The sequence below is a fragment of the Rhizobium sp. S163 genome, assembly GCF_030380805.1.
In the GTDB taxonomy this organism is placed as follows: Bacteria; Pseudomonadota; Alphaproteobacteria; order Rhizobiales; family Rhizobiaceae; genus Rhizobium.
The window spans coordinates 229597-280429 of sequence record NZ_JAUDSA010000007.1; the positions used below are offsets into that span (position 1 = coordinate 229597).

The window sequence follows — 50833 nt, forward strand, 5'->3', positions numbered from 1 at the left end:
CAATCGACCTCAGGCCGATCTCGACCTCCTGGTCGATAAAGGCGTAGCCGGCGGCCTTCACGTCCTGCAGGATGCGTTGGAGTTCTGCCACATCTGTCTGCGTTTTCGGCGTGCGCTGTGCAAGTTGTCCGGCCGACAACAGTTCCAACGCACGTTCCGACGGAAGTGCTGCCAAGAGAACACGTCCCATCGACGTGCAATAGGCGGGGAGCCGTGACCCTGGCATCAGAGCGATCGACATGACCCGACGCTGGGAGGCGCGCGCCACGTAGACGATCTCGGCATCATCGAGAATTGAGACCGAGGTGCTTTGCCCGATCTCTTCCGAGAGCCGGTCGAGCCATGGCTGGACGATACGTGGCAGCGGCATTGAGGCCAGGCATCCGGTTCCAAGCCGCAGGACGCGTGGCGTAACCGTGAAATACTTGCCGTCATAGGCGCAGTAGCCAAGTTCGGCCAAGGTCAGAAGGCATCGTCGTGTCGTGGCGCGGTCATACCCGGATATGTCGGCGGCCTCTGAGATGCTGAGACGCGGGTGCTCGGCGGTGAACGCCTCGATCACCTTCAGCCCCTTGGCGAGGCCACCCATGATGTCACGCTCCTTCACCTGCATGTGCCGTTACTCCAATGTGCGATATTCGAACAAATATTACATACCGCACAAACACGATTGCCGTCCACACCTCGCTCCCCTACAAATTGACGCGCTGCCGGTGACAGGCGGCGATGGAGGCTCAATGGACAAGACAGTGCGAAGCGTGGCCGAGGCGGTCGATGGGATTAGCGATGGAGCGGTCGTGATGATCGGCGGTTTCGGTGGCTCCGGTGCCCCGATCGAATTGATCCACGCCCTGATCGACAAGGGGCCACGGAACCTGACCGTCATCAACAACAATGCCGGCAATGGACGGATCGGTATCGCGGCGATGATTGATGCGGGCATGGTCCGCAAGATGATCTGCTCCTTCCCCCGCTCTTCCGATCCCCGCGCCTTCACAGACCGATATCTAGCCGGTGAGATCGAGCTGGAGCTTGTTCCGCAGGGTACACTTGCCGAGCGGATCCGCGCCGGCGGCGCCGGCATCCCGGCATTCTACACGCCAACAGGCTATGGCACTGAACTCGCGCAAGGCAAGGTGATCGCCGAGTTCGACGGTCGATCCTATGTGCAGGAGCGCTGGCTGAAGGCTGATTTCGCGATCGTTAAGGCGCATGTCGGCGACACGCACGGCAACCTCACCTATCGCAAGGCCGGACGTAACTTCAATCCGCTGATGTGCATGGCGGCCGCGCAGACAATTGTTCAGGTTTCGAACCTTGTGGCCCCCGGCGGCATCGACCCCGAGCAAGTCGTAACGCCCGGCATCTTCGTCGATCGCGTCGTCGAGATTGCCGATCCCAGACAGGAAGAAGAGTTGATCCGCGAGGGAGCAACACGCCCATGAGCAACGACAACAAGCTTTCGAACGCGCAGATCGCATGGCGGGCAGCACAGGACATTGCTGACGGCGCCTATGTCAATCTGGGCATCGGCTTTCCCGAGATGGTGGCGCGCTACCAGCCGCCCGGTCGGCAGGCGATTTTTCATACCGAGAACGGTATTCTCGATTTCGGGGAGGCGCCGCCGGCGGGAGAAGAGGACTGGGATCTGATCAACGCGGGCAAGCGTGCCGTAACCCTGAAGCCTGGCGCCGCTTTCTTTCACCACGCTGACAGTTTCGCGATGGTGCGTGGCGGTCATCTTGATGTCGCGATCCTCGGTGCCTACCAGGTTGCTGAGACGGGTGACCTCGCCAACTGGCGGGTGGGTTCGAAGGGAGTACCCGCCGTGGGCGGCGCGATGGACCTTGTGCATGGCGCCCGACAGGTTTTCGTCATCACCGAACACGTGACCAGGAATGGCGAGCCGAAACTCGTCGAAAAATGCACCTTTCCGCTGACCGGCGTCGGCTGCATCACCCGCGTCTATACCAGTCACGCGGTGATCGACATCACGAACGGCCGTTTCGTGCTCCGGGAAAAGCTGCCGGATCTGGCGCTCGAGGATCTGCAAGCCATGACTGGCGCACGACTTCATATAGACGGGCCGGTCGTGGATTTGATCGTACCGCAGCTTTCGGGAGGTGACGCATGACCGAAGCCTATATCTGCGACTATATCCGCACACCGATCGGCCGCTTCGGCGGCGTGCTCGCCTCCGTCAGAGCCGACGATCTCGGCGCGGTTCCTCTGCGAGAGCTGATTGCACGCAACGCCTCGGTGGATTGGGATGCGGTGGACGATGTCATCTTCGGCTGCGCCAACCAGGCCGGCGAAGACAATCGCAACGTTGCCCGCATGTCCCTCCTTCTTGCCGGCCTGCCGGCAAGCGTACCGGGCACTACGATTAACCGGCTTTGCGGATCGGGGATGGACGCGATCATTGCGGCTGCGCGGTCAATCAAGGCTGGCGAGGCTGAACTGATGATCGCTGGCGGGGTCGAAAGCATGTCGCGCGCGCCCTTTGTCATGCCCAAAGCGGATACGGCCTTTTCGCGCCATGCCGAAATTCACGACACGACCATCGGCTGGCGCTTCGTCAACCCTCTCATGAAAGAGCTTTATGGCGTCGATTCCATGCCCGAAACCGGCGAGAACGTCGCTGAAGACTATCATGTCAGCCGGCAGGATCAGGATGCCTTCGCACTGAGGTCCCAGGACAAGGCGGCGGCGGCGCAGCAAAACGGCAGACTTGCGAGGGAAATCGTCGCGGTTTCGATCCCGCAGCGCAAGGGCGAGCCTGTCGTCTTCGATCGGGACGAGCATCCTCGCACCACCACGCTCGAGGCGCTGGCCAAGCTCGGGACACCATTCAAGCGCGAGGGCGGAACCGTCACCGCGGGCAATGCATCGGGCGTCAACGACGGCGCCGCAGCGCTGATCATCGCTTCGGAAACGGCCATCAAGAAATACGGCCTGACACCGATCGCCCGCATTCTCGGTGGGGCATCAGCCGGTGTGCCCCCTCGCGTCATGGGCATCGGCCCGGTGCCGGCTTCGCAAAAGCTGATGGCTCGGCTGTCGATGACCCAGCAACAATTCGACGTCATCGAACTCAACGAGGCTTTTGCCAGCCAGGGCCTGGCGGTGTTGCGCCAACTCGGCATCGCCGACGACGACCCGCGCGTCAACCGCAACGGCGGCGCCATCGCACTCGGCCACCCGCTTGGCATGTCGGGCGCGCGCATCACAGGCACGGCGGCCTTGGAGATGGCAGCAGGCGGGGGGCGCTTCGGCCTTGCAACCATGTGCGTCGGCGTCGGCCAGGGAATTGCGATCGCGTTGGAGCGCGTATGACGCGCGATCGCGTTATGGGAAGAGGACGCTGGGAGGACACATGCGTACCAAAGTCGCCATTATCGGCTCGGGGCCGGCAGGGTTGTTGCTCGGCCAGCTACTGACCGAAGCCGGCATCGACAACATCATACTCGATCGTGTGGCAAAAGATTACATTTTGCGCCGTGTGCGAGCGGGTGTGCTGGAAGAAGGCACCGTCGGCCTTATGGACAGGGCGAAATCCGGCGCCCGCATGCATGCCGAAGGGCTGCTCCATGATGGCTTTTCTCTCGCCTTCGATGGCCGCGACCATCGCATCGATCTCGTTGACTTGAGCGGTGGAAAGCGCGTGATGGTTTATGGCCAGACGGAGCTGACCCGCGACCTGATGGCACACCGCCAGCCAAGCGGCGCGCCGTCCATCTACGAGGCGGCCAATGTCACGCCGTACGATTTCGACGGCGATACTCCGTTTGTCACCTATGAGAAGGATGGGCTTACTCATCGCATCGACTGCGATTTCATTGCCGGATGCGACGGTTTCCACGGCGTGAGCCGCAAGGCGGTGCAGGAGCGGTCGATCCGCACCTTCGAAAAGATCTATCCCTTCGGCTGGCTCGGCATTCTGGCCGATGTCGCACCTGTCAGTCACGAGCTTGTCTACGCTAACCATCCGCGCGGCTTTGCGCTCTGTTCGATGCGCTCGCAGACGCGCAGCCGCTATTACATCCAGGCTCCGCTCGATGTAAAAATCGAGGACTGGAGCGACGAGCGTTTCTGGGACGAGCTTCGCCGCCGCCTGCCCGTGCATCATGCCGAAGCGCTGCAGACCGCCCCGTCCTTCGAAAAGTCGATTGCCCCGCTTCGCTCCTTCGTTGCCGAGCCCATGCGTTTTGGCAGGCTGTTTCTCGCTGGCGACGCGGCCCATATCGTCCCGCCGACAGGCGCCAAGGGTCTGAACCTTGCGGCCAGCGACGTGCACTACCTGTTCTCAGGCCTTTCGGAATATTACGTGGAGCGTTCGCGCGCCGGGATCGACGCCTATTCGCAACGTGCGCTGTCGCGTGTCTGGAAGGCAGTCCGGTTTTCTTGGTGGATGACGACCATGTTGCATCGGTTCCCCGATACCGACGACTTCGGCCAGAAGATCCAGGAAGCGGAACTCGACTATCTCACGCATTCCAATGCCGCAGCGACGGTGCTGGCCGAAAACTACGTAGGATTGCCGCTTTAAGCGCCCAGCTTTGAGCTGGGTACGCCGGAAGCCACCTCCATGGCCGCCTCGCGAATGGTCTGCATCAGGATCGAAAGCGGCAGCGACGGGACGGCGTCGTTGCGCATGGTCAGCCCCACGGGACCCTTGGTTTCGCTTGTGTCGATCGGCAGCACCGCCAACGCGCCATCCTCGATGTCGCTGGCAACGACACCGGCGGAGATGATCCAGATGGCATCGCTTGCCCGAACGAAGGCGCGGCCAAAGCTGTCAGAAACCGTTTCGATCTGGTTCGGAAGGCTAGGTACACCGTTGGCGATCAGCAACCCCTCGACGAATGGGCGGATGATCGAGGCACGGGTCGGCATAAGGACCGTGTAGTCACTGAGTGCATTGAAGTGCGACTGCCTGGCCTTCAGCAGCGGATGGCCGGCTCGCACAGCGAAGACCACCTGCTCCGAGTAGAGATGCTCGAAAGAAAATCCGGTCATCTTTTCCGGCCCGGCGAGACGCCCCACCACAAGGTCGAGATCGCCGACGCGAAGCTGCTCAAGAAGCACGGCATTCTCGCCGGTGACGATCTTCAGGCGGCTCCAGGTGTTCTCCTTCAAAAACAGTTGCATCGCCCGCGGCATGATCCTCGTCGATACCGTCGGCAAGGCCCCGATGCGGATCGGTGGCGCGTCGCCGATCCGCTCTTGCGTGACCGAATCAAGCCCCTGCCGCAGTGCCGTCAGCGCCGCGCCGGCGTGTTTCAGAAAAACCTCGCCGTATCGCGTGATCTTGATGCCGCGGCCGTCGCGCTCAAAGACTTCGACGCCCAGCACGCCTTCAAGCTCTCGGATCGTCTTGGTCACGGCGGGTTGGCTGACATGCAGCAGCTCTGCCGCTTTCATCACGCTTTTCTGGCGCGCGACCTCGACAAAGGTTTGCAGATGGCGGAACTTTATACGGCTGTCGATCATCTCATACATAACTCTGAAGTTATAGGATCGCCACGAAATATCATTTTACCTAACCAGATTAAACATTCAATTTCCTGTCAGGAGGAGTTTCCAGTGCAGTTTGCCCGCGTCAACGACATCGCGATCCACTACCAGGTTATCGGCGGACCGGCCGACAAGCCGGTTCTTGTCTTTGCGAATTCGCTTGGCACCGATTTCCGCATCTGGCGCGACGTGATTGTCCGGCTGGCAGGCGATTTCGCCATTCTGCTCTACGACAAGCGCGGCCACGGCCTCTCAGATGTCGGCCAGACGCCCTACACGATCGAGGACCACGCATCGGACCTGATCGGCCTCATAGAAACGCTTGAGATCAAGAAAGCCATCATCTGCGGCCTCTCGGTCGGCGGGTTGATTGCCCAGTCGCTTTACCAGCAGCGGCCTGATCTCGTCAGCGCTCTCATCCTCTGCGACACCGCCCACAAGATCGGCACCGCCGACAGCTGGAACGCGCGCATCTCGGCCATCGAACAAAATGGCATCGACAGCATGTGCGATGCCATCATGGAGCGCTGGTTCACACCGGCTTTCCGCCGCCCCGAAAACACGGCCTACAACGGCTACTGCAACATGCTCGTCCGCCAGCCGGTGGCCGGCTACGTCGCGACGTGCGCCGCCGTGCGTGACGCTGATTTTACCGAAGTGGCGAAGACCATTTCAGTACCGACGATCTGCATCGTTGGCGATCAGGACGGCTCGACGCCGCCCGACCTTGTCAAATCGCTGGCGCAATTGATTCCCAACGCCCGCTACGAGATCATCCGCGATGCCGGCCATATTCCCTGCGTCGAACAGCCCGAGGCGCTGACGGCGGTGATCCGCGCATTCATCGATTTCGCATTAGATGGAAAAACTCATGAGTGACACTCCGCTTGCCTCCGAGCGCTACAGGCAAGGCATGGCGACCCGCCGCGCCGTTTTGGGCGATAACCATGTCGATCGTGCAGAAGCCGCCTCGACGGCGTTCGACAAACCGTTTCAGGACCTCATTACCGAAGCCGCCTGGGGCCACGTCTGGTCGCGCCCGGGGTTGACCAAGCGCGAGCGCTCGATCGTCACGATCGCGCTGCTCGCGGCACTTGGGCAGGACGACGAAGTGGCCATGCACGTGCGCGCTACCGCCAATACCGGGGCCAGCCGAGACGATATCTGCGAGGCGCTGCTGCACGTCGCGATCTATGCAGGCGTCCCAGCCGCCAATCATGCGATCAAGATCGCCAAGCAGGCCTTCGAACAGATGGACGCCGAAAAGGCGGCTTGAGAGGAAGAAGTCATGTCCGAAATACCGAACCGCAAGCCCGAGACGGGCGCCTTCTTCGCCCGAGATCTCAGCTGGCATCCGCCAGCTTATGCGCCCGGCTACAAGACATCCGTCCTACGCTCGCCGAAGCGCGCGCTTCTCTCGCTCGATGGCACGATCTCGGAGATCACGGGGCCTGTCTTCGGCCACGCGATGATCGGCGAACTCGACAACGACCTGCTTCACAACTTCGCGAAGCCTGGCGAGAGCGCCATCGGCGAACGCATCATCGTCCATGGTCAGGTGCTCGATGAACGTGGACGGCCTCAGGCCGGTGTGCTGGTCGAGTTCTGGCAAGCGAATGCCGGCGGGCGATACCGTCACAAGAAGGAAAGCTACCTGGCGGCGATCGATCCGAATTTCGGCGGCTGCGGGCGCGCGATTACCGATGAGGACGGCCGCTATTTCTTCCGCACGGTGAGGCCCGGCGCCTATCCATGGCCGAACGGCGTCAACGACTGGCGCCCGGCGCATATCCACTTTTCGATATTCGGCCACGGTTTCTCGCAGCGCCTGATCACCCAAATGTACTTCGAGGGCGACCCGATGATCTGGAAGTGTCCGATCGTCGGCACCATCCCCGACAAGGCCGCCATCGAACAGCTGATCGCACCGATGGATTGGGGCAACACCATCCCCATGGACAGCCGAGCCTACAGGTTCGACATCGTGCTGCGCGGGCGGCGATCGACGATGTTCGAAAACAAGCTGGAGGGTAATTGATGGCCCAGGAATTGCGCTATCTCAAGGAAACGCCGTCGCAGACGGCTGGCCCATACGTCCATATCGGCTTGACCCCGAACTTCTGCGACATCGGGGGCGTGTACGAACGCGATCTCGGCGTCGCGATGGTCAACGACAAGACAACAGGCGAGCGGATCACCGTCACCGGCCGTATTTTCGATGGGGCAAGCGCGCTGGTGCGCGATGCCGTCATCGAGATCTGGCAGGCTGACAGCGCCGGGATCTACAATAGCCCGTCGGAAATGCGCGGCACCGCCGATCCGAATTTTACCGGCTGGGGCCGATGCCCCACTCGTGCCGAGGATGGCGTCTTTAGCTTCGATACCGTTAAGCCGGGGAAAGTCCCCTTCAAGGACGGGCGCAGGCAAGCGCCGCATATCAACTTCTGGATTGTCGCGCGCGGCATCAATATCGGCCTGCAGACACGCATGTACTTCCCTGAGGAAACCGAGGCGAACGGCGCCGACCCGCTGCTTCAGCGCATCGAACACAGGGATCGCGTCGCAACGCTTATTGCCGCACGCGATGGTTCTACCTATACGTTCGACATCCGGCTGCAGGGAGAAAACGAGACCGTCTTTCTCGACATCTGACGACGGTGGGGAACGGGTCATTCCGCATCCGCTGATGACCACGAACGATGAGACGACACATGGGCGCGACTGCCTTCGATCACCCATTTCTTTCCGGCCTTGTCGGCGACGAGGAGACATCGGCCTGGTTCACGGCCGAAGCCGATATTCGCGCGATGTTGCAATTCGAGGCGGCACTTGCGCGCGCCGAGGCAATCCATGGCGTCATCCCTGAGCCTGCAGCGCAGACGATTTCCGCCGCCTGCGCCGCCTTGAGCACTGACGTTCCCGCTCTTCGCGCCGCTACTGCCCGCGACGGCGTCGTCGTTCCCGAACTCGTTCGCCAGCTGCGTGCCGCCATCGGCGACGCGTCCCCTCACGTCCATGTCGGCGCCACGAGCCAAGATGTCATCGATAGCAGCCTGATGTTGAGGCTGAAGCCCGTCGCATTCGTTTTCGCAGCCCGTCTTGCGGCACTTGAGCTGCGTTTCACGGAGCTCCACCAAGCCTTCGGCGACAGGCCGCTGATGGGCCGGACCCGCATGCAGGCGGCAATTCCCATCACTGTCGCCGACCGGCTGCGCGCATGGCACGCGCCTCTGGGCGGCTACCGCGAGACACTGACTGCGCTGCGCTTTCCCCTGCAGTTCGGAGGGGCGGCCGGGACGCTCGATAAACTCGGCGAAAAGGCAGCAACGGTGCGGAGCTCGCTGGCACAAGAGCTTGGTCTCGTCGATATCCAGCAATGGCAGAGCCAACGGGCCGTCATCGCGGAATTTGCCGGTCTGCTCACGCAGATTTCGGGCAACCTCGGCAAGTTCGGCCAGGACGTCGCGCTGATGGCGCAGGCCGGAGACGAGATCGGCCTGACGGGTGGTGGCGCGTCATCCGCCATGGCGCACAAGCAGAACCCGGTCGCGGCCGAGACGCTGGTAGCACTGGCGCGCTTCAACGCGACACAGATATCCGCGATCCACCATTCGATGGTGCATGAACAGGAGCGCTCCGGTGCGGCCTGGACGCTCGAATGGCTGGTCCTGCCACAGATGGCAATTTCCACGGGTGCCGCGCTGCGGCTGGCGCACGAACTGGCGGGCAATGTAAGCCGCCTGGGATCCGCTGATCCATAACCCACAGGACATGACTTGAGGCCTTTATTTCATTTTACATTACCGTTTTGCATGACAAACTGGCCTGAAAACTAAGGCGTTGGAGTCGCCTAAAAGGGAGAGAGAAGAATGAGGAAGCTGCTTCTGGCCGCCGCCGCGGCCCTGCTCATGGGTTCGGGCGCTTATGCCGACACGATCAAGGTCGGCGTAGTGGGGCCGTTCTCCGGTCCGTTCGCCTTGCAGGGCAAGAATTTCAAGGCCGGGATCGACGCCTACATGGCGACCAACGGAAACAAGGTCGGCGATAACACGGTCGAGATCATCTATCGCGACCTCCCGGCCGCCGACCCCGCGCAGTCGAAGTCGCTCGCCCAGGAGATGGTGGTCAAGGAAAAGGTCCAGTATCTGGCTGGCTTCTATTTCACCCCTGATGCGATGGCCGTCACGCCGATCCTGAAGCAGGCCAATACGCCGCTGGTGGTCATGAACGCTGCGACCTCTGCTATCGTCACAAAGAGCCCGTTGGTCGTGCGCACCTCCTTTACAACTTGGCAGACATCGACACCGATGGCGCAGGTTGCCTTTGACAAGGGCGTCAAAAAGATCATCTCGGTAGTCAGCGACTACGGACCGGGCGTCGACGCCGAAAACGCCTTCAAGGCGGGCTTTGAGAAGGCGGGCGGCGAAGTCGTCGAGGCGATCCGCATGCCGCTTGCGACCAACGATTTCAGCCCGATCATGCAGCGCATCAAGGATTCCGGCGCTCAAGGGGTTTTCGCCTTCCTGCCGTCAGGCCCGACGACGCTCGGCTTCGTCAAGGCCTATAACGAGAACGGGCTGAAGGGCGCCAATATCCAGCTCTTCGCCCCCGGCGACCTGACGCAGGAATCCGACCTGCCGGCGCTCGGCGATGCGGCACTCGGCATGCTCACCACCTTCCACTACGCTGTCTCGCACGATTCCCCTGAGAACAAGGCTTTCGTCGAGGCGGCCAACAAGGCGATCGGTAACCCGGCGGAACTCACCTTCCCTGCTGTCGGCGCCTATGACGGCATGCATGTCATCTACAAGATGATCGAAGCGACCGGCGGCAAGCAGGATGCGCAAAAAGCTGTCGACGCGGTCAAGGGCCTTACCTGGACCAGCCCGCGCGGTCCTGTTTCCATCGATCCCGAGAGCCGCCACATCACGCAGAACATCTATCTGCGCGAGGTTGCCAAGGGTGACGACGGCAAGTTCATCAACAAGGAAATCCAGACCTTCGAGAAGCAGGGCGATCCGGGCCTTGCTGCTATGAAGTGAGCAACGCCGCCGGCGGGCCTTTGCGTCCGTAGCCCCTCACCCTACCCTCTCCCCGCTGGGAGGAGGAGAACGAGTGGCTAACTCAGAAATCCCTTCTCCCCTGGGGGAGAAGGTGCGGGCAGGCAGATGGGGGGGGGGCGCGGGCACCTCGCTATCTTGATCGCCGCCTGCCGATAACAAGGACCATACCGAACCCATGCAAACTGTCTTCAGCATAGCCGTCGACGCGCTCGCCTATGGCATGGTGCTGTTCGTGATCTCGATCGGCCTTTCGGTGACCATGGGCCTGATGCGGGTCGTCAACCTCGCGCACGGCGCCTTTGCGATGATCGGTGGCTATATTGCCTCCTATGCGGTGCGCGACCTTGGGCTTGGTTATGGCATCGGCGTCATCGCCGCCGTGGTCGGCACGATCATCATTGCCATTCCGATGGAGCGTTTCCTTTATCGCCGCATATACGGGGCGCCTGAGTTGACGCAGGTGCTGATGACGATCGGCATCACCTTTTGCATCATCGGCATCGCCAACTATGCGATGGGGCCGACGCTGAAAACCATTCCGCTGCCTGAAGGCCTACAGGGCTCCGCCAATCTGGGCTTCCGCACCATCCCGGTTCACCGGCTCTTCGCGATCGTTTGCGGCCTTGGCGTCGCCGTAGCACTTTGGTTCACGATCGAACGCACGAGCTTCGGGGTGAAACTGCGGGCCTCGGTCGACAATGCCGCCATGGCCGCGGCACTTGGAGTGCGAACCGAAATCATATACGCGCTGAGTTTTGCTGTCGCCGTCGGCCTCGCCGCCTTCGGCGGCGTCGTGGGAGCCGAACTGCTGCCGGTCGAGCCCTATTACGCGCTGCGCTATATGGTGACTTTCCTGGTCGTCGTCTCGGTCGGCGGCGCTGGCTCGATCCCCGGTGCGTTGATCGCCTGCCTGGTGCTTGGCGGCATCGACACGACCGGCCGATACCTGATGCCCGAGTTCGGCGAGTTTTTCTTCTATCTCGCCGTTATCGCCATCATCTGCATTTTCCCGCGCGGCTTTGCCGGAAGGGCGAAATAGGGTGACGCTCGCCATGAATACCAGTACCGACACGACCGCTGCTGCTGTCCGACGTCACCGCTCCGCGGGACGCGATCTCGCGGGCATCGCCGTAATCATTCTGCTTGCCGGAATCGGCTACGTGCTGTTTCCCGACAATCTGGCGCTTTTGACGCGCATCATCGCCATTGCGCTGCTGGTGCTGTCGCTCGACCTCGTCACCGGCTATTGCGGCATCGCCACACTCGGCCACGCCGCGCTGTTCGGCAGCGGCGCCTATGCGGCGGGGATCGTATCCGCTCATTATGGCATCACCGATCCGCTGTTGATGACGCTGGCAGGGATCCTGGGCGGCGCGGTCGCGGGGCTGATCTGTGGCGCGATCATCCTGCGTGCCCATGGGTTGCCGCAGCTGGTACTGTCGATCGCGCTGATCAACCTCTTCCACGAGTTGGCCAACAAGGCCTCCTCCTGGACGGGCGGCAGCGACGGCCTGTCCGGCATTTCCGCCGATCCTTTGCTCGGCTATTTCGAGTTCGATCTCTATGGCCACACCGCCTATGTATTCGGCGTCGTGCTGTTACTTGCCGTTTTCATATTGCTGCGCCTGCTGGTGCGCTCTCCCTTCGGCATGCTCTGCCGTGGTATCAAGGAAGACCCGCTGCGCATCAAGGCGATGGGCGCATCGCCCAAGGTCGCGCTGATGAAAATGTATGTGATATCGGGCGCGGTCGCCGGGGTTGGCGGGGCGCTGACCGCGATCTCGACCCAGGTCGTCGGCCTCGACAGCCTGTCCTTCACCCTCTCGGCCGAAAGCCTCGTCATGCTCGTGCTCGGCGGCACCGGCTCGCTGTTCGGCGCGCTCTCGGGAACCGTGATCTTCATGCTGTTTGAGGATTACGTGTCGGCCGCCAATCCCTTCCACTGGCTGACCATGGTCGGCGCGCTGCTGATTGTCGTCGTACTCTTCGCACCGAAGGGCATTTACGGAACGGCCGCCGCCCTGCTTTCGCGACGCAAGGAGGCTGCGGAATGAGCGCCGTCTTCGAAGTCGCCAACCTGAAGAAATCCTTCGGCGGCCTAGCCGTCACCAACGACGTCTCGATCTCGATGCAGCCGGGCGACCGCGTCGCGCTGATCGGCCCGAACGGCGCGGGCAAGACCACCTTCGTCAATCTTGTCACCGGCAATCTGGCGCCCGATTCCGGTGATGTCCGCCTGGGGGGCGAGACCGTGACCCGGGTGGATGCGGCCGGCCGCGTCAAGCGTGGACTGGTCCGCTCCTTCCAGGTCACCCGGCTTTTCCAGGACATGACGTCGGCCGAGCACGTCGCGCTTGCTATCCTGCAGCGAGACGGACGGACGGGCCGCATGTTCGGCAACTTCCTATCGATGCCCGGTGTCATGGACGAGGTGACCGGCATGCTGCACACGCTGGGCCTCGAGAACCTGATGCACCGCAAGGTCAACGAGATCGCCTACGGCCAGCAGCGCCTGCTGGAGATCGCCGTCGCCATGGCGCTTAAGCCTAAGGTTCTCCTGCTCGACGAACCAGCCGCCGGCGTGCCACAGAGCGACACCGGACGTATCGAACAGGCGTTGGCAGACCTGCCTGCCGATCTTGCCGTGCTAATGATCGAGCACGACATGGACCTCGTCTTTCGCTTCGCCAAGCGTGTGATTGTGCTCGCCGCCGGCGCCATCATTTTCGACGGTTCGCCCGCCGATGTCACTCGGGATGCCCGCGTGCGCGAAGCCTATCTTGGGAGCTATGCCAATGCCAGCGACGTCGCTTGAGGTCGAGAACCTGTCGGCCGGATATGGCCCTACCCGCGTCCTCGAACAGGTTTCCTTCTCGGTTCCAGCCGGGGCGCGCCTTGCGGTGCTCGGCCGCAACGGCATGGGCAAAACCACGCTGCTTGCGACGCTTGCCGGCCAGACGAGACGCTACGATGGACGCATCAGGCTTGGCTCCGCCGATGTCACGGCGATGCCGAGCGCGTCGAGAGCGCACAGCGGATTGGGCTATGTGCCGCAGGCGCGCTGCATCTTCCCGACACTGACAGTCGAGGAGAACCTCTTCGTTGGCCTGAAGGGACGCCCCAGGACGGCGCTGGAGGAGGCATACCAGATGTTTCCGCGTCTCAAGGAGCGCCGCCGCAATCTCGGCAACCAGCTTTCCGGCGGCGAGCAGCAAATGCTTTCCACCGCGCGCTCCATTCTCGGCAGACCCTCGGTACTGTTGTTGGACGAGCCGTTGGAGGGGCTGGCGCCCGTCATATGCGAAGAACTGATGATGGCTTTCTCCCAACTTGCCAAGACCGGCGACATGACCATCCTGCTCGTCGAGCAGCGCATCCAAAGCGCGCTGGAATTCGCCGATCAGGTGATTATTCTGGAACGAGGGCGGCTTGCCTGGAGCGGCACACCGCAAGCGCTGTCGCAGGACCACGTGGCTGTAGAACGATTGCTCGGTGTCGGCGGCCTCCATTGATCGTTGAGAGTAGCAATCATTCGATGAAAATGGGCTCGTGGTTACTTGGTTTTCTCGGTTCCATTGGGCGTGGTGACCTGCGTCTGGCCGCTGCCGCTACCACTCGGCGTAGGCGACGTGTCTGTGGCCTCAGGGGGACGACTGCTGCCGTCGGCTGCGTTGTTGTCGAAAGCGCCGGGCCCCGATGGCTGTGAATTGATCGGATCGGGCTTTGTTGACGCCGTCTGACCAGCGTCCCGATCAATGCTCTCGCCCCAAATTTCCACCCCCCCCCAAGCGAGCAGTGCTAACAGCATGCCACAAACGAGAACGATGAAAACCGGCTTGCCATAACTGCCCTGACGGGCCTCCGTGGCGGTTTCTGTGACACTCGGGGGTCCGGCGTCGTTGTTTTTCATGACCATGCTCAGCCTCCTGTAGAAGCTCGCTCACAACAGGACCACTCCTGTCGCTTCTTCGTGAACGAGCCTGGAATACCGGGCAACCCGCTCGCGACGCGATCGTTAGAGAACAACGCCCACGGCGATAAAAGGTCCCGGCATTTCTCACAAATAGGACTGACGGTTGGAGCAATGCCCATCAAGGCCGGGTCAGAGCGTAAGACCTGCCGATAGTGATCAAGGCTCGATCGAGGCGTCGGCGAGACGTGTTCCAGACGAGAACTTTGCTACTGGAAGCACACCAAATCCCGAAATTGATCCGGTATCTACATCTGCAAACGCCCGTTCGGGCATCCAACACCTTTGCATACCATCTCAACCCAGACGCGCCTTCGGAACTCTTAAGCAAAGCCGACGTTAGACGATCGCAAACTATGCATATCAATTGGAGAATTCATCATGGGTCGCGGCATTCTACTCTGGCTTCTTGGCGTTCCACTGCCGATCATCATCCTCCTCGCTATCTTCATGCGTTAGGAGAAGAACGATGTCTCTTTCGCAAACACAGGGCACGCTTCCAGTCGAATCCTCCAAATCCGCCGTGTCATGGGGCCCTATTTTAGGTGGTGCCTTTGCCGCAGTTGGCGTTACCCTCATCCTTTTACTCCTTGGGTCTGGCGTTGGCTTGACGATGGTATCGCCATGGTCGGGTGAGAGCAGTTCGGCAGCAACGGTCGGCGTAACAGCTGCGATCTGGCTCATTGTTGTACAGTGGCTCTCGTCGGCCCTTGGCGGCTACCTGACTGGACGGCTGCGCACGAAATGGGCGGCCATCCATACGGAAGAAGTGTTCTTCCGCGATACGGCCCACGGTTTTATCAGTTGGGCTGTGGCGACCGTGTTCGTGGTCGGTTTTCTTGCTTCGTCGCTGACCTCGCTTGCCAGCGCAGGGGCAAGTGCCGCGGGTGTGGCGGTTACCGCGGCCGGCACAGCAGGAACGGCTGCTGCGGCGTCTTCGACCTCGACATTGCCAGATCTCTCAACGTCCTACTTCACCGACGCCCTTTTGCGGCCCGAGCGCGTTAGCGCGAATGCTTCAAGGGATGACGGCGCGGCTGCGGCCGAGGTTTCGCGAATTCTACTGAACGATGCCGCAAAGGGCGAAGTACCGGAGAGTGACAAGAGCTACATCGCGAACATCGTTGCCGCTCGCACCGGATTGTCGGAGACAGACGCCCGTGCCCGCGTTGATACCGTGTTGAAGCAGATCGACGATGCCAGGGTCGCCACTCAGGCTGCCGCCGACAAGGCTCGCAAGGCTGCCGCCACAACGGCGCTCATCGGATCGATCTCGCTCCTTATCGGCGCTTTCATCTCGAGTGCCGCTGCCGCCCTCGGCGGTCGCCAGCGCGACGATGACGAGGATATCCTCCTGACGAGCCGCGGACCGCTTGTCTAAATTCGGAACCGAAACCGCCCCATCGAAAGTTCGCGTCGATGGGGCTGTTAGTTAGATGCATATTCAGCAGAGTTTGTCGCGCTGCTTGGCGTAAACAAACATAAAATGAGGTGGCAGCTACGACTGTCGCGACCGTGCGGATCTTTCAACTCATCGAGGACGGGATGACCGATCCATCGGATTTGTCTCGGGACCACGGCATGCGCGCAATTTGAATGTTAGTGCGCTAGGAGAGTGCCACCGATGCGGAAGGGAGCCGACACGACCGCACCCACGCCATTGAGCACTACAGCACCCGTACCAGCAACAGTGTTTTCGTTACCCGTATTCTGAAGCTGAGGATAAACAGCCGCCAACGCCGCAAAACGGTCGTGGTTTGTGCCTCCGACGGACGGCAGCGACGAAATGTCTATGACTTCCAAATTCTCCTCTTTCGCTAGTTTCTTGGTTCTGGGGTCGGCGATATCGAGCGATCCGGCAGTAGCCGCTGACCCTGCCAATCGCTTGGAAAGAGCAAGCGCCAAATCATCTTTCGATGCGAGGATGACCATCGGGTGGGAAAGTGGTTTGGTTGCAGCAAGCTGCTTTCTTAGGAGGTCGACATCAATGTCGGGAGCAGCTAGCACGACCTGGTCAATCTTGCCAAGCACGTCCTCTCGCCCCATTAGGCTAAGTTGCCGAATTGACTCCACTGCCAACCAAGCGCCCATACTGTGTGCCAGCAACGTGGTTCTGACGTTGGATTTTCCGAGATCGGTGAGAACTGAGACGAGGTCGTCGCGGGCAAATGCTGCTGAGTCTCGGTCAGCGACATATCCGGTGATGGTGGCCTGAGACGGCCAATCAAAAAGAATTGGCGAGCCGCTCACGCCGGAATCGGCCGACATTTGAGCAAGGCGAAAGAGCGCTTCTTGGTAGTTGTAGTTGTAACCATGGATGAAGATGCCTGCCGACTGAGCCGAGGCTCCGTTGGAGTGGGCTGCAGCGACAAACTGGTCCCTAGTGAGATCTTTTCTTTCAACAACGGCAAATGATTTTCTCGGATCGGGCTTTCCTTTAGGCCACTCGATCTCCGGAGGCTTGTGTGCAGGAGGGATGGCGATCGTTACCTCGCGATACCGCAGTCTATCGGCACGCCCGGCTGTGAACGCATAGGAAGGACTGTCTGCTGGAACGCGGACCGAGGCTACAAGGATGGTAACGGTCTTTTGCCCCGCTGGCTTGGTAACCAGCGCCAGGGTCTCAGGCCCCGGGCGGGCGCAAGACGACAATACAAGTAGAACAAAAAGGATCGCAATACGCATAGGACCTCGGCTGAAAAACCGTTAGGTACCTACATCGCTTGCCACCAATTGGAATAGCGGACCGACCCGGGTTCACCTGAATTGGCGAGCTGTTGCCGTTCGGTCACGCCGCAATCGGAGAAAATGCAACCACTCTGCAGCCTGCACCCCGCGGCGTGACTTGCCCCCACTCCAGCAGCCGCAGTTGCGCCTACGAGAAACCCTTCAGGCTCCCACTCAAAAGTCTGGATTTCGTCAGTGGGCGCCAGGATTTGCTCGTATGCTTGCGCACCAGCGTGACGTCAATTGACGACGACCATCGCTCCCTGATCTGCTAAATGTCGATAGCCATCGTTCACAACACCTTGTCCAGCGTGATCGGCAGGTCACGCACCCGGATGCCGGTCGCGTTGTAAACTGCGTTCGCAACGGCCGCGCCGACCCCGGTAATGCCGATCTCGCCGATCCCGCGAGCACCCATCGGCGCCTGCGGATCGGGTATGTTTGTGTAAAGTATGTCGATCTTAGGAACGTCCATCTGCACCGGCACGTGATATTCGGCCAGCGAGGCATTGACTATCCGGCCGGTCCGCTCATCGAAATTTGTCTCTTCCGTAAGCGCCAGGCCAATGCCCATCACGATGCCCCCCTTGAACTGGCTGGTTGCCGTCTTGGCATTTAGTATCTGCCCGGCGTCGAAGGATCCGAGAAAACGCGACACACGGATTTCTCCCGTTACAGCACTAACCCGCACCTCACAAAACTGAGCGCCGTAAGAGTGCATGGAGAAAGCCTCCATTTCCGCCGGTGGCGGTGCCTCTGCCTGACAGACCAATTCAGAGCGTCCGGCACGGTTGAGAATAGACTGATAGCTCTCAAACCGGCTTTGATCGTCGCGATGACTTAGGCCACCGTCGCGTGTCTCGACATCGGCGAGCGACAGGCCAGCCAATGGCGAGTCGTTACCAGCGAGCTTGATCAATTCCTCGACAAAGACTTCAGTCGCCGCAATCACCGCACCACCGATCGATGCCGTTTGCGTCGATCCACCCGCAATTACGCCACGCGGTAAGCTGCTGTCGCCATATTCAAAGGTGACGTCCGCCATCGACACCCCGAGGCGGGCCGCGATATGTTGAGCTTGGGCTGTCGCAGTGCCCATCCCCATGTCATGCACGGCGGTCGATACGGTTACGTGACCATCTGCTGTCAACCTGATCTTCGCCGCGCCACCAGGGAAGCGATGGTAGGGATAGGTCGCGGTTGCGCAACCCATGCCAATGAGCCATTCGCCTTCGCGTCTTTCCCGCGGCGTTCGGCTGCGGTCACGCCATCCAAAAATCTCCGCTCCTTTCCCATAAGCTTCGGTCAGGTAGCGCGACGAAAATGCCTTGCCGGTGGTCGGGTCTTTTTCCGGCTCGATCCGGCGACGCAGTTCGATCGGATCGAGGCCAAGTTTTTCCGCCAGCTCGTCGATTGCACATTCGAGCGCGAAGGTCCCGACGGACTCACCCGGCGCGCGCATGAAGGTGTTGGCGAGCATGTCCATGTCGGCGACATCCTGAGCAAGCTTGAACGTCTTTGCCGCGTAGAGATGCCGGGCGGGGAAAGTAAACTGCTCTGGACAGGAGTTGTGCAGGGTCATCGCAGCGGTGCCGGTATGGATCAGTGCATCCAGCGTACCATCGGCCCGAGCGCCGAGCGCCACCCGCTGTTCCGTCACCGTGCGGCCACCGACGACGCGGAACACGCCTTCGCGTGACAGCATGATGCGCACCGGCCGCTCGGCCAGTTTCGAGGCAGCGATGGCGAGGATCTGATGATCCCACAGACATTTGCCCCCGAAGCCGCCACCGACATAGGGCGAGGTGACGCGCACCTTGCCGGGTTCCAGACCGAAAATATCGCCGAGTTGGCCAGCAGTCAGATCAAGCAACTGGCTGGCATCATGCAAGTGCAGCGCATCGCCCTTCCAGGCAACCGTCGCCGCATGCAGTTCGATGGCATTGTGGTTGTGCCGCGGGGTCCGATAGGTCAGGTCGACCTTGAACTCGGCATTGGCGAGCGCTTTTTCGGCATCGCCGATCTCCAGCACCGGCGGCTGACCAAGCAGCGTTTCCAACTGCCGCGGCGTTTGTTTCGCCTCATCGAACGAAGTCACGGCAGGCAGGCTTGCGTAGCTCGCCTTGATCAGCGAGGCGGCATAATCCGCCTGCTCCTGTGTTTCGGCCAGAACCAGCGCGATTGGCTGGCCGTTCCAGTGGATCTCGTCATTCTGCATCACCGGCAGGTCGCTGGCGCCCGCGGCCGTCGGAGAGGACATCATCAACGACGGCGCCTTCATGCGCGGTGCATTGTGATAGGTCATGACAAGGATGACGCCCGGGGCCGCTTCCGCAGCCATCACGTCGAGCTCCGTGATTTTGCCGCGCGCGACGCTGCTGAAGGCGAGAGCCGCATAACTGATGTTTTCATAGGCAAACTCCGCGGCAAAACGCGCCTTTCCCTGCACTTTCAGCGGACCGTCGACGCGCGAGACGGGCTGTCCGAGAGCACCATGTTTGCGCAAAATCGGATCGGGCGTGACGGCAGGCTGCCAGCGGCCGGGTTTGCCTTTATCGGCTTCAGGTTGGACGCTCATGCGTTGTCTCCCTTCAATTCGTCAAGCACGGCGACAATTGTGCGTTTCGCCAATTCAATCTTAAAGCCATTGTCGCCAAGAGCGACGGCATCGGCGAGTTCGGCTTCGGCGGAATCTCGGAAGCTCTCCGTACCGGCCACCTGCCCCTTCAGCGCAAGTTCCGCCTTCGTGGCTCGCCATGGCTTGTGGGCAACGCCGCCGAGCGCAAGGCGCACGTCACGCACCTTGCCCGCTTCGTCGATGTCGAGCGCAGCGGCGACCGATATAAGCGCGAAAGCATAGCTGGCGCGGTCGCGAACCTTTCTGTAGGTCGAGCGACGCGCAAAATCGAGTGGCGGGATTTCGATCGCGGTGATCAGTTCATCAGGCTGCAGTTCCGTTTCAATCTCTGGCCGATCGCCTGGCAGACGGTGCAGTTTGGCCAGCGGCATGCTGCGGCTGCCGCCCGCACCCTGCAGATGAACCACCGCATCAAGCGCGGCGAGAGCGACGCACATGTCCGACGGATGAGTGGCGACACAGCTATCAGATGCACCGAGAATTGCGTGGTAGCGATTGAACCCTTCAAGCGCGTCGCATCCTGCCTGTGGCTGGCGTTTATTGCAGCGCGCCGCATTGTCGTAAAAGTATCGGCAGCGGGTGCGTTGCAGAATATTGCCGCCGACCGTGGCGACGTTGCGGATCTGCGCGCTCGCGCCCGCGAGGATCGAGCGCGAGAGCAACGGGAAATCGGACCGAACTGCCGGATGCGCGGCGAGCGCGGTGTTTTTAGCGGCAGCGCCGATCAGGAGGCTGCCGTCGGCGCGCTGTTCGATGTCGCCGGGCAGGTGTGTGATGTCAACAAGCGTCTCCGGCTGTTCGACGGTTTCACGCATCAGATCGACGAGGTTTGTGCCACCGCCAATATATTTTGCGGCGGGGCCGGCTTTTTTCAAGGTAATCGCGGAAGCCGCGTCCGACGCCTGCTGATAGGAAAAGATATTCATGCCCGTACCCTTTCCTCGGTGGGAGCAGCCGTCTGGTGAGCCAGCGTTTCTGAGATTGCTTCGACAATGCCGTTGTAGGCGCCGCAACGACAGAGGTTGCCGCTCATGCGCTCGCGGATTTCACGCTCGTCGATCGGGGTATCGGCCGCGGTGAGATCGGCGGTCACGACGCTCGGGATGTTGCGTCCGATCTCGCCCGCCATCCCGATGGCGGAACAGAGCTGGCCCGGTGTGCAATAGCCGCATTGAAAGCCGTCATGTTCGATAAAGGCTTGCTGCAGCGGATGGAGGTTGCCATTGACCGCGAGCCCTTCAACCGTGGTGATGCTGCGGCCTTGATACTGGACCGCCAGGGCCAGACAGGAATTGATGCGCTCTCCATCCACCAAAACGGTGCAGGCGCCGCATGCTCCTTGATCACAACCCTTCTTGGTTCCCATCAAACCGAGATAATTGCGCACGAGATCTAGCAACGAGGTGCGGATGTCCGCCTCGATCTCGATATCGTCTCCATTGATGATAAAATGCATGAGACATCTCCTTTGACTGAAGAGCATTGAGGCTTGAAAAGCATTGGCGATGTTGAGCCGCAGCAACGAAACGGATGTTCGCGGCCATTTGATCCCTCGCGAGAAGAGATTTCTGCCGGTTCCGGGCAACAAGCCCGCACACCGGATGAGATCTGCTCAGGTCGGCATCAGTCCGGATTGGCGACAAGCGGCAATATCCGCGACCACCGAGAGCGCAAGCGTATGGGCGTCACGGGCGCGACTGAACAGGCCGATCGGCGCCTTGATCCGGTCGACCGCCTCCTGCGAATGTCCGCGCTCTCGAAGCCGCTCCATCCTCTTCTCGTGGGTTCGATTGCTGCCCAAAGCGCCCAAATAGAACGGGTGGGCGCGTAGAGCGGCTTCGAGGATCGGGAGTTCGAGATCAAGATCGTGCTGTAGAAGCGCTACGGCAGTGTCGGCGTCGATCAGCCGGTCGTCAGGTAGCTCACCGACAACCGCATCATGTAGGAGGACTTCGTAACCTGCTGCTCGAGAGACTTTGGCGGCAATCTCGACCTCCAGCGTGCGCCCGGAAAGGAGAACCCGAACGGCCGGACGATAACAGGTCAGAAAAGTCTCATTATCCCAACCGGCACCCGACATTCCAGCAACGAAGGAAAGCGATTGGTTGCTCGGACGATAAGCCAATCCAGCGGTTCTGCGACAGTTTAGACCTTCGATCACTTTTCGAATTGGTCCAATGTCCCGCAAAATGTGAACGGCAACAGTGACCCCGCCTCCACATGGCAAGACGATATCAAAGAACCGGGAGCCCTCGCCCAGCATGACGAACCGATCAGATCCTTTGGACATCGCTTGCAAAGCTTCGGCAGCGACAGCGGCTTCGGTACACCCTCCGGAGACATAACCGCAGTAATGGCCACCGTCGGTTACGGCCATATGAGCGCCAAGGGAACGGGACGAGCCACCGCGAATTTCAACAAGCGTGCACAATGTAACTTTTCGGCCGGCAAGTGCGGCCTGCAACGCGAAATCGAGAACCTCGATAGCAGAATCCGTCGAGAAAGCTCTAGCAGGCAGCGGCAATACTCCGTCGATGGAAGATCGTTGAAGTGGTGACGAGGAATTGTTTTGCCGCCAACGGAACGTCCTTCCCTGATCTGGGTTATGAATGCCTGGATGGTGCGAAATCATAACATCACTCCTACAGGCCTTAGCGGTTGAAAGGTCAAAAGACAGACCGTTCGGAATCCGCGCCCAGCACAGGTTGGCTTCATCGCCTGTTTTAGCAGTTTGGACATGACATCCATCCCAATCCTCAATAGAAGTTGGATGGCACCCCGGACAACCGGAGGAGCCTCCGTTTAAAGGTAGTGGCTGGCGTCGTTTCGTCAAGCCCCGTCATGGGGTTGGAAATTGTTACCAAAAGAGCATGCATCGCAATCCGAGGACCGGCCGAAGTTACGAGCAGATGCGCAGCGCAACCGCGCCAAGCTGGTCGAGGTCGCCTCGCAAGCCTTTGCTGATCGCGGTGCTGATGCATCGCTTGAAGAAATTGCCCGGCGGGCAGGCGTCGGTATCGGTACGCTTTATCGACACTTTCCGACCCGCGAACATCTCGTCGAGGTGGTCTACAGGCGTGAACTTGAATTGCTCGCCGGCGCCGCGAGCGAGCTCTTGGCCGACAATGCACCCGATATCGCGCTCGACAAGTGGATGCACCGTTTCGTCAGTTACATGGCGGCTAAGCGCGGCATGGCGAGCAGCCTGAAGCTGCTGTTCACCTCGAATTCCGCCCTGTTCACAGATGGAACGACGGTTATGACCGCCGCCTTCGACCAGCTTCTGCGTGCCGCAATCAGAGCGGGGACGGTAAAGGATGATCTTGAGGCCAGTGACGTTCTCTATACGCTCTTTGCAATCTACACGATCCCAGACGCCCCCGACTGGCGCGAGCGGGCGCATAAAATCGTTCGCCTGATCATGGACGGTTTACGCACTCGCCCGAAGGTCTGACAATCGGCCATCGTCGGTAAAATTCGATTGGAGCATGCCGCGTGAGCAACGAACAAGTTTTTCCCGGTCGGCCGGGCAGATCTGACATCTCCGTGGGCATCGTCATTCTCGCCGCTGGCAGATCGACGCGGATGTCGACTGATATCGGCCACAAACTGCTCGCGACATTTGGCGGTGTTCCGCTCGTGCGGCGTGTCGCCTTGCAGGCGATCGAAAGCAGGGCCAAACACGTCTACGCGGTCACCGGCTTCCGGCATGAAGAAATCGGAGACTGCCTTGCCGGCCTCGAAATCACGGTCACGTTCAATCCGGAGTTCGCATCCGGCATGGCAAGCTCTCTGGTCGCCGGCCTGAAAACCCCCGGAGTGATGGAGCATGATGGAATCCTGATACTATTAGCTGACATGCCGGCCATTACCGCACTCGATCTGGATCAACTGATTACCGCGTTCGAAACGTCGAACGGGCGCGCGGTGATACGCGCAAGCCACGCTGGCACTCCCGGCAATCCGGTCGTCCTACCAGGTGCGCTTTATCGGCAGGCCCTGCTATTGCAAGGCGATCGCGGCGCCAAGGGCCTCATCGAAAGCTCGGATCTCGACATCATCGAGGTAGAGATTGGTGAGGGAGCCACTATAGATATCGACACGAAGGAAGATCTCCAAAAGCATGGCGACACGTCGGACGGATACAACGCCGTTTAAACATGAGTTCTATGTTGCCTCTGTTGAAAACTCTGCTCCATACAGGCCGAAATTCAGCCTCGCTTCGCGACTGGCCCCGCCGCAAATTGCGCTCGCTCGATCGGCAACCAAATGGAATCTTCAGGCTGAATGAATGGTCCTAGTTGGCTTTGCCCGCGACAAAGAGGGAACCGGGCCGCCCGAACAGGGTTCTCTTCTTACAAGCCACAAACAGCAGGGGCAAGTTCCATGGAAACACCAGCCGCAAACGTTATCGTCGCCACACGGACTGCGTTTACCCAAGCCACCGCTCTTGCCGTACAATACGGGTTCTCGATCATCGGAGCCCTCCTCCTGCTCGTGGGAGGTTGGATGCTATCCGGCATCATCAGCAGATGGGCCTACCAGGGCATATCGCGGATCCACGGTATCGACGAAACTCTGGCAAGGTTCTTCGAAAATGTGCTGCACTACGGTCTTCTCGTTTTGGTCTTCGTCACTGTACTGGGCCAATTTGGCGTGCAGACTGCATCCATCATCGCCGCACTCGGCGCCGCTGGCCTGGCAGTCGGACTTGCGCTCCAAGGAACCCTTCAAAACATCGCGGCCGGAATCATGCTTCTCGTTCTTCGGCCTTTGCGGGTTGGCGAATACATCGAGACGGGAAACGTCAAAGGCTTCATCGTGGAAATCGGCTTGTTTGCTACGGAGATGAAGACTGCGGATGGCCTCTATCTCATGGCACCCAACTCTACCTTGTGGAATACACCGATAACCAATCACAGTCGCGAATCCAGCCGGCGACAAGAGCTATCCGTCGCTATTGGCAACGATACCGATGCCAATACGGTCAAGAAGGAAATAATGTCGATCGTGACCGCGGATCATCGCGTTCAGAAACAACCTCAACCTCGAGTTTTTTCCAACGATCTTACTGCAGACAAGACGGTTTTGACATTGCAGTACTGGGCACAGACGGCGCATTGGTCGGAAACGCGGTATGAACTTATCGACAGGCTTAAGGATGGGCTGGCCGCTAAGGGGGTCGCCCTTAAATAGTTCGACCAGATCCGCCCAGATTTCCGCCAGGCATGAACCTCGAGTTGGCCGGGGATGGCGGGCTATCTGTTATGTCCGCCGCTACCTCGTGCGTAATTCTGCATTCAGTCCCTGGCCTTGGGATTTTACGCCAGACCCATCACCAGTGAGGCGCCTGCTGCCGGCATCCTTCGAGGGTGATGCGAAGTTAGCGAAACGACCGGGAAGGAAGCAGGAAGACCGGGCCCAAATTGACCCGATGCATTGCGCAAGCTCACCTGATTTCCCACGCCTTCAACTGCGATCTTCATCGAACTGCTCCGCGCCAGTAATCGGCGAAAGCCAAGTCTCTCGACGTTTGACCCAAAGCTCATAGGTGGGTGCCAGGCTGGTCGGAGCATCGTAGAGGCAACCCAATTTGATTTCGGCGTCTCCAGCGTTCGCTGAAAAGACGCGTGACCCGCATCGAGAGCAAAAAGACCGTCCGGAATGTTCCTTGGTCTCTCCGCGGGTCTCGAACTGTTCAGCGGGCCAAACCGCAAAATAGGTGAACGCTGAGCCGCTCTCCTGGCGGCAGTCTGTACAGTGGCAAATACCAACTCGCTTCGGCTCGCCGCGAACCGCGATACGGACCTGACCACATAGGCATCCACCGTTGAATATTGGCATCAAACCCATCTCCGAAAGATAATCGCCCCATTAACGTCGGTTCCGCGCGTGCGTTCCGTTTTTCTCACTCGGTCAATTATATTGGATGGCGCCACGGAACTACGACGGTCGACATAGGTTGGGTACTACTGAGGAGCTCAAATGAGGAAACGACATGTTTACGAAAATCTTGACTGTATCTGTGATCTCGCTTGGCTTGGCCACTTCTGCCCTTGCCCAGTCATCCGGTAGCTCGGGAAACGGAGGAACAGGCACTTCTGGGAGTGCCGGAGCGTCCAGTGACACAGGTGCCGGAGCATCCGGGAACAACGGTCAGAACTCTGGCAATAGCACTACCGGTTCAGACAGCAACAATACAAATTCAAACAACAATAGTACAAATATGAACGGCCAAAATTCTGGCGCATCTGGCGGAGACGCGAACGACTGCGCTCGCCGCGATGCAGGTGGAACCACAAATCCGTCGACCAACAACAATGCGACAGCTACCGACCCCGCAAACACTTGCAAATAGCGGCGGCAACCATTGATCCCATCGAGCCTTGCCCCGAGCGAGGCTCGATGTGTGGTAGCCCTACAATGGCTGCTAATGGGACCAAGTCCCCTCACCCTCACCGGCCGTCAACTCAGATAATCTGGAGACAATCATGACAGATGACAGCAACCTCGACACGGTCTGGAACCTCGCCGAAAAGATCGGCTTTTGCATGCTGACCACTCAATCATCTGGAGAACTTCGTTCGCGTCCCATGGCCGCGCATGCGGAGCGTTTGGAGAACACGTTCTACTTTCTCACCGATGTAGACGGACACAAAGACGAAGAGATCGCTCAAAATCCGCAGGTTTGCCTGGCGTTTGCTGACAGCAAGGGACAGAAATACGTGTCCGTGTCGGGATCGGCGAAAGTGAGCGATGACAGAGGACGCATCAAGGAGCTGTGGTCAACACCGGCCAAGGCATGGTGGGACAGCCCGGACGATCCGTCCATCAGAGTGCTGAAGGTCACGCCTTCATTTGCCGAGTACTGGGACAGCCCCGGTACGATCGTGAGTTACATCAAGATGGCCGCAGCCGCAGTGAGCAACACAAAGCCTGACATGGGCGATAATGAAAAGGTCGATATGTAAGTAGGCAGGATCGTTTGATGCTGCGGGTTAAGTGCGAGCCTCGTTTGAGAAGAAACAAAGGTAGCTGGGGAGGCAGGTCACTTTCACTGAAAGCTCTGTGCCTCCAGTACCCCATCAGGCGCACCATCTAGAAGTAGCCAGGGCGACTTAAGTCGCACATATCGAGCAGTCCTGGAACTATTGATGACTATTGGCGTTAGAGTGCAGATTTTCAGATTTGAGGTTCGAAATGTCTGCCAAAGTAAGCGCTGACGAGCTCCGCCTTTTGAACCAAGTGCTACGCGATGCTGGCTATCTAGTCAGTGAACCTTCAGAAAGTGCTGAAACAAATATTGCCGCAATGTTGCTCGTCAAGCTTTTCACCGACGGGGTAACAGACCCGGCAGAATTGTCACGTCAACTCGAGTATCGGTTCGGAAAACATCCTCGAGCCGAACGAGGATTAGGCGAGTTCGTGCCAGACAATGCAATTCGTGGACTGACGTCACCTGAACACGCTGGGCGACGATCACCGAACTGGGGCATTCGAAGACCCTCTAACCCACCTTCCGCTGACACCTAACATTCCTTCTCTTCAGCGAAAATTTCCAGTCGACGCATGTATTGTTTCGCAGGCTAACCGCTCTCATCGGCTTGCGCCAAGGTTTCTTCGACGTCAGCCCGTTTCACCGTTTTGACCGACTTGCGAGCGCATGACGCTTCGACGGTGACTGACGCATAGACTGCCCTTTCCATCTGACCCTCATGGGCCTCCGCGCGATCTGGAGCGCGTGTTGAAGGTGTCGTTCGCACAGTATCCGGTGAAGAAATCGCAGCTTGGACAGGTCAGATGCTCGCCTGGCACTTCGTTGCCCGCAGCGAGAAACCGGAAAAACCGCTGCGTTCACCATCCCTGTCGCGTCCGGTTGGCACAAGCGCGATCTCCAAAGGCAAACTTCCAAACTTCCGAACAGTTCCGCAGAAGCTGTGACAGGTGATTGGCTGACTTCAGTTTCCTTAAGGATCGCCTACCGTCGACCTGACTTTGGTATGACTTCAAAAATCAGCCGCAGTTCGGTAATTGGGCGTTTTAGTTCGTCGAAGAGCTCCACCGACATAACGTTGACAGGTTCCTTAGGCAGCCCGTCCCGAGCCATCTCAGCGAGCGCGACATGGGCTTCACGAACGGCCTCTTCCTCAGATTCAAAATCAATCGACATATTCACCGGACCTTCTCCGGAGCCATCCATCACTTCCAGAAAATACCTCATGCCATGCTCCACCTTTGCTAGCCGGTACAGATATGTCCAACATCAGCCACGGAGAAATGACGGTATCGGTCGATCGTTCCAGATAGACAGCTGAAATCCTCCTCCACCCTCACCACCGGCGGTCTGATCGGGAAACCTTGACGTCGCTTCGACGTTGTTAAGTAGGAGGTAACAAACATGTCCCACTCACAAGACAATCGACAGGTCCGCATCCCCGGCCCGGGCTACAAGGATGTAGCGGAGCATTGCAGGAAGTTCGGCATCAATCCGGTTGAAGAACGAAAGTTAAAGAGGCTTCTGGGGAAGCACGCACCACTCCACGAAATTCACGCCAACGCCCCGCCTCGACTGCCGAAATTCCGGTGATCTGATGAGAAAGCAGAGCGAATTCGGGTTGAAGGCAGCAACGATGATCTTCCTCGTTGGATGCGCTGCGATTTTCACGGTGATTGTTGTCGGAGGAACGGTTGGCGAGCGGGTAGAGGACCATCGCGATCGAGTCTCCGTCACGGAACGGAAGTGATGCCTCGATGAAGTCGCGATTGACGCGTCCTTGGTTAGACAACTAAGGTTCATTAAATGAAGCTGCTCTGATCGCGATGGCTTTCCCGTATGGATTGTTTTGGAAGATGATTCCGCCCTTTGCCTTGGAATTACCTGGGACGTAATCGACTATCGTTTCAGCCACTTCGACCGATTTCGAACTATCCGAGAGCTCTGCCCGAACTGTCACCTGAGACGCCGTCTGGCTCGAGCCATTTTGGATTTCAAACAAAACCTGAAACCCTTCACTTCGCGCGTCAATCTGAAGTACAGCCCCGTGGAGGTCGGGAGACACGTCACGATCCATGATAGCATCCTTGGCAATCCAGATGATGACGATCAAGACAACCGCGGCAGATGAAGCTCCTGTTACCCATTCAATCCAATGGGGCTCGTTTGTCTCAATGTTTTTGCCAGGAGTGGTTTTCGTCATCTTGGCCTCTAAAGGATCAAGCGGGCAGCAGCGGCACCTATGGCGCCAGGAAAGCTCAAGATGATGATCATCATCAGGACTTGGGTAGTGCCGACATCGTCGGTGCGGTGAAAGGTCCAAAGGCAAAAAGCGCTTATCAATCCAGCGATGACATAGCCTGGGACCGTGAAGCGTACGAAGGCATGCCAGCCCGGCGTCCCCTCTGCAAGGTCGTGGCTTCCCCGGAATGAGAGTGCGTAAACAAAACTATGCATGAGAGCCAGGGAAGCGACAATTATCAGTAGCGCATGCCATGGCGTCATTTTGTATGACAGTAAGATCATCTCTTCCGTCGGTGCAACATTCAGGCTCAAAAAGAGCGCTCCAACTGCCATGAGGAATAGCTCTCCTGCATAACTGCTTTCCCGGTCGTGCAACGGGTCGTCAGTGTCGGCGTCATCATGTTGAGACTGCCCTCCCAATTGACTACGCCCAAGCATCGCACCAATGCTCGCCGGAACCGATTGCACCGCGATCATGCCGATGACTTCGTGAGGCGCTTGATCGGAGGTCACGACGCCCATCGCCACAAGTATGAGCCCGCTTGCAATGACGCCGAGGCAGTAGGCAACGCTGGCATCCCTTATGGCTTGACGCCAGGTTGCTGTTTCTTCGAACCCGACGCGATCGGAGAGGACGATAAGTAGAGGCACATTGAGGGCCATTAGGATCAATAGCCTCGTTCGGTCCATGTAGAAGCCGAGCTCCCACATTTCCATGGTCATCAGCATGGGCAAGGCGAACAAAAGGGCCCCAGCTGCTCCTCGCGCTATGCCGGCGAAAAATCTGCCAACGTCGAAACCGTTGGCAGCCGAACCCTGCGCGAAGTCTTCGTTCATAAGATCGGCTCCTGCCATTCAAACGCCGACGCAGTGCCCTTCACAATGCCAGCGCCAGCAGCGGACACTCGCGCTAGCTGCGCAAATGCGAGCGAGGCCGATGGCAGAACGCTCGCGGAAATCAAGGTGATCATCGTCGGTTGTTCCTGCCGTTCATCGAAGTTACAAAACTCCTAGCGATGTAGCTTTGGAAGACCAACGCGAACGTCGGCCATGGATGGCGACTTGACCCGTCGATACCGTGCCTCGACAAGATTGTAGATTCCGAAAGCGGCTAGTCCGATTGCAACGACCAGATAAAGCACGCCGCCAAAAGGCAGTTGTCCAATCCATCTCAGAGCGTCGCTCATGCTGCCTGCTTGGCTCGGATCGACGGTAAAAGCGGCATAGCAGAAGAATATACCAACTATGGCGAAAATCGCTCCGCGAGCGACGAGCCCATAAACGCAAATTAGGAGCAACGGCTGACTCTCCCGCAGGTCGAGATAGCGCTCAAAGCGGCGGGTGATGCCCTTCAGTGCGGTTACGATCCCTCCAGTGAGAAATCCCACGCCGATTGCGCCCGCTAGGTATCGACCGAACGGCTGAGCCATCGCCCACGCAGCCAAACTATCTTCTCCTCCACCTCCCCTTGATCCCATGCCCAACGCATTCTGGAATGCATAGACTGCCAACCCGATGTAGGTAACGGCGCTGCCAAAAAGAGCTAGGCGGATCACATAGCTCTTGACGCTGTCATCGTGACCGTCTGCATTGGCCAGCGACTGTGCGAGACGCCATGCCACGAAGCCAAGAAGGCCCAGGGCAATCACTCCCAGCCATAAAGATCCAAGTGGTTGGTCAAGTAGCACATCCAACGCCGATTTTGTGTCGGCCTCTCCGCCACCTAAGCTTGAAAAGGTGGCGAGCCCAGCGACCAGTAGGAACACAACTCCTCTAGCACCGTACCCAGCACGAGCTAACCAGTCAAATTTTGCACTTTTCATCGCAAATTCTCCAACTTAGCGAAGAACGTTCGTGTTGGCACATCGGTTCCTCGTAGGCCTTTTGTCGCGATAGTTGCGCCGGGTTGCGATGTCACCGACGAATGAATAGTCGTCTTAGTTGGTAATGGGCCCGGATTGATATCGAAGTGGAACTCCGAGGCAATGCCTGCGTTGAAGTGCCGTATGTCTTTCAACTAAAGGGATTAAAGCATGAGCACGCTTCTGATAATTGTCATAATTCTGGTATTGCTGGGTGGTGGCGGCGGCTACTACGCACATGGACGATACGGGGGGCGAGGCCTAGGTGGCGTGCTGGGATTGGTCGTTGTCGTACTGATCATCCTGTGGCTGCTCGGTGCACTGCACGGTGGCGCCGCACCACCTCTCTAAGTCGCGTGCCTCGTGGCGAATGTCTGCCGACATCAGCTACCAGACCCGCACTCTAGAGCCGTGCGGGTCTGCAGAATTGCTATCAAGCCATCTAGAGGCCCGACCAGATGGCGAGTGCGGCGCCTCGGAATGTAAGCCGCGTGGAGGCCTAATCATTAGACGTGAGATACGGTTGGCGATGTACGCGTCATTCGCAGCAATTGGCCTACCTTCACCATCCTTTTTCGTTGATTCCTTATCAATGCTCAGTTGATGCGGGTCCAATCGATACCCTTGCACAAGAGGCCAGCCACGATACAGCCTTTCGTGGTCATTTTGTCTCCCTGGACTGTTACCGACAGTTTGTAGGTCATGTCTCGCTGCGGATCGAAGGCAGTACCGGCGTAAACACCGTCGAGCCCAGGCTTAATGGACATGACAAGTCGGTCCCCCTCTCTTTCCTTCGGCGTGCCTGGCTTGATCCAGGTGTTGGTCGCGCAAATATCCGCTCCACATGGCGCGATCCTCACCTTGGCATTGCCGTCTCCACGTGCCCATAGACCGTCAATGTCGGCAGCATGAGCCTCGCTCAAGCTGCATAGCGTCAATGTAAACGCTGCAATTGTCACCTTTCTCATGATCAGATCCTCCTCCCGGATGCTTCTTATACGAGCGAGCGTCGAAACAGTTTCGTCAAAAGCCTGATTTGGAGAAGATTTATCGATGAAGTGGAAACCGAATGCGTTTCCCATCCGTAGAGACAGCGTTGTCAACATTCACGGACAGGCTGATGAGTATTTTGCCGCTCGTCGTCATCGCAATGTTCTTATCGCTGGCCATGGCGGGCGCCTGGGCAATTCAACGTGTAAGCCGAAAAAGCGGGTGGATCGACACCGTGTGGTCGGTCGGCGTTGGGCTCGGCGGCATCTTTGCTGTCGCATATGCAGACGGCGACATTAGTCGTCGCGCCATCCTTCTGATCGTGGTCTGCGCTTGGTCGTTAAGGCTCGCAAGCCACATCGGCTGGCGCACCAAAGGCGGCGGCGAAGATCCCCGTTATGCAAAATTCATCGACGACTGGGGCGACCGCGCAGCTTGGCGGCTGTTCCTCTTCCTGCAGATACAGGCATTGGCCGCCTTCGTTCTCGTCCTGGCCGTCTATCTCGCTGCAGCCAATGACCACCCGTTCCCACGGGCCATGGACGGTCTCGCCATGCTCCTCGCCATCGTCGCGCTGGGCGGTGAAGCCCTCTCCGACGCCCAGCTCGCCCGCTTCCGAAAGACGCCCGAGGCAAAGACGGAAGTCTGTGAGGTCGGGTTCTGGCGCTACTCGCGCCATCCCAACTACTTCTTCGAATGGCTTTTCTGGTGCTGCTGGCCACTGTTTGCATCGACCGGATCGACATGGAACTGGCTGTCCTTGCTCGCGCCACTCATGATGTACTGGCTGCTGGTGCATGTTTCCGGCGTTCCACCTCTCGAAGAGCACATGCTGCGCTCGCGCGGCAACAAGTTCCGTGCCCTGCAGCGCAGGGTCAACGCCTTCTTCCCAGGTCCTCGCAAATCCACCCTTCCAGGAGATCCACAATGAACATGCTGGCATTCGCCATCAACACTGCCGAGCGCGCGCCGCTCACCGACGCAATGACACTGGCCGGCATCGATTTTCTTTGCGCACGCACCAACGCAAGCTCGCGACAACGACGGCGGATACCGAGCGCGATTTCGTCCAGATCATGGACCGCTTTCCCGTCGCGACCCACACCGAAGAGGCCAACCGCCAGCACTATGAGGTGCCGGCCGACTTCTTCGCGGTCGCACTTGGCCCGCAGCGGAAGTATTCCTGTTGCCTTTATCCGACGCCCGATACGACGCTCGCGGAAGCAGAAATCCTGGCGCTCGCCGACACTGTCGCAAATGCGGGGATCGAGGACGGCATGACGATCCTGGAGCTCGGCTGTGGCTGGGGCTCGCTTTCGCTTTATCTCGCACGGCGCTTTCCCAATTCACGCATCACGAGCGTTTCGAACTCGGCCTCGCAGCGAGCCCATATTCTTGACGTCGCGCGGCGAGATGGCCTGACAAACCTTGATGTCATCACCGCCGACATGAACCACTTCACCACGAAGGCCAAGTTCGACCGCGTCGTGTCGGTCGAAATGTTCGAGCACATGTCCAACTGGCGCAAGCTTCTCGAACGTGTCCGCGGTTGGGTGAAGCCTGATGGCAGACTTTTCCTGCACGTATTCACCCACAAGGACCGCTCCTACAGGTTCGATCCCAACGACCCGTCCGACTGGATCGCCCAGCACTTCTTTACCGGCGGAATCATGCCGGCGCACGACCTGCCGCACCGCTTCGGCGATCTGTTCAAGGTGGAGCGGGAGTGGCGTTGGTCGGGAACGCACTATCGCCGCACAGCGCTGGACTGGCTGGCGAATTTTGACCGCGACCTTCATCGCATTCGGCCAATCCTTGCAAAGGTGTATGGCAGGGATGCATACCTTTGGATTCGACGTTGGCGGCTCTTCTTCCTGTCAACTGCAGGACTGTTCGGACATGATAAAGGTAATGTCTGGGGTGTCGGCCATTACCTGCTGGCGCCGGCCACGTAATGTCTGAGACAACCAAACAGCTCGACCCAATCACCCAGGCGACCGTGACGATTGCCTGGGTCATCCTGCTGAACAAGCCCTTCTATCCTGTCTATGTCTGGTATCTGGTAGGCAATGGCGTGGCCGCATCGCTCGGGACATTGCTCTCAGCCCCCCTCTTCCTGGCGATTCCGGTCGTAGCCAGACGATCTTCGCTGGCGGCCCGGATCGCGCTGCCGCTCATCGGCACGTTCGACACCTTGTTCGAGACGAAACTCTTCGGATCGGCTTCGGGCACGGAATTGTACTTCGCCGCCTGCATCATGCTCGTCGCGCTGTCTTTCCAGGCACACGAAAAGTGGTGGCAGCGCGGAATGGCCGTGCTTGTCTTTGTCGTGTTCGTGTTCTCGCGCAATTTCATCGGTGCGCCGCTGCATGTTTGGACTGCACCAGAACTCGAGACCCTCTTCAATCTAAATGCCTTCGCCGTCGCCAGCCTGTTGGCGTTCATCGCCCTTCGATGTGCGGGTATATCACGGACATGAGAGCAATCCGATCGAACTACAGCCACAACGAATGGGAGCGAAAGATGCAGAAGATTTCTTACTGGTGTTTTGCTGTGTTACTCGCGTTTATGTATTCGTGCAGCCCGGCATCATCGGCCTCGACAGAGCCGAGGTCGATTGCGATCGGCATGGATCACTATCAAGGAACATGGCTTGAAATCGGCCGCCGACCAATGTGGCTGACCGATGGATGCGTTGCGGGCTACTCCACCTATAAGCTTGGAAAGACACCAGGCGAGGTCAAAGTCGAAGACGGTTGCTACGTCGGCAGACCAGGGGGACGACTGAAGACCGTCGAAGGTGATGGGAGGATCCTCGATCTGGGGCGTAACAATGCCGAAATGCGGGTCCGCTACCCCTTCTTCATAACATTCAATTACAGGGTCCTTTACAAGTCTCCCGACAGGACGTGGTTCGTAAGTGCAGGCCCCAAGATGAAAAACCTTTGGATCTACGCGCGCACCGTACCATCAAAGGCAAAACTGAAGCTGATGGTCCGCAAGGCCAGTGAACTCGGATATGATGTTCAGAGACTTGAATTTCCCGCGCAATCCGGCCGCTAGACGGTAATCTGAACTCGGCATTAGGATGATCCCGAATTGCAAAGTCAATGGTATCTGGTTAGCCCCCGCCTCCACTGTCAATGCTTCGGGCAAGTGCGTTGCAGGATATTGTCGCGGTAGGCGCATTGGGTGCGTGAACTCGCAGGAGTCGAGATTCCTGCCGTCGACGCAGCTTAGATTTATCGAGAGATTGTCACGACAGGCACACTTTACCAAGGCTGAGAGCATCCGCACTTGCACATCGGGGATAGGAGCAGGAGCATTGGCCTCAGCTGCGCGTCAACTCGGCTACTCTTCTTGCAAGAACGTCACCCGCGAAAGGCTTCGTCAGCACCTGCATCCCGCGATCCAGATGTCCGTGATTCAGGACTGCGTTTTCAGCATAACCTGTGACGAATAGAACAGGTAGATCTGGGCGATCAGCGCGGACGGCATCCGCAAGCTGTCTTCCATTCATGCCATTCGGCAGACCGACATCTGTCAAAAGCAGATCGATGTCGGGCCGCGAGCTCAAAACTCTAAGGGCTGACGGCGCGTCATCGGCTTCAAGGACGGAGTATCCAAGTTCTTCGAGCACGTCGACGGCGACCATTCGGACCAACGGCTCGTCGTCGACGATCAAAATGGTTGTCTTTCCTGAAACTGGAGGAACCGGCGCCTCGGGCGTTGCATTCTCTTCCTCTAGACCATCGGCGTGGTGCCGGGGAAGGTAGATGCAGATCATCGTTCCCTTGCCAAGTTCCGAGTATATGCGCGCTGCACCGCCCGACTGTCCGGCGAAGCCATAAACCATTGAGAGACCGAGCCCCGTTCCTTGGCCCGTCGGTTTCGTCGTGAAAAATGGATCAAACGCTCGAGCAATTACATCCTGCGACATGCCCGTGCCAGTGTCACTCACACACATTGAAACATACTGGCCAGGTTCGACACCACGGTCCCTTGCAGCCCGTTCGTCCAGCCAACGATTACCCGTCTCGATCGTCAGCTTTCCGCCATCCGGCATTGCATCCCTTGCATTGATGCAAAGATTGAGAAGCGCATTCTCAAGCTGGCCGACATCCACAAATGCGGTCCACAGACCGCCGGCACCGGCGACTTCCACGTCAATGCCGGGGCCCACGCTCCGCGTGACCAAATCATGCATGTCGGTGATGATGCGGTTTATGTTCGAAGGCTTTGGATCCAAGGTCTGGCGGCGCGAGAAGGCGAGTAGCCGCTGGGTGAGGCCCGCAGCTCGCTTGACCGCACCTTGTGCGCCGGCCAGGTAGCGATCGGTGTCGCCGATCCTTCCCTGCGCCAGACGTGCCTTCATGAGCTCCAGGCTGCCGCCGATCCCTGCGAGGATGTTGTTGAAGTCGTGCGCAAGGCCACCGGTCAACTGGCCAACCGCCTCCATCTTCTGTGATTGCCGCAGAGCATCCTCCGCCTGCATCAGCGCTGCCGTGCGTTCTTCTACCCGCTGCTCCAGGGTCTCTGTCAGCGTTCGCAAGTCTGCCGCAGCACGATCTCGCTCCTGCTCTGCGGCACGTCTTGCCTCGATGTCGATGAGCACACCGGGAAAGAGCGTGGCCTCTCCATTCGATCCTAGATCGACACGTCCATTGGCTTCCAGCCATCTATACTGCCCATCAAGTCGGCGGGTTCGGTACTGATGTGCATATGGTCCGCCTAGCCGCAATGCCTCCTTGATCGCCGCGGCAAGACCCGGCTGGTCGTCCGGATGGACCGTCTCTACGACTTGTGAAAGGCTCAGACCTGTTCGTCCGAGGTTCGGGTCGAAGCCGAAGGCTGTTGCGAATGCCTCATCGACGGTAAATTTGTCGCCTGGCACGTCCCATGACCACGTTCCGATAATTGCTCCAGCGGCGAGAGCAAGTTGGACGCGCTGAATGTTCTCGCGAGCAAGTGCTTCGCTTTCTCGCAACGCTTGCTCGGCGACCTTTCGCATGGTGATGTCGCGGAAAAGAACGGACACCTGCTTGAGGCTGGACGGTTCAAGCCGTGTAGCAGATACCTCGATGAAGCGGTTGATCGCCTTGAATTCTTGCTCGAACCGAACTGTCTCGCCGGTCTCAAGCACCCCGCCATAGACCTTCAGCCAGACATCAGCATTGTCGGGCTCAATTTCACGAAGCCGCTTTCCGACGATACCCTTTATCCCCGTCTGCCGCTCATATCCCGAGTTAGATTCGATGTGTACGTAGTCACTCATCGGACCTTCCGGGCCGTCAATGAACTCAATGATACAAAACCCGTCGTCGATTGCTTCGAAAAGGGCGCGGCGTCGTCCCTCACTTTGGGCAAGTGCATCTTCGGTTAGCTCAACATGCGGGCTCGCGATCTCGTTTGTCACGGATAGTCCTTAAAGCTCATGAACTCGCGCATACATATGTTTGCGCGCCACAAAGACAATGAAATCTTTGTTGATTTCAGGAAGCATCAATCTGGGGCGGAGAAAGGTCGGCAGAGCTTGCATCTCATCATCGTCCCCTGAGAAGCTCGACAATCATAGCAAGCATCTGCTTTTAGAACCCGATCGCGCTCCCGTCTCCTTTCCCACCCCACTCTCGGTAACCATCGGCCAGAACATCGCGCGATGGGGCGCGAGAACGACGCAAGACGGACCCCTACTCCTGAGCGTTTATAACCAGCTCCCTCAGCACGAACCCAGGTTGACGGCTCGATCTGCCGAGATCTGGACGGGCATAATTCCCCGGCCAGACTGCCGGGATCGCCGACCGTCGCCCATCGTCAAGTCCTCTTGCCTTACCGGATTTTCGAGATCTCGCGAGGGGTCGGCGCTCCAGGCTGTAGACCAGTAATGGCGCGATGAACGCGCGTGACGATCTGAGCATTCTGTCGGTCGCTTCAAGCGCTGGGGCCTAGCGCTTTGTTATTGAACATGCGGCGATCCTCTTGTTCACGAGGCTATGTTCTCCAGCGGTCAGTCCCTGATCGACGGCATCAGAGTTGAGGGGTTGTCGGAACAGTTCGGACATTAGGCCGTTAAGTTCCAATGCAATCAAAAGGAGGAAGTCATGGATTGGAATCGCGTGGAAGGAAACTGGAAGCAGATGAAAGGGAAGGTCAAGGAGCAGTGGGGCAAGCTTACTGATGATGACCTCGATGTCATTGCGGGCAAGCGCGACCAACTGGAAGGCAAGATCCAGGAGCGGTACGGCTACGAGAAGGACCGCACGGAAAAGGATATCGACGACTGGTACGGTCGCCAACCTTGGTAGATATGGAGACTTTCCTTGAACCAGAAGGCCGCGGGACATCCCGCGGCTTGCAAGTGCCTCTGAAAGATATGCATGAGGATTTGAAAAGTCAGGCGAGGAGATGGAAGCATGATCCTTGTTGGAGGATGTTTGTGCGGAGCGGTCCGATATCAGGTGGATGGCGAGCCTTTTCGCGTAGGTCTCTGCCATTGCGCAGATTGCCGAAAAGAGAGCGGATCTTCATTTTCTTCATTCGCTCATTGGCCGCGCGACACATTCACATACTCAGGCGAGATTTCTACGTATGCGGGTCGGAGTTTTTGCCCGCGTTGTGGGGGACGTTTGTTTTGCCTTAACGACAATGACGTGGAAATTCGTTTCGGATCACTGGACAAAGCGCCAACTGACCTAGTGCCCGAGATGGAGGTCTGGACAAAACGACGCGAGAAATGGTTGCCAGTTATTCAGAGCACCAAGAGATTCGACGAGGATCCGACGTGAAAACGCCGGCGTAAGGTGCTCGAGGCCAAGATCCTGCTGCACGCGGTTGCCCCGGGATCCGGCCAATGGTCCGGTCGCGGAAGGTGGCCGAAAAACAACTCCTGCGGTCACTGAACTCATGTCCGATTGTGAGTAAGCCGGTGGGGTCAGCAGCGAGATTTGAGTACCGTCGGTTTCGCCTTTTGGATACCCAGGTTCGCTTGCAGTTAACCAGCCACGTTCGCAAGCAGAAAGCAGTCGGTCTCAAAAGTGATTTGAAGCGCCTGCTTTAGCTTACCCAAAATGGCATGCCATTGGATCGGCACCCGATACGTCAGGTTTGTTCGATCCATGTCGATCGATACGCTTTGATACAAGTCTCCACCATCAGGAAACAAGCCAGATACGTCGGGGTCGTAGATCCTCTCTGCACCGGTTGTCGCCACGTCGACACAAACAAGGAGAGGACCTATGACCAAAGCAAACATGACGTATCGCCAAAAGCCCATCACCAATCGTGCATTTGCGATTGCGGTTGGTTCCTTCATGATGCTCCCAGTTGTCACAATGCAGGAGGTTTACGCCGCCGATGCTCCTGTTGTTGGCACTCCAACGGCGGCGCAGGACGCAAGCATCCGTCCGTTCAAGATTGAAGTTCCCCAGTCACAGCTCGATGATCTGCGCAAGCGGATCGCTGAGACACGTTGGCCAGACAAGGAGACTGTCGATGACATTTCGCAGGGCATTCAACTGGACCGGGTCCAGAAGTTGGTCAAATATTGGGGTACCGACTACGACTGGCGAAAGGCCGAAAGCGAACTGAATGCGGTCCCGGAATTCATCACAAAAATTGACGGCGTCGACATCCAGTTCATTCACGTTCGCTCGCGCCACCCCAATGCCCTTCCCCTCCTCCTCACCCATGGGTGGCCGGGATCGCAGTTCGAGTTCATGAAGGCCATCGGGCCCTTGACTGACCCGACCGCGTTTGGCGGACGCGCGGAAGACGCTTTCGACGTTGTCATCCCATCGATCCCTGGCCATGGCTTCTCAGGCAAGCCAACCGAACTCGGCTGGGGCCCTGACCGAGTTGCCAAAGCTTGGGATGTGCTGATGAAGCGCCTCGGCTACAAAAGCTATGTCTCCCAAGGTGGCGACCACGGCTCTGTTATCTCCGACGCTCTGGCACGCCAGAATCCGAACGGCCTGCTTGGCATTCATCTCAACATGCCAGCCACCGTTCCGGGCGAACTCATGAAGGGTATCAATGCTGGCGACCCGGCCCCGAGCAGCCTGTCGCAGGACGAGAAGGACGCATACCAGTCGCTGTCCACGTTCTTTGGCCGAAACGCGGCCTATGGTGCAATGATGGTGACGCGTCCGCAGACGATTGGCTACTCGCTTTCTGACTCGCCGTCCGGCCTGGCGTCCTTCGTTTACGAGAAGTTTGCGCAATGGAGCGACAGCGGTGGTGTCCCGGAGAACGTACTCTCCCGCGACGAGATGCTGAACGACATCACGCTCTATTGGCTGAACAACGTCGGCGCATCGTCGTCCCGCTTTTACTGGGAAAACAACAACAACAACTTTAGTTCCGATACCCAGAAGACGAGAGACATCAAAGTGCCGGTTGCCATTACGGCGTTTCCAAAGGAAATCTACAAGGCACCGGAAAGCTGGAGCAAGCAGGCATATCCCTCGCTCATCTACTACCACCAAGCAGCAAAAGGGGGCCATTTTGCCGCATGGGAACAGCCGCAGCTATTTGCAGAGGAACTAAGAGCCGCGTTTAAGTCGCTGCGCTAGGTCACACACGAGTTCGGGGCGGCCCTCGAGATGCCGCCCCAATCTTTTGGCCGTACTCTGATACCTTCAGGTATCTGAGATCTGCCATTCGCAGATGCAGAAACGTCCTCGCCCTGGGGCCAATCCAGTTCAGTAGCAGACGGGCCATCCAGGGAGATTACATCGAAGCCGGGGGGATGTCGGCACTAAGGGACCCCGCTAAAGGAGGCGGCCTTGCGCAGAGGTACGTTTCCGGGGAGGTTCCCCGCCTCGTCGCACGATCTCAGTCTCGGCCGTGAACCGAGCATCTCGATCTCGATCCGAAAGGAAGTGTTGCACCACATCCAACGCAACCTGGTCCCAGGGCTTTCCCCTTTCTGGTCCAGATGGAATGCGGGGCAAAAGCCCTGGCTCGGCGCTCCAGGCGAGCAACTGATCCAGAGTAGCCTCATTGAGCATGTCGCGGAGATGGTGGGCGGTCACGTAAGCATCAGGTAATGCCCGGTGGGCTGGCAATCCGATCTCGTGAACCAGCCCCTCGGGCATACGTTGGTAACGAAGCATCTGGTTTGAAAAGCGCGGCAGGTCGGGCCATAGCCTCAGCGCGCATTTCCATGTGCAGACCCATTGCGCACCTCCCGACAGAAGCGGAGTGCAATAGCGCTGCTCGAACGCAGCGCGGTGAGCGGCCAAGGCCCGCAAAGGTCGACGCGGTTGCAGCACCGACGCTGCGATCTCCCTCCAGAACGGTGCTCCTTTTACGTCTCGGTCGAGAATATGATGTATGGCCATCGTTTCCGGTGAGATAGGTCGACCAGGATTGACCATCAACGAGCCACGCTCGTGATCGAGCTGCCATCGGCCATCATCAGTCTGGAGCACGTCCTGCCAACCGATTTCACATACCTCGTGCGGGCCATTGCCGCCGGTCTCAAGATCAACGACGCGGATGACGGCGATCGGTGTCGGGTCGGTTGAGAACATCGAGAGCTTTTACGTCCTTGTCCTTCCAGGGATACTGGTGACGGTAGCCGAGACCGGATCACTGGCCGGGAAGCTGTCTTCGAGACCTTCCTCCAGTTCCTCTTCCAGCTCGGCCCTGTCCTGGCTTTCGCGCGCACTCGGAACCGGTTGGAGGCCCCTACTGCCTTGATCAAAGTTGCCGTTGCTCAATGCATCGTAACGATTGAGGCTGCCCTCAGGTTGCGCGGCAAGCATCTCGGACAAGGTCGCAGTAACATCGCCATTTAAGGTGCGGTCAGTTGCCAGTTGTTGGAAAACATCAGCCAATGCGGCAAATATATCCGCAGCGGGGTCATCCGGCCCTAAAAACGTAGCAATCTCATCCATTTCTGCAACCCAACGGTATGCTTTTGGAAACATGTCGGGAATACCCTTGGAAAACTTTGCCAAGAGCTGCGACTGGCTTTCAAAAAGCTCGGCCATGAGCGCCTTGTCCGCTCCACTTTTGGCGGCGGCAAGCATCATCGAGGTGCCCAGACCTATCAGGCCTTTGTTGATGCCGGCATAGCACATTTTAAGGGCTGAAGCTGCGCCCACGCCGCTGTCCAGTGAACGAGCATCCAGGCCGTATGCGAGGAGGACCGGTACAATCTCTTTCGCGCCCCCGCTGAGATAGAAGCGTGGGCCGGGCTTTCCTGCCTCCGGTGGCCCACCAATGATACAGCCATCAAGCACCCTCGCATTACTGTTCTCGAAGGATCGAGCAACTTTGCCCATAGTCTGAGGTGAAACGGCATTGCAGTCGATAAAGATGGTGTGAGACTGCGACGAGCCCATTGCCGTCACGACTAGATCGGCCACTTCCACAGCCTGGGACGGTGGCACAATTGATAGTATGATGTCGGCTCCCAGCAACGCTGTCAGATCGACTTCTCGGACGCCTGCAGCCAGCGCTCGATCTCTTGTTGCGGGTGATCGTCCTTCCAGATAGGTGACGACTTCCGCGCCGGAAGACATAAGAACCTTTGCAACGGCACCCCCCATGGCTCCCATTCCGATGACTGCGATCCTTGGCACGGCTACTCTCCACAATTGCATTCGATCTGGAACTAGAGGCGATGACGCCAAGTGCAAGGATTAATTGCCTGGCGGTTCACTGAACGAATGATGTGCCTTTGAAGAGATTTTACCCGATGACCGGCTCGATCACTGATCATGCTTGGCGACCGCAACCACTTGTCGCCGATGAGAAAGTACCAACAAACGGGAGAAGCGTCAGATCGAGATTTCGCCAACAGCATGACCCGCGAGCTTTCGAAGTTTATGCGTCGAAAGCTCGCGGACTGTCACGCGACGCACCGAGGAGCCTTGACCCACATGGGTCCGGCGCGAAGTCAGCCTGCTTTTCCTCACGGAGACCAGACCGCTCGGCGAAGCAGTCCTCGACCTTGACTAACTCTGGCACACCGGCAGCGTCGACATTGTCAGCAGCGCAATCCACCGCGGTGAGGTCGCATGCAATGGGGATCCGTGGTCGCAGACCTCGCGAACGCCACACGTGTAGAGGTCACGCTCACAAATGAACACTTACCGGCAAGTGCAGAAAGCGTCGGCGACGATCTGCCTGCTTACCACAGGTCTTGGCGCGATCAGTTCAGTTCGGGATGCTGATCCACGAGCTTGTCACGCTTCTGTTGAAGAATTTGCATCTGCTCGGTCAACTCCGCCATTGCTTCATCAATCTTTTCGACGCTTTCTTCGATGTACAAATAATGCTCCGCGAGAAGTGCCCTAGCCTCCTTGCGACTGGATGCGTTCGGCGTGTCTCCGTAAAGAGGCCGATTGGCCGTCTCCTTCAGGAAAAGGGTTGTGAGAAGACCTGCGGCGGCGGCAACCATGAGATAGTAAGCCGGCATGTAGATGTTGTCGGTCGCTTCGACCAACCAAGCCGCCACCGTGGGAGTGAGACCAGCGACGATGATCGAGATGTTGAAGGATATAGCAAGCGCACTGTAGCGAATTCGTGCCGGAAACAGAGCGGGCAACGTTGCAGCCATAATTCCGACAAGGCAATTGAGGCCGATCGCGAGGATCAACAAGCCAAAAAAGATGCCAATAGTGTTGCCGCTCGCTATCAAATGAAATGCTGGCAACGACAAGGCAAGGATGATCAAGCTGCCAACGGCGAGAAACGGGCGGCGGCCGATGCGATCACTCAGAAAGCCGACCAGCGGCTGCACGAACAACATCCCGACCATGACAGCGATGATGATCAAAGCACCATGATCTTCTGTGTAGCCGAGGGTCTTTGCCAGATAGGTCGGCATGTAGGTTAAGAGCATGTAGTAGGTAACGTTCGTGACAAGCACCATGCCGATGCATATTGCCAAGGACCGTGGATGCCTTTGGATGATTTCAGCTATGGGAATCATCGGCCGTTCAGACAACGCCTGCTTATCTTCCTTTTCGGTTCGCTTCAGGCGTTCGGTGAAGGCCGGCGTTTCTTCAGCGGCATGTCTTAGATAAAGGCCGATGAGGCCCAACGGGGCCGCGAGGAAGAACGGCAGGCGCCAACCCCAGGACAGAAAGTTTGCCTCGCTCATCGCTGCTGTCAGTACGACAACCAGTCCGGCGCCTAGCACAAATCCCGCAATCGATCCAAAATCAAGCCAGCTTCCAAGAAAACCGCGCCTGCGATCAGGTGAGTATTCCGCGACAAATATGGCGGCGCCTGTGTATTCGCCGCCTACCGAGAACCCTTGGACGAGTTTGCACATGAGGAGCAGGATAGGAGCCCACAAGCCGATCATAGCATAGCTTGGGATGAGGCCGATGCAGAAAGTGCTCACAGCCATGATGACGATCGTCAGCGAGAGGACCTTTTGTCGGCCAAACTTGTCACCCATGGAGCCGAAGAACACGCCACCCAATGGCCGCACCAGAAATGGTACAGAGAAGGTAGCGAGTGCAGCAACTGTCTGAACCGCAGGTGAAGCTTCGGGGAAAAACACCTTGCCAACAGTGGCTGCGACAAAGCCATAGACGCCAAAATCAAACCATTCCATCGCATTGCCAAGGGCGGCCGCGGTTATCGCCTTCTTCAGCTTGGAATCCTCGATGACAGTGACGTCATTCAGTGTCAGCGTGTTGGTTTGCGTACTGCTCACGATACCCCCATATTCAAATCCGCCTCATCGTGAGACGCGGGTAAATGCTTAAAACGCGTGAACGTTCCAAGCTGTTATCTAGGGCTGGTTTTTACTGCTCCAAGCTTCAATAGAGCTTTCGAGCGCGCCATCACCGAGCCAAGGTCAGCCCATCCATTCTGATGCCCTACAAGCCGTGTCCTATGATTCCGATTGCTTTGAAGCGTCATCCTGCCGTGGGTTTTTCAATCAAGTCGCTCCAGATCAGCTCGGGTACCGATTGCCTTCCCACGAGTGCGTGAAACCTTTGCCCCGATGCGAGCATGGCAAGAACGTCACGTAAGGAATCAGCTCTTGGGTGGGCTGCCAGCACCAATTCCTGAGCGATAAAAGCATTCTCTATAGCTCATGAGTATCCAGCTTGATGCGTTATCGTGTTCGCGACTATCGCTCACGCTGCAAGCCCGCCGACTGGCAGTGGCGAGCAGGTTGCCCCTCGCTCATAGCTATCTGTCGCCTTATGGGGCTCGCGCACTCCCCATCTTGCGCAAACTTGGATACTAATATACTACTTCTTCTCAAGCCAACGGGAGGTGGCGACGGGTGGACAAAAATCTAGTGCGTACGTTCGTTGAAGTCTGGAGTGCGGCGTGATGAGCGAAGCACGCAAAAAGCGCTCGCTTTCCGGCGTCACCCACCTCTCGCACCAGCGCGCCGCCGCCCCGCGGGCCGCAACCCTCGTGTATAACGCGCTGCGCGACGATATCATTTCGCTGCGCCGCAAGCCGATGGATCTCCTCAACGAGAAAGAACTGGAGGCGCAGTTCGGCGTCAGCCGCACGCCGATCCGCGAAGCGATCCTACGCCTTTCCGACGATGGCCTCGTCGACGTCTTTCCGCAGTCGGGGACCTTTGTTTCTCGAATTCCGCGTCGGGCTCTTTATGAGGCGATACTGGTACGCAAGGCGCTAGAAGATACGACTGTTTCGATCGCCGTCGAAAAGATCACGCCAACTGGAATTCGCTTGCTGGAGCGCAATCTGGCCGATCTTAGCGCCTGCGTGCGCGATGACGATGTCGCGGCCTTCCATGTCCTGGACAACGATTTTCACAAGCTGATCAGTGATATCTCAAGTTTTCCGGGCATCTGGGCGATTATCCAGCAAGTGAAGATTCATTCCGATCGCTATCGACTGCTGACCTTGCCGCAGGAAGGACGTCTTGCTCGTGTCATCGAGGAACACGCCGCAGTGATCGATTGCATGAAGGCCGGCGACAAAGCCGGGGCTGCCGCCGCCATGGGTTTTCATCTCGGCAAGCTGCTCGGCGAAGTCGAGAAGGCCGAGATCTGGGACCCAGACTATTTCATCGAGGATGCAAAATCTCCCTCGGCGTCCATTGAAGAGAAGGGAAAGAATCAATGAAGATCGATGTCCGTCACGCTTCCCATCCCGAAGCCGTTCGCGGCTACGACACCGAAACGCTGCGCCGCCATTTCCTGATCGAGACGGTGTTTACAGGTGGCGAAATCTGCCTCACCTATTCGCACTATGACCGTATGGTCATCGGCGGTGCGACGCCGCTCGGCGAAGGGCTTTTACTCGGCGCACCGAAGGAAATCGGTCAAGAGACCTTCCTTGCCGAACGCGAGCTCGGCGCGCTGAATGTCGGTGGCGCCGGCCGTGTCGTCGTCGACGGCAATACCCATGAGCTTCAGAAATACGATTGTCTCTATGTCGGCAAGGGCGCCAAAGATGTTCGCTTTGAAAGCGTAGATGCTGCCAGGCCCGCCAAATTCTATCTGGTCTCGACCCCGGCGCATGAAACCCACCCGACTGTGCTCCTGACGCGCGATAAAGCGCGTCATTTGACACCGGGCGAAGCGGCGACTGCCAACAAGCGTTCGATCTATCAGTTCATCCACCCGGAAGTCTGCCAGTCCTGCCAACTGACCATGGGCTTCACCATGATCGATGACGGTAGCGTCTGGAACACCATGCCGGCCCATACGCATGACCGGCGCATGGAAGCCTATCTCTATTTCGATCTGGAAGCCGACCAACGCGTCTTCCATTTCATGGGCGAGGCGCAGGAAACCCGCCATATGCTGGTTGCCAGCGAGCAGGCGATCATCTCGCCGCCCTGGTCGATCCACTCGGGCGCCGGCACCAAGAACTACAGCTTCATCTGGGCCATGGCCGGCGACAACAAGAGCTTCACCGACATGGACCATATCGCCATCGCGGATCTGAGGTAGGACGATGGTCAATTCCTTCGATCTTTCGGGCCGGATCGCGATTGTTACCGGCGCCAACACTGGTATCGGCCAGGGCATAGCCGTTGCGCTTGCAGAGGCAGGCGCTTCGATCGTCGCCGTCGGCCGCTCGTCGATGGAGGAAACCGAAGCCTTGGTCACCAAGACCGGTGTCCGCTTTCACGCGATCAAAGCGGATCTCGGCACGATCGCCCCGGTCAAGAAGATCGTTGCCGAAACCATCTCGGTTTTCGGTGGCCTCGATATCCTGATCAACAATGCCGGGATCATTCGCCGCGCTGATGCGATCGACTTTACCGAGGACGATTGGGACGCTGTCATCGATACCAATCTGAAGACGGCATTCTTCCTGTCGCAGGCGGCGGGTCGGCACATGCTGGAAAAGGGTAGCGGCAAGATTGTCAACATAGCATCGCTTTTGTCGTTCCAGGGTGGCATCCGGATTCCGTCCTATACGGCGTCGAAGAGCGGCCTTGCCGGGATCACCCGGCTGCTTGCCTGCGAATGGGCCGGCAAAGGCGTCAACGTAAACGCGATCGCGCCCGGATATTTCTCGACGAACAACACAACGGCACTGCGTGAAGACCCGGACCGCAATGCCGCGATCCTGGCGCGCATCCCGGCCGGGCGCTGGGGCACGCCATCGGAGCTCGGCGGTACCGCCGTGTTCCTGGCATCGGCAGCATCCGACTACGTTCACGGCACGGTCATCCCCGTCGATGGGGGCTGGCTCGCACGATAAGGCATTGGCGTCGGCGTGACCCGCCGCGCACGGAGGAGTTATGCAGTATCAGTTCGATTTCGCGGCACTCGTGCCCTATTGGAAGGATTTCCTATCCGGCGCACTGACGACGATCGAGATCACCCTCTTTTCGGTGATCATCGGTATGGGCATCGGTGTGGCCTGCGCGATTGCCCGCCGCTCTAACTCGAGCATCCTGCGCGGCATCGTCGGCGTCTATATCGAAACGGTGCGCAACACGCCTTTTATCGTACAGATCTTCTTTATCTTTTTCGGGCTCTCTTCGATTGGCTTTCGCCTGCCGATCATCGCCGCATCGGTTTTTGCGATGGTCATCAACGTCGGCGCCTATACCGCCGAGATCGTCCGGGCCGGGATGGACTCGATCCATCCGAGCCAAATCGAGGCGGCGGAGGCGCTTGGCCTCTCGAAATTCCAGATCTACCGCGACATCATCCTCCTGCCAGCGATCGAGCGCGTCTATCCCTCGCTCTCGAGCCAGTTCATCCTGATGATGCTGTCAACGTCAATCTGTTCGCAAATTTCAGCGGAAGAGCTGACCGGGGTTGCCAACAATATCCAGTCGAACACCTTCCGCTCGCTCGAAACCTATTTCGTCGTAGCACTCCTCTACATCGCGATCACCTATCTGATGCGCGCCGCCTTCTTCGGGCTCGGCGTCATTGCATTCCCGCGCCGCCGCCGGCTCGGGCTAGATCTGTGAGGTGACAATGCTCGGCGCGTTCTCGACCAATCATCTTTTCTATCTGCTCGACGGCCTGCTCTGGACCGTCGTCCTCTCGGCGCTCGCTTTCGTTCTTGGTGGCATTGCCGGCTTCTTCGTCATGCTGGCGCGTATCTCGCATTTCCGCTGGCTGCGGCGCACGGCGCTCGTCTACATCCAGATCGTTCAGGGCACGCCGCTATTGATCCAGATGTTTCTGCTCTATTTTGGGCTCGGCGTCTTCGGCATTGCGGTTCCGCCGCTCGTTGCTGCCGGTCTTGGAATGATGGTCTATTCGAGCTCCTATCTCGGCGAGATCTGGCGCGGCGCGGTGGAGTCAATCGCCAAGACGCAGTTCGAGGCAGCCGAATGCCTGGGCCTCACCCGCTGGCAGGCGCTGCGTGACGTCATCCTTCCGCAGGCACTGAAGATCGCCACGCCGCCGACTGTCGGCTTCCTTGTCCAGCTCGTCAAGAATACTTCGCTCGCATCCGTAGTCGGCTTCCTGGAGCTGACGCGCGCCGCGCAGGTCATCAACAACTCCCTGTTCCAGCCGTTCCTGGTCTTCGGCGTCGCAGCGCTCTTCTATTTCTGCGTCTGCTATCCGTTGTCGGTCTGGAGCCGTTCGCTTGAGAGGAAACTCAATGCCGGCCGCCGTTAAACTTAACAATGTCGTCAAGCGTTTCGGCGCCCTCGAGGTGCTGAAGGGAGTCTCCTTCGAGATCAATACCGGCGAGGTCGTGGCGCTGATCGGCCAGTCCGGTTCCGGCAAGAGCACGGCGCTGCGCTGCATCAACCGGCTCGAGACGATCCAGGACGGCACGATCGAAGTCTGCGGCCACCGTGTCGAGGATCCTAAGCTTGATCTGCGCGTGCTGCGCCGCGACATCGGCATGGTGTTCCAGAGCTACAATCTCTTCCCGCACATGACCGTCGCCCAGAACATCATGCTGGCGCTGCGCCGCGTCAAGAACATGCGCAAGGATCAGGCTTATGAGATCGCCAAGCAGGTACTCGCCAAGGTCGGGCTTTCCGAAAAGATCGACAACTATCCGGAGCAGCTTTCCGGCGGCCAGCAGCAGCGTGTGGCGATCGCCCGCTCGCTCGCGATGCAGCCGAAGGTGATGCTGTTCGACGAAGTGACATCGGCGCTCGACCCGAAACTCACCGGTGAAGTGCTGCGTGTCATGGAGGATCTTGCCCGTGGTGGTATGACGATGATCGTGGTCACACACGAGATGGGCTTCGCCAAACGAGCCGCCAATCGCGTCATCTACATGCATACCGGCAAGGTCTGGGAGACCGGAGGGGCAGACATCCTCTCCAATCCGCAGACGCCGGAACTGAAGGAGTTCATGGCTGAAGAGCTATGAGCTGAGGAGGAGGACCTGCGGGAAACCGCAGGGTCGGATGAACGAGAGAGGAGACTCAAATGCCGACGAGAATTATTTCGAAACTGGCGCTTGTTGCCGGAGCTGGCCTGCTGGCCTTTGCATCGGTCGCCAATGCCGACGTGCTTGACAACATCAAGAAGGCCGGGAAGGTCCGCATCGCCGTGGCGATGGGCATTCCTGAATATTCCTTTGTCGACGAAAACCTGAAGCCTACGGGTTCGGATGTAGAAACCGCCAAGTTGATTGCCAAGGATCTTGGCGTCGAGCTGGAGCTAGTGGAAATCACCAACGCTGCTCGCGTACCGTCGGTTCAGACGGGTAAGGCCGACATGGTCGTCTCGTCGCTCGGCATTACTGAGGAGCGCAAGAAGGCGATCGACTATTCGGTCCCCTACGCGACACTTGCTCTCGTGGTTGCCGGCCCGGCTGACGTTGCGATCAAGGACTATGCCGATCTTGACGGCAAACGCATCGGTGTGACCCGCGCCACCACCAACGACCAGGACATTACCGCAAAGGCCAAGAGCGCCGATATCGTCCGCTTCGAGGACGATGCGACGTTGATTACTTCAGTCGTATCCGGACAGGTCGATATCCTGTCGAGCCAGTCGGCCGTCATCAACGGCATCAACAAGAAGATGTCCGCCAATCCCCTGCAAGTGAAGTTCACCCAGAAGGAAACAAATCTCGGCATCGGCATCCCGAAGGGCGAGACGGCTCTGAAGGGTTGGCTCGACCAGTGGGTTAAGACCAACTTCGACAACAAGGTACTCCGCGACATCTACCGCAACTACCACAATGCAGAATTGCCCGACGATCTGACCTCGCGTCAGTGATGGAAGCAAAAACGCTGGGGTCGCAAGGCCCCAGCGGATTTCCTAGATGTGAACGTATCAGCAGCATACCACCAGTGCTGACAATCTCTTTTACTAGGCCGCGTCCCCATAAAAGGGTTTCGCTTTAGTCAGGATGATGATTCAATGTCCCTTGGAAGGAGATTGATATGCGCCGTCATGAACTTAGCGATGAAGAGTG

The 50833-nt window shown here is 58.4% G+C and carries 52 protein-coding genes and 3 pseudogenes (1 of these 55 cut by a window edge); 35 read left to right on the forward strand and 20 right to left on the reverse strand.

Translation table 11 applies throughout. From position 1 onward, the window contains the following. Positions 1-613: the 5' portion of an IclR family transcriptional regulator C-terminal domain-containing protein gene (locus QTL96_RS09740; protein ID WP_113197808.1), read on the reverse strand. The gene continues 149 nt to the left of window position 1, outside the view; only the first 613 of its 762 coding nucleotides appear in the window; the start codon lies at positions 611-613; its stop codon lies off the left edge, out of view. Positions 614-737: 124 nt separating this feature from the next. On the opposite strand from QTL96_RS09740, the gene QTL96_RS09745 reads away from it, so the two are divergent. From QTL96_RS09745 to pobA, 4 genes are read left to right on the forward strand one after another with little or no spacing between them, the layout of a single operon-like run. Continuing rightward, complete coding sequence (locus QTL96_RS09745; RefSeq protein ID WP_289727604.1) at positions 738-1445, forward strand: 3-oxoacid CoA-transferase subunit A; 708 nt, start codon at positions 738-740, stop codon at positions 1443-1445. Then, positions 1442-2134 carry a CoA transferase subunit B gene (locus tag QTL96_RS09750; protein ID WP_289727605.1) on the forward strand — a complete coding sequence of 231 codons (693 nt, stop codon included), beginning with the start codon at positions 1442-1444 and terminating at the stop codon, positions 2132-2134. The genes QTL96_RS09745 and QTL96_RS09750 overlap by 4 nt, the downstream gene beginning before the upstream one ends. After that, a complete protein-coding gene (gene pcaF / locus QTL96_RS09755; RefSeq protein WP_289727606.1) occupies positions 2131-3336 on the forward strand; it encodes a 3-oxoadipyl-CoA thiolase in 1206 nt (401 codons plus the stop codon). Before QTL96_RS09750 ends, pcaF begins: the two co-directional genes overlap by 4 nt. A gap of 40 nt (positions 3337-3376) precedes the next feature. Beyond that, positions 3377-4549, forward strand: a complete 1173-nt coding sequence (gene pobA, locus QTL96_RS09760; protein WP_289727607.1) for a 4-hydroxybenzoate 3-monooxygenase — start codon at positions 3377-3379, stop codon at positions 4547-4549. Here the strand turns inward: pobA and pcaQ are convergent. Next, a complete protein-coding gene (pcaQ, locus tag QTL96_RS09765) occupies positions 4546-5493 on the reverse strand; it encodes a pca operon transcription factor PcaQ (RefSeq protein ID WP_289727608.1) in 948 nt (315 codons plus the stop codon). The genes pobA and pcaQ overlap by 4 nt on opposite strands. Positions 5494-5586: 93 nt before the next feature. Between pcaQ and pcaD the strand changes: the two genes are divergently transcribed. The 10 genes from pcaD to QTL96_RS09815 all read left to right on the forward strand — a co-directional run bounded on the left by pcaD (position 5587) and on the right by QTL96_RS09815 (position 14092). Further along, positions 5587-6396, forward strand: a complete 810-nt coding sequence (gene pcaD / locus QTL96_RS09770; protein ID WP_289727609.1) for a 3-oxoadipate enol-lactonase — start codon at positions 5587-5589, stop codon at positions 6394-6396. Next, the gene (gene pcaC / locus QTL96_RS09775) at positions 6389-6793 is read left to right on the forward strand and encodes a 4-carboxymuconolactone decarboxylase (RefSeq protein ID WP_112943093.1); all 405 of its coding nucleotides are present in this window, start codon (positions 6389-6391) and stop codon (positions 6791-6793) included. The genes pcaD and pcaC overlap by 8 nt, the downstream gene beginning before the upstream one ends. 12 nt (positions 6794-6805) lie before the next feature. After that, positions 6806-7555: a protocatechuate 3,4-dioxygenase subunit beta gene (gene pcaH / locus QTL96_RS09780; protein ID WP_111562499.1), complete on the forward strand. Its 750-nt coding sequence runs from the start codon at positions 6806-6808 to the stop codon at positions 7553-7555. Next, positions 7555-8169, forward strand: a complete 615-nt coding sequence (gene pcaG / locus QTL96_RS09785; RefSeq protein WP_289727610.1) for a protocatechuate 3,4-dioxygenase subunit alpha — start codon at positions 7555-7557, stop codon at positions 8167-8169. Before pcaH ends, pcaG begins: the two co-directional genes overlap by 1 nt. Before the next feature lie 59 nt (positions 8170-8228). Continuing rightward, positions 8229-9278 (forward strand): 3-carboxy-cis,cis-muconate cycloisomerase, encoded by a 1050-nt coding sequence (locus QTL96_RS09790; protein WP_289727611.1) that lies wholly within the window; start codon positions 8229-8231, stop codon positions 9276-9278. A 108-nt stretch (positions 9279-9386) separates the two neighbouring features. Beyond that, positions 9387-10559, forward strand: coding sequence for an ABC transporter substrate-binding protein (locus QTL96_RS09795; protein ID WP_289727612.1), 1173 nt, complete (start codon positions 9387-9389; stop codon positions 10557-10559). A gap of 196 nt (positions 10560-10755) precedes the next feature. Continuing rightward, a complete protein-coding gene (locus QTL96_RS09800) occupies positions 10756-11619 on the forward strand; it encodes a branched-chain amino acid ABC transporter permease (protein ID WP_113197817.1) in 864 nt (287 codons plus the stop codon). A gap of 13 nt (positions 11620-11632) precedes the next feature. Continuing rightward, the gene (locus QTL96_RS09805; protein WP_289727613.1) at positions 11633-12634 is read left to right on the forward strand and encodes a branched-chain amino acid ABC transporter permease; all 1002 of its coding nucleotides are present in this window, start codon (positions 11633-11635) and stop codon (positions 12632-12634) included. Next, positions 12631-13395: an ABC transporter ATP-binding protein gene (locus tag QTL96_RS09810; RefSeq protein WP_289727614.1), complete on the forward strand. Its 765-nt coding sequence runs from the start codon at positions 12631-12633 to the stop codon at positions 13393-13395. Before QTL96_RS09805 ends, QTL96_RS09810 begins: the two co-directional genes overlap by 4 nt. Next, complete coding sequence (locus tag QTL96_RS09815; RefSeq protein WP_112820843.1) at positions 13376-14092, forward strand: ABC transporter ATP-binding protein; 717 nt, start codon at positions 13376-13378, stop codon at positions 14090-14092. Before QTL96_RS09810 ends, QTL96_RS09815 begins: the two co-directional genes overlap by 20 nt. Positions 14093-14133: 41 nt before the next feature. Here QTL96_RS09815 and QTL96_RS09820 read toward each other — a convergent pair whose 3' ends face one another. Then, positions 14134-14496: a hypothetical protein gene (locus QTL96_RS09820; protein WP_289727615.1), complete on the reverse strand. Its 363-nt coding sequence runs from the start codon at positions 14494-14496 to the stop codon at positions 14134-14136. Positions 14497-15019: 523 nt separating this feature from the next. Here QTL96_RS09820 and QTL96_RS09825 point away from each other — a divergent pair. Next, positions 15020-15931, forward strand: coding sequence for a hypothetical protein (locus tag QTL96_RS09825; protein ID WP_289727616.1), 912 nt, complete (start codon positions 15020-15022; stop codon positions 15929-15931). A gap of 218 nt (positions 15932-16149) precedes the next feature. Here the strand turns inward: QTL96_RS09825 and QTL96_RS09830 are convergent, their stop codons facing one another. The 5 genes from QTL96_RS09830 to QTL96_RS09850 all read right to left on the reverse strand — a co-directional run bounded on the left by QTL96_RS09830 (position 16150) and on the right by QTL96_RS09850 (position 22547). Then, positions 16150-17235, reverse strand: a complete 1086-nt coding sequence (locus tag QTL96_RS09830; protein ID WP_289727617.1) for an alpha/beta fold hydrolase — start codon at positions 17233-17235, stop codon at positions 16150-16152. A 334-nt stretch (positions 17236-17569) separates the two neighbouring features. Beyond that, positions 17570-19855, reverse strand: a complete 2286-nt coding sequence (locus QTL96_RS09835; RefSeq protein WP_289727618.1) for a xanthine dehydrogenase family protein molybdopterin-binding subunit — start codon at positions 19853-19855, stop codon at positions 17570-17572. Next, positions 19852-20841 (reverse strand): xanthine dehydrogenase family protein subunit M, encoded by a 990-nt coding sequence (locus QTL96_RS09840; RefSeq protein ID WP_289727619.1) that lies wholly within the window; start codon positions 20839-20841, stop codon positions 19852-19854. The genes QTL96_RS09835 and QTL96_RS09840 overlap by 4 nt, the downstream gene beginning before the upstream one ends. Further along, the gene (locus QTL96_RS09845) at positions 20838-21371 is read right to left on the reverse strand and encodes a 2Fe-2S iron-sulfur cluster-binding protein (RefSeq protein WP_113197825.1); all 534 of its coding nucleotides are present in this window, start codon (positions 21369-21371) and stop codon (positions 20838-20840) included. Before QTL96_RS09845 ends, QTL96_RS09840 begins: the two co-directional genes overlap by 4 nt. Before the next feature lie 156 nt (positions 21372-21527). Then, on the reverse strand, positions 21528-22547 hold the full coding sequence (locus QTL96_RS09850; RefSeq protein WP_289727620.1) for an XdhC family protein: 1020 nt from the start codon (positions 22545-22547) through the stop codon (positions 21528-21530). Between the two features lie 222 nt (positions 22548-22769). Here QTL96_RS09850 and QTL96_RS09855 point away from each other — a divergent pair, with 222 nt between their 5' ends. From QTL96_RS09855 to QTL96_RS09865, 3 genes are all read left to right on the forward strand, one after another. Beyond that, the gene (locus QTL96_RS09855; RefSeq protein ID WP_113197827.1) at positions 22770-23369 is read left to right on the forward strand and encodes a TetR/AcrR family transcriptional regulator; all 600 of its coding nucleotides are present in this window, start codon (positions 22770-22772) and stop codon (positions 23367-23369) included. Positions 23370-23461: 92 nt separating this feature from the next. Then, complete coding sequence (locus tag QTL96_RS09860; protein ID WP_289727621.1) at positions 23462-24073, forward strand: nucleotidyltransferase family protein; 612 nt, start codon at positions 23462-23464, stop codon at positions 24071-24073. A gap of 228 nt (positions 24074-24301) precedes the next feature. After that, positions 24302-25111, forward strand: coding sequence for a mechanosensitive ion channel domain-containing protein (locus QTL96_RS09865; protein WP_112943108.1), 810 nt, complete (start codon positions 24302-24304; stop codon positions 25109-25111). Positions 25112-25384: 273 nt separating this feature from the next. Here the strand turns inward: QTL96_RS09865 and QTL96_RS09870 are convergent, their stop codons facing one another. Beyond that, the gene (locus QTL96_RS09870) at positions 25385-25759 is read right to left on the reverse strand and encodes a GFA family protein (protein ID WP_289727622.1); all 375 of its coding nucleotides are present in this window, start codon (positions 25757-25759) and stop codon (positions 25385-25387) included. A 647-nt stretch (positions 25760-26406) separates the two neighbouring features. Between QTL96_RS09870 and QTL96_RS09875 the strand changes: the two genes are divergently transcribed. Then, the gene (locus tag QTL96_RS09875; protein WP_289727623.1) at positions 26407-26886 is read left to right on the forward strand and encodes a pyridoxamine 5'-phosphate oxidase family protein; all 480 of its coding nucleotides are present in this window, start codon (positions 26407-26409) and stop codon (positions 26884-26886) included. Positions 26887-27893: 1007 nt separating this feature from the next. On the opposite strand, the gene QTL96_RS09880 is transcribed toward QTL96_RS09875, so the two are convergent. Then, positions 27894-28085 carry a hypothetical protein gene (locus tag QTL96_RS09880; protein WP_289727647.1) on the reverse strand — a complete coding sequence of 64 codons (192 nt, stop codon included), beginning with the start codon at positions 28083-28085 and terminating at the stop codon, positions 27894-27896. Between the two features lie 228 nt (positions 28086-28313). Between QTL96_RS09880 and QTL96_RS09885 the strand changes: the two genes are divergently transcribed. Next, a complete protein-coding gene (locus QTL96_RS09885; protein ID WP_112943113.1) occupies positions 28314-28502 on the forward strand; it encodes a hypothetical protein in 189 nt (62 codons plus the stop codon). 199 nt (positions 28503-28701) lie between these two features. On the opposite strand, the gene QTL96_RS09890 is transcribed toward QTL96_RS09885, so the two are convergent. The 3 genes from QTL96_RS09890 to QTL96_RS09900 all read right to left on the reverse strand — a co-directional run bounded on the left by QTL96_RS09890 (position 28702) and on the right by QTL96_RS09900 (position 30976). Beyond that, a complete protein-coding gene (locus QTL96_RS09890) occupies positions 28702-29112 on the reverse strand; it encodes a TIGR02588 family protein (protein ID WP_289727624.1) in 411 nt (136 codons plus the stop codon). An 8-nt stretch (positions 29113-29120) separates the two neighbouring features. After that, positions 29121-29990, reverse strand: a complete 870-nt coding sequence (locus QTL96_RS09895) for a TIGR02587 family membrane protein (protein WP_289727625.1) — start codon at positions 29988-29990, stop codon at positions 29121-29123. Positions 29991-30163: 173 nt separating this feature from the next. After that, a complete protein-coding gene (locus QTL96_RS09900; protein ID WP_289727626.1) occupies positions 30164-30976 on the reverse strand; it encodes a DUF1206 domain-containing protein in 813 nt (270 codons plus the stop codon). 210 nt (positions 30977-31186) lie between these two features. On the opposite strand from QTL96_RS09900, the gene QTL96_RS09905 reads away from it, so the two are divergent. Further along, positions 31187-31366 carry a DUF3309 family protein gene (locus QTL96_RS09905; protein ID WP_112943118.1) on the forward strand — a complete coding sequence of 60 codons (180 nt, stop codon included), beginning with the start codon at positions 31187-31189 and terminating at the stop codon, positions 31364-31366. A gap of 245 nt (positions 31367-31611) precedes the next feature. Here the strand turns inward: QTL96_RS09905 and QTL96_RS09910 are convergent, their stop codons facing one another. Then, the gene (locus QTL96_RS09910) at positions 31612-31983 is read right to left on the reverse strand and encodes a DUF2147 domain-containing protein (protein WP_289727627.1); all 372 of its coding nucleotides are present in this window, start codon (positions 31981-31983) and stop codon (positions 31612-31614) included. A gap of 152 nt (positions 31984-32135) precedes the next feature. Here QTL96_RS09910 and QTL96_RS09915 point away from each other — a divergent pair, with 152 nt between their 5' ends. The 4 genes and pseudogenes from QTL96_RS09915 (at position 32136) to QTL96_RS09930 (ending at position 35068) form a co-directional block, all read left to right on the forward strand. Further along, entirely contained in the window at positions 32136-32936 is an 801-nt protein-coding gene (locus QTL96_RS09915; RefSeq protein WP_289727628.1) for a DUF1295 domain-containing protein, read from the forward strand. After that, positions 32933-33960 (forward strand): annotated as a pseudogene (locus QTL96_RS09920) (cyclopropane-fatty-acyl-phospholipid synthase family protein). The gene QTL96_RS09915 and the pseudogene QTL96_RS09920 overlap by 4 nt, the downstream one beginning before the upstream one ends. Beyond that, on the forward strand, positions 33960-34484 hold the full coding sequence (locus tag QTL96_RS09925) for a hypothetical protein (protein ID WP_113197837.1): 525 nt from the start codon (positions 33960-33962) through the stop codon (positions 34482-34484). The pseudogene QTL96_RS09920 and the gene QTL96_RS09925 overlap by 1 nt, the downstream one beginning before the upstream one ends. Positions 34485-34573: 89 nt before the next feature. Next, positions 34574-35068 (forward strand): lipocalin family protein, encoded by a 495-nt coding sequence (locus QTL96_RS09930; RefSeq protein WP_289727648.1) that lies wholly within the window; start codon positions 34574-34576, stop codon positions 35066-35068. Positions 35069-35336: 268 nt separating this feature from the next. Here QTL96_RS09930 and QTL96_RS09935 read toward each other — a convergent pair whose 3' ends face one another. Next, positions 35337-37421: a response regulator gene (locus tag QTL96_RS09935; RefSeq protein ID WP_289727629.1), complete on the reverse strand. Its 2085-nt coding sequence runs from the start codon at positions 37419-37421 to the stop codon at positions 35337-35339. Positions 37422-38106: 685 nt separating this feature from the next. On the opposite strand from QTL96_RS09935, the gene QTL96_RS09940 reads away from it, so the two are divergent. Continuing rightward, on the forward strand, positions 38107-38310 hold the full coding sequence (locus tag QTL96_RS09940) for a CsbD family protein (RefSeq protein WP_289727630.1): 204 nt from the start codon (positions 38107-38109) through the stop codon (positions 38308-38310). 108 nt (positions 38311-38418) lie between these two features. Continuing rightward, positions 38419-38790, forward strand: a complete 372-nt coding sequence (locus tag QTL96_RS09945; protein WP_289727631.1) for a GFA family protein — start codon at positions 38419-38421, stop codon at positions 38788-38790. 206 nt (positions 38791-38996) lie between these two features. Here the strand turns inward: QTL96_RS09945 and QTL96_RS09950 are convergent, their stop codons facing one another. Continuing rightward, a complete protein-coding gene (locus QTL96_RS09950; protein ID WP_289727632.1) occupies positions 38997-39257 on the reverse strand; it encodes a hypothetical protein in 261 nt (86 codons plus the stop codon). Here QTL96_RS09950 and QTL96_RS09955 point away from each other — a divergent pair. Further along, a complete protein-coding gene (locus QTL96_RS09955) occupies positions 39241-40575 on the forward strand; it encodes an epoxide hydrolase family protein (protein WP_289727633.1) in 1335 nt (444 codons plus the stop codon). The two genes, QTL96_RS09950 and QTL96_RS09955, sit on opposite strands and share 17 nt — an antisense overlap. 198 nt (positions 40576-40773) lie before the next feature. On the opposite strand, the gene QTL96_RS09960 is transcribed toward QTL96_RS09955, so the two are convergent. The 4 genes and pseudogenes from QTL96_RS09960 to proP form a co-directional block, all read right to left on the reverse strand. Beyond that, positions 40774-41538, reverse strand: a complete 765-nt coding sequence (locus QTL96_RS09960; protein ID WP_289727634.1) for an exonuclease domain-containing protein — start codon at positions 41536-41538, stop codon at positions 40774-40776. A gap of 9 nt (positions 41539-41547) precedes the next feature. Continuing rightward, positions 41548-41754: pseudogene (locus tag QTL96_RS09965) on the reverse strand (hypothetical protein); the annotation flags it as partial. A 78-nt stretch (positions 41755-41832) separates the two neighbouring features. Further along, positions 41833-42615, reverse strand: a pseudogene (locus QTL96_RS09970) (DUF1932 domain-containing protein); the annotation flags it as partial. Between the two features lie 551 nt (positions 42616-43166). Further along, positions 43167-44684: a glycine betaine/L-proline transporter ProP gene (proP, locus tag QTL96_RS09975; RefSeq protein WP_289727635.1), complete on the reverse strand. Its 1518-nt coding sequence runs from the start codon at positions 44682-44684 to the stop codon at positions 43167-43169. Between the two features lie 719 nt (positions 44685-45403). Here proP and QTL96_RS09980 point away from each other — a divergent pair. Genes QTL96_RS09980 through QTL96_RS10010 form a run of 7 tightly spaced genes read left to right on the forward strand, consistent with a single transcriptional unit; the run spans position 45404 to position 50634 of the window. After that, entirely contained in the window at positions 45404-46087 is a 684-nt protein-coding gene (locus QTL96_RS09980; RefSeq protein WP_289727636.1) for a GntR family transcriptional regulator, read from the forward strand. Next, positions 46084-46920: a 5-dehydro-4-deoxy-D-glucuronate isomerase gene (kduI, locus tag QTL96_RS09985; RefSeq protein ID WP_113197080.1), complete on the forward strand. Its 837-nt coding sequence runs from the start codon at positions 46084-46086 to the stop codon at positions 46918-46920. The genes QTL96_RS09980 and kduI overlap by 4 nt, the downstream gene beginning before the upstream one ends. A 4-nt stretch (positions 46921-46924) precedes the next feature. Beyond that, positions 46925-47680: a 2-dehydro-3-deoxy-D-gluconate 5-dehydrogenase KduD gene (kduD, locus tag QTL96_RS09990; RefSeq protein WP_113197079.1), complete on the forward strand. Its 756-nt coding sequence runs from the start codon at positions 46925-46927 to the stop codon at positions 47678-47680. A 40-nt stretch (positions 47681-47720) separates the two neighbouring features. Next, positions 47721-48404, forward strand: coding sequence for an amino acid ABC transporter permease (locus tag QTL96_RS09995; RefSeq protein WP_113197078.1), 684 nt, complete (start codon positions 47721-47723; stop codon positions 48402-48404). A 7-nt stretch (positions 48405-48411) separates the two neighbouring features. Continuing rightward, positions 48412-49065 carry an amino acid ABC transporter permease gene (locus QTL96_RS10000; protein WP_112943129.1) on the forward strand — a complete coding sequence of 218 codons (654 nt, stop codon included), beginning with the start codon at positions 48412-48414 and terminating at the stop codon, positions 49063-49065. Continuing rightward, complete coding sequence (locus tag QTL96_RS10005) at positions 49049-49777, forward strand: amino acid ABC transporter ATP-binding protein (RefSeq protein WP_112820880.1); 729 nt, start codon at positions 49049-49051, stop codon at positions 49775-49777. The genes QTL96_RS10000 and QTL96_RS10005 overlap by 17 nt, the downstream gene beginning before the upstream one ends. A 59-nt stretch (positions 49778-49836) precedes the next feature. After that, the gene (locus QTL96_RS10010) at positions 49837-50634 is read left to right on the forward strand and encodes a transporter substrate-binding domain-containing protein (RefSeq protein WP_289727637.1); all 798 of its coding nucleotides are present in this window, start codon (positions 49837-49839) and stop codon (positions 50632-50634) included. Positions 50635-50833: the final 199 nt, after the last annotated feature.

Bases quoted from the DNA above. Each gene is read 5' to 3' on its own strand.
- QTL96_RS09745 (WP_289727604.1), top strand. From the start codon at position 738: ATGGACAAGACAGTGCGAAGCGTGGCCGAGGCGGTCGATGGGATTAGC.
- QTL96_RS09750 (WP_289727605.1), top strand. From the start codon at position 1,442: ATGAGCAACGACAACAAGCTTTCGAACGCGCAGATCGCATGGCGGGCA.
- pcaF (WP_289727606.1), top strand. From the start codon at position 2,131: ATGACCGAAGCCTATATCTGCGACTATATCCGCACACCGATCGGCCGC.
- pobA (WP_289727607.1), top strand. From the start codon at position 3,377: ATGCGTACCAAAGTCGCCATTATCGGCTCGGGGCCGGCAGGGTTGTTG.
- pcaQ (WP_289727608.1), bottom strand. From the start codon at position 5,493: ATGATCGACAGCCGTATAAAGTTCCGCCATCTGCAAACCTTTGTCGAG.
- pcaC (WP_112943093.1), top strand. From the start codon at position 6,389: ATGAGTGACACTCCGCTTGCCTCCGAGCGCTACAGGCAAGGCATGGCG.
- pcaH (WP_111562499.1), top strand. From the start codon at position 6,806: ATGTCCGAAATACCGAACCGCAAGCCCGAGACGGGCGCCTTCTTCGCC.
- pcaG (WP_289727610.1), top strand. From the start codon at position 7,555: ATGGCCCAGGAATTGCGCTATCTCAAGGAAACGCCGTCGCAGACGGCT.
- QTL96_RS09790 (WP_289727611.1), top strand. From the start codon at position 8,229: ATGGGCGCGACTGCCTTCGATCACCCATTTCTTTCCGGCCTTGTCGGC.
- QTL96_RS09795 (WP_289727612.1), top strand. From the start codon at position 9,387: ATGAGGAAGCTGCTTCTGGCCGCCGCCGCGGCCCTGCTCATGGGTTCG.
- QTL96_RS09800 (WP_113197817.1), top strand. From the start codon at position 10,756: ATGCAAACTGTCTTCAGCATAGCCGTCGACGCGCTCGCCTATGGCATG.
- QTL96_RS09805 (WP_289727613.1), top strand. From the start codon at position 11,633: ATGAATACCAGTACCGACACGACCGCTGCTGCTGTCCGACGTCACCGC.
- QTL96_RS09810 (WP_289727614.1), top strand. From the start codon at position 12,631: ATGAGCGCCGTCTTCGAAGTCGCCAACCTGAAGAAATCCTTCGGCGGC.
- QTL96_RS09815 (WP_112820843.1), top strand. From the start codon at position 13,376: ATGCCAGCGACGTCGCTTGAGGTCGAGAACCTGTCGGCCGGATATGGC.
- QTL96_RS09820 (WP_289727615.1), bottom strand. From the start codon at position 14,496: ATGGTCATGAAAAACAACGACGCCGGACCCCCGAGTGTCACAGAAACC.
- QTL96_RS09825 (WP_289727616.1), top strand. From the start codon at position 15,020: ATGTCTCTTTCGCAAACACAGGGCACGCTTCCAGTCGAATCCTCCAAA.
- QTL96_RS09830 (WP_289727617.1), bottom strand. From the start codon at position 17,235: ATGCGTATTGCGATCCTTTTTGTTCTACTTGTATTGTCGTCTTGCGCC.
- QTL96_RS09835 (WP_289727618.1), bottom strand. From the start codon at position 19,855: ATGAGCGTCCAACCTGAAGCCGATAAAGGCAAACCCGGCCGCTGGCAG.
- QTL96_RS09840 (WP_289727619.1), bottom strand. From the start codon at position 20,841: ATGAATATCTTTTCCTATCAGCAGGCGTCGGACGCGGCTTCCGCGATT.
- QTL96_RS09845 (WP_113197825.1), bottom strand. From the start codon at position 21,371: ATGCATTTTATCATCAATGGAGACGATATCGAGATCGAGGCGGACATC.
- QTL96_RS09850 (WP_289727620.1), bottom strand. From the start codon at position 22,547: ATGATTTCGCACCATCCAGGCATTCATAACCCAGATCAGGGAAGGACG.
- QTL96_RS09865 (WP_112943108.1), top strand. From the start codon at position 24,302: ATGGAAACACCAGCCGCAAACGTTATCGTCGCCACACGGACTGCGTTT.
- QTL96_RS09870 (WP_289727622.1), bottom strand. From the start codon at position 25,759: ATGCCAATATTCAACGGTGGATGCCTATGTGGTCAGGTCCGTATCGCG.
- QTL96_RS09875 (WP_289727623.1), top strand. From the start codon at position 26,407: ATGACAGATGACAGCAACCTCGACACGGTCTGGAACCTCGCCGAAAAG.
- QTL96_RS09880 (WP_289727647.1), bottom strand. From the start codon at position 28,085: ATGTCGATTGATTTTGAATCTGAGGAAGAGGCCGTTCGTGAAGCCCAT.
- QTL96_RS09885 (WP_112943113.1), top strand. From the start codon at position 28,314: ATGTCCCACTCACAAGACAATCGACAGGTCCGCATCCCCGGCCCGGGC.
- QTL96_RS09890 (WP_289727624.1), bottom strand. From the start codon at position 29,112: ATGACGAAAACCACTCCTGGCAAAAACATTGAGACAAACGAGCCCCAT.
- QTL96_RS09895 (WP_289727625.1), bottom strand. From the start codon at position 29,990: ATGAACGAAGACTTCGCGCAGGGTTCGGCTGCCAACGGTTTCGACGTT.
- QTL96_RS09900 (WP_289727626.1), bottom strand. From the start codon at position 30,976: ATGAAAAGTGCAAAATTTGACTGGTTAGCTCGTGCTGGGTACGGTGCT.
- QTL96_RS09905 (WP_112943118.1), top strand. From the start codon at position 31,187: ATGAGCACGCTTCTGATAATTGTCATAATTCTGGTATTGCTGGGTGGT.
- QTL96_RS09910 (WP_289727627.1), bottom strand. From the start codon at position 31,983: ATGAGAAAGGTGACAATTGCAGCGTTTACATTGACGCTATGCAGCTTG.
- QTL96_RS09915 (WP_289727628.1), top strand. From the start codon at position 32,136: ATGAGTATTTTGCCGCTCGTCGTCATCGCAATGTTCTTATCGCTGGCC.
- QTL96_RS09925 (WP_113197837.1), top strand. From the start codon at position 33,960: ATGTCTGAGACAACCAAACAGCTCGACCCAATCACCCAGGCGACCGTG.
- QTL96_RS09930 (WP_289727648.1), top strand. From the start codon at position 34,574: ATGTATTCGTGCAGCCCGGCATCATCGGCCTCGACAGAGCCGAGGTCG.
- QTL96_RS09940 (WP_289727630.1), top strand. From the start codon at position 38,107: ATGGATTGGAATCGCGTGGAAGGAAACTGGAAGCAGATGAAAGGGAAG.
- QTL96_RS09945 (WP_289727631.1), top strand. From the start codon at position 38,419: ATGATCCTTGTTGGAGGATGTTTGTGCGGAGCGGTCCGATATCAGGTG.
- QTL96_RS09955 (WP_289727633.1), top strand. From the start codon at position 39,241: ATGACCAAAGCAAACATGACGTATCGCCAAAAGCCCATCACCAATCGT.
- QTL96_RS09950 (WP_289727632.1), bottom strand. From the start codon at position 39,257: ATGTTTGCTTTGGTCATAGGTCCTCTCCTTGTTTGTGTCGACGTGGCG.
- QTL96_RS09960 (WP_289727634.1), bottom strand. From the start codon at position 41,538: ATGTTCTCAACCGACCCGACACCGATCGCCGTCATCCGCGTCGTTGAT.
- kduI (WP_113197080.1), top strand. From the start codon at position 46,084: ATGAAGATCGATGTCCGTCACGCTTCCCATCCCGAAGCCGTTCGCGGC.
- kduD (WP_113197079.1), top strand. From the start codon at position 46,925: ATGGTCAATTCCTTCGATCTTTCGGGCCGGATCGCGATTGTTACCGGC.
- QTL96_RS09995 (WP_113197078.1), top strand. From the start codon at position 47,721: ATGCAGTATCAGTTCGATTTCGCGGCACTCGTGCCCTATTGGAAGGAT.
- QTL96_RS10000 (WP_112943129.1), top strand. From the start codon at position 48,412: ATGCTCGGCGCGTTCTCGACCAATCATCTTTTCTATCTGCTCGACGGC.
- QTL96_RS10005 (WP_112820880.1), top strand. From the start codon at position 49,049: ATGCCGGCCGCCGTTAAACTTAACAATGTCGTCAAGCGTTTCGGCGCC.
- QTL96_RS10010 (WP_289727637.1), top strand. From the start codon at position 49,837: ATGCCGACGAGAATTATTTCGAAACTGGCGCTTGTTGCCGGAGCTGGC.